Raw genomic sequence first — 57,671 nt, 5'->3', positions numbered from 1 at the left:
GTGAAGACGTACGATTCGTATTCAATGACGCCCATGGTGAGCAGGTCGTCTTCTTGACGGAATTTCATCCCCTTCACACCGGCTGTTGCACGACCCATGGGGCGTAGGGCTTCATCGGTGGCGGTGAAACGCAGTGATTGGCCCTTGCGGGAGATCAGAATAAGGTCTTCGGTGTTGTCGATCAGCTTGGCTGCGACCACTTCATCGCCCTCATTGAGGTTGATGGCAATCAGACCCGCGCTCCGTGGGCTGTCATAGTCTTCCAAACGGGTCTTTTTGACCATGCCCGATTTGGTGGCCAACACAAGGTAAGGCGCATCTTGGTAGGAGTCCAGGGTCAGGACCTGTGCAATGTGCTCATCCGGTTGGAAGGCCAGGACGTTGGCCACGTGTTGTCCGCGCGCATCACGACCGGCGTCTTGGAGTTCGTACCCCTTGATCCGGTAGACACGACCAAAGTTGGTAAAGAACAGCAGCCAGTTATGCGTTGAGGTGGTGAAGAAGTGCTCAACGACATCTTCATCCTTCAGCGCTGCACCGCGTACACCTTTGCCACCCCGGTTTTGGGCGCGGTAGAGATCAACACGGGTGCGTTTCACGTAGCCCGAACGGGTGACGGTGACGACGACTTCCTCTTCTGGGATGAGGTCTTCAACGGACATGTCGCCGTCGTAACCGTAGAGGATCTCCGTACGACGGTCGTCGCCGTGGCGATCGATAATGCCGGCGAGTTCACCGGAGATGACTTCGCGCTGACGCACAGGGGATTCGAGGATCTCGATATATTCGGCGATCTTGGCCTGGAGTTCGTCGTATTCTTCCTGAATATTCTGACGTTCCAGTGCGGCCAACTGGCGCAACTGCATGAGCAGGATGGCGCGTGCTTGATCATCGTCGATGTTCAGCAGGTTTTTGATTTCTTCACGAGCGACTTCTGCCGAGGCCGATGCACGAATGGTCGAGATAACCTCATCGAGCATGTCCAGGGCCTTCAACAGACCCTGCAGGATGTGCGCGCGCTCTTCGGCCTTGCGTTTGCGGTAGGCGGTACGGCGAACAATGACTTCGACCTGGTGTTTGACCCAGTAGTGCACGAACCCGTCGAGTGACAGGGTGCGCGGTACACCGTCCACCAGCGCCAGCATGTTGGCCGAGAAGTTCTCCTGCAGGGCGGTGTGTTTATACAGGTTGTTCAGCACAACCTTGGGCACGGCGTCGCGCTTGAGAATGATGATCAGACGCTGACCGGTACGACCAGAGGTTTCGTCGCGCACATCGGCGATGCCAGAAAGTTTGCCTTCGTTGATGAGTTCGGCGATGCGGCGGGCCAGGTTATCCGGGTTGGCCATGTATGGCAGTTCGGTGACGACCAGTGCCGTACGGTTCTGAACTTCTTCAACATTGACGACTGCGCGCATGGTGATCGAGCCACGGCCGGTGCGGTATGCCTGTTCGATGCCCGAGTGCCCCAGGATTTGGGCGCCGGATGGGAAGTCTGGGCCCTTGATGCGTTTCAGCAGGGCTTCGAGCAGTTCTTCGCGGCTGGCTTCTGGGTTGTCCAGGTACCACTGCACACCGTCGGCGACTTCGCGCAGGTTGTGCGGTGGGATCTGGGTGGCCATACCCACGGCAATACCGGTGGAACCGTTGACCAGTAGGTTGGGGTAGCGGGACGGCAGCACGGTGGGTTCTTGCTGCTTGCCGTCGTAGTTGTCCTGGAAGTCGACGGTGTCTTCGTCGATGTCGCGGACCATTTCCATGGCCAATGGCGCCATTTTGGTTTCGGTATAACGCTGAGCGGCAGCACCGTCGTTCCCGGGGGAACCGAAGTTTCCTTGACCCAAGGCGAGCGGGTAACGCATGACCCAGTCTTGGACGAGGCGCACCAGGGTGTCGTAGATGGCGGAGTCGCCGTGTGGGTGGTAGTTACCCATGACTTCACCGACGACGCGCGCTGATTTGTTAAAGGAGCGCTCTGGTCGGTAGCCACCGTCGAACATCGCGTAGATGACGCGGCGGTGGACTGGTTTCAGGCCGTCTCGCACGTCGGGCAGGGCACGTCCCACGATAACGGCCATGGCGTAGTCGAGGTAGGACCGTTTCATTTCGGTCTGTAGATCGATTTGGTCTACGCCGGACCGTTCTGGCTGGTCGGTGGTGGGTGTTTGCTCGTCACTCACGGGGTTGTCATCTCCGAGTCGTCGTCGAAAAGTATGTTAAGCGGTGTGGCTGGGGCCTAGATGTCGAGGAATCGAACGTCTTTCGCGTTTTCTTGGATGAAGTTGCGGCGTGATTCCACGTCTTCGCCCATCAGCATGGAAAAGACCTGGTCTGCTGCTGCGGCATCGTCCATGGTGACTTGCAGCAGGGTCCGCTGGTCGGGGTCCATGGTGGTTTCCCACAGTTCCTGGTAGTCCATTTCGCCCAGGCCCTTATAGCGCTGAATGGCGTTGTCTTTTGGCAGGCGCCAGCCTTTTTCTTCACCGCGGGCCAGGGCTGCGTCGCGCTGTTCGTCGGTGAAGACGTGCTCGTCGGCTTGGTTGGACCATTTGATCTTGTACAGCGGTGGCTGTGCCAGGTAGACGTAGCCGTGTTCGATGAGCGGGCGCATATAACGGAATAGCAGGGTCAGCAGCAAGGTTGTGATGTGCTGGCCGTCCACGTCGGCGTCCGACATCAATACGATGCGGTGGTAGCGGGCCTTTTCGATGTCGAATTCTTCGCCGATGCCGGTACCGAATGCCGTGATCATGGCTTGGACTTCTGCGTTGCCTAGTGCGCGATCGAGACGTGCGCGCTCGACGTTGAGGATCTTGCCACGCAACGGCAGGATGGCCTGGGTTTTTGGGTCACGGCCCTGTTTGGCTGAACCACCGGCCGAGTCACCCTCCACGATGTAAATTTCGGATGATTCGGGATCTTTCGAAGAACAATCGGAGAGCTTGCCGGGCATACCGAAGGATTCCAACGGTGATTTGCGGCGGGCCTGATCGCGTGCTTTGCGTGCGGCCATGCGAGCCTGGGCGGCAAGCTGGGCTTTGCGGATAATATCGCGTGCCGGGCCGGGATGGGACTCCAACCAATCACCGAGCTGCTCGGTCATCGCTGAGTATACGTAGCCGCGTGCCTCGGAGTTGCCGAGCTTGGTTTTGGTCTGACCTTCGAACTGTGGTTCTGACAGTTTGACCGAGATAACGGCGGTGAGACCTTCGCGAATGTCGTCACCGGTAAGGTTGTCGTCTTTTTCGCGCAGGATTTGTTTGTCGCGCGCATACCGGTTGATCAACGAGGTCAGCGAGCCACGGAAGCCTTCTTCGTGCGTACCGCCCTCATGCGTGTTGATGGTGTTGGCATAGGTGTGGACGGATTCGGAGTACGCGGTGGTCCACTGCATGGCGACCTCAATGGACATCCCCATGTCGGTGTTTTCCCGATCAAAGGCAATGACGTCTTCGTGAATGAGGTCCGCGCGTTTGGCAGTGTTCAGGTGGGTGACGTAGTCCAGCAGACCGTTTTCGTACAGATAGTCGACCCGACGAATCGCGTCTTCAGTATCTTCGCCGGTCTCGTCGAAGGCGTCATCAGACTGCAATTCGGCTTCTGCATCGACCAGGGTTTCGTTGTCGGTTTCACCGGCGATCTCGTCTGCGGTCGAAACTTCTGAGACTTCATCGCGCTCGTCTGTCAGCGTGATGCGCAGGCCTTTATTCAAAAAGGCCATCTGCTGGAAACGTGCCCGCAGCGTTTCGAAATCAAAATACGTGGTCTCAAAGATCTCTTCATCCGGGTAGAACGTGAGGGTCGTACCGGTGCGGTCGGTCGTGCCAGCTTGCTGCAGGGCATCGTCAAGCAGGCCGCCGTTTTTGAACGAGATCTTCCAAATGGAGCCTTCACGGTGAATTTCTGTCACCACGCGTGAAGAAAGAGCGTTGACTACGGAGACACCCACGCCGTGTAGACCACCGGATACCGCATACCCGCCGCCACCGAATTTACCGCCGGCGTGCAGCACCGTCATGACCACTTCAACGGTGGGTTTATTTTCGGTGGGGTGCATTGCCACGGGGATACCGCGACCATTATCTTCCACGCGCACGCCGCCGTCTTTTTGCAGCGTCACGTTGATGGTGTCTGCGTGACCGGCAAGTGCCTCATCCACGGAGTTATCCACGACCTCATAGACGAGGTGGTGGAGTCCGCGTTCCGAAGTGGAACCGATGTACATGCCCGGTCGTTTCCGAACTGCTTCGAGCCCCTCCAGTACGGTAATGTCGCCGGCTTCATAGGAATGCTCTACGCGTTGCAGTTCAGACTGCGCTTGTGTAGCCGTGGCTACATTGTTGTCAGTTAGGTTCTCAGACACGGGCCGTTTTGCTCCTTAACAGCACTGCAGATCAAAATCAGAAAGTCTATAACGAGCCTATTCTACGACATTTCGTCGCGTTTCGCTCAAAATGCTGGGAGGCTTGGGGATAAAACCTCTGCTAGAACGTCCAGAATGGCCTTTGTGGCTGCATGAAAGGTCCGATAATGAGGCGGGATCCAGCTGCCAGCCCAAAAATCGCTCTACAGGCCGTTGTACCGCCGCGGCGTTTATCGCCAATCTCGCTTGCTGCGTCGACCATAATTTCCACCGGCCGGGCCTTTAATTTCCAGCTTGGTGATGACGCCTGGGCCCAACCGTTCGTTAAATTTATGCATCAATTGTGGGGTGAGCAGTCGCAATTGGGTGGCCCATGCGGTCGAGGAGGTTCTCAACACTAGGCGAGCGTTTTCGAAGGTTTCGACCTTGGCGTTCTCGGCAATCTGGGGACCAACGATCGAAGACCAATCGGCCAAGACTGACCCGACTGCGACCGGTTCTTTCCAACCTCGTTGCGCAATGAATTTCGAAAACACATCGCCGAGGGGTTGCGGTCCTGCTGAACGCACCGGGGGGTCCTGTTTGCTGCGTTTCTTTTTCGGGCGGCGTTGGTGCTGGCCAGCCATACCTGGTTGAAACCCTGATTCTGCCGCAGCCTGGCGCACACGTTGTAGCGCAGCAGCTGCCGCATCAATATCGTCGTGTTCCTCCGGGACATCATGGTCAGTCATCGGTTGAACCATCCGATGATTCTGCCGGCTCGTCGTGCTCTAACTCGTCGAGGGAATTGGCCTCCAGCAGTTTGAGCGTCTCGAGACTCTCGTGATGTGCGCCGGAAGAAGAGATACCGTCCCGCATCTGAATGGGTATGTGTGTGCCGGTGAGTTCTTCGGGGATATCTGCGCTCACCGCGGCAGTGATGATCAGTTGTTCTGCGTCACGGGTCATCTCTGCCAGACGAGCTCGCCGAGCCACATCAAGTTCGGCAAAGACATCATCAAGAATCAGCACCGGTCTATTGTTGGGATTCGGATCATCTTCAGCCAGTACTCGGTAGGAAGCCAGCCGGAGGGCAAGGGCCAGTGACCAAGTTTCGCCATGCGAGGCAAACCCTTTCGCCGGGGCGGGCCCCAGGGTGATGACCAGGTCGTCGCGGTGTGGACCAATGAGTGTGACACCGCGGTCGCGTTCCGAGCGATACGCGTTTTCTAGCTCTTCTAATATGGCCTCGTAGAGTTCGGTCTCATCGGGGACTTCGGCATGTTGGCCTGTCGCCATGGGCACTGTGGATTGATAAGCGAAGCCGGCAACCTTATTGCCATTGGACAATTCGGCATAGGCTTTGGAAGTCGGAGCGGCCAACAACCGCAGTGCGTGTAAGCGTCCGTTGATCAGCCGTGCTGCGGCGCGCGAGAGATGCTCATTCCACACCGCCAGGGTGGTTTCGTGTTCGTCAGTCCAGGCTCCGGGTTTGCGGCCGGACTTTAGCAGTGCGTTGCGTTGCTTCAGCACCCGCTCGAAGTCTCGTCGGGCATCCCCGAGTGCCGGTCGCATCTGGACGATGAGGTCATCCATGAACCGGCGGCGGATATCGGGTTGGCCACCGATGAGTTCAATGTCTTCGGGGGCAAAGAGGACTGCTTTGAAAATTCCGTAGGCCTGCCGTGCTGCTTGAGGTGCGCCACGGTTGATCGCGACCTGGTTGGACTTGCCGGGGTTAATCTCGTATTCGACGGAGATTGCTTGTTCACCACGATGAACCCGGCCCCGTGCGAGTGCTTGGTCTTCACCGATGCGTACCAGCGGGTGATCGTTGGATACACGGTGAGAGTGCTGAACAGCTAGGTAGTTGATGGCTTCGGCAACATTGGTTTTGCCGACACCGTTTGCACCAATCAGGATGTTAGGGCCGGGCTTGAGCTCAATTTCGGCCTGTTCATACGAACGATAATTCGTCAGTGAAAGGTGTGAAAGGTACACGGTTAGTTCGGAATGCGAATCGGCATGACCAAATACCGGTAGTCCTCATTCTGCGGGCCTTCAAGTTCTTGTTTGCCTGTGAGTAGGGCCGGTTTTGGTGCGGTGGTGAATGCGAAGCGCGTGTATTGTCCGCCGATTACGTTGAGTCCTTCGGAAAGGTAGGACGGGTTGAAGGCGACGGTAATGTCTTCGCCTTCCATCTCAACGGGTACAGATTCGGTGGCCGACGCGTCGTCGCCTTGTCCTGCAGACAGTGATACTTCGTTGTCGCTGAACATCATGAGCAAAGAAGTGTTGCGCTCTGCCACCAGCGCCACACGTTTGACGGCTTCCATCAGCAGGGAAGTGTCTACGGTTGCATAAATATTGGATTCTTCTGGGAACAGTGAACGGATCTTGGGGTATTCTCCATCAACTAACAAGCTGGTGGTCCGACGACCGCCAGAGGAGAAGCCCACGAGTTCAGCATCATCTTCTGCAGTTGCCAAACGGAATTCAATTTCTCCGCCGCCACCTAGGGAGCGAGCGACTTCGGTGAGGGTACGAGACTTGACTAGTACTGAAGTAGAAATCTGTGGATCATGTGGGGTCCACGTAATTTCTTTCATCGACAGACGGTATCTGTCAGTGGCCAAGAAGGTGATCTTGTCGCCTTCGATTTCGATTTTGACGGCGGTCAAAATGGGGAGAGTGTCATCTTTCGATGCGGCTGCTGTGACCTGAGAAATTGCTTCTGCAAATGTTGAGCCGTCGATGGTGCCGGCAACTTCAGGCATGGTTGGCAGTGCAGGGTACTCTTCAACCGGCATGGTGGCCAAGGTAAAGGTTGAGTTCTGACACGTGACGATGACGCGAGAGTCTGTGAGCTCAATGGTGACCGGTGCATTGGGGAGCGACTTGACGATGTCGCTGAGCATCCGTCCTTCAACCAGGATCTGACCTTCGGTTTCGATATGTGCTTCAACGTCGAGCTGCGCAGAGGTCTCGTAGTCGAAACTGGCGATAGACACCAGATTGTCTTCAGCGGTAATGAGCAGACCACGCAAAACTGGGACGGGTGGTCGAGGCGACAAAGAACGTGCGGTCCAAGTGACAGCGTCAGTAAGAACATCCCGTCCGATTGTGAACTTCACGAAGAGTCTGCCTTCCCTCAGAAATTGCAATGCAAGATTGCTCAATGACAAAAATTGGACACCCGAAAATATTAGGGGTGCTCAGACAGCTTAGCGTGATTTTGTTGGTCGCGTCGACAAGCATTCTCAAAACAGAGGTATTCCGGCAACGGTGTTGATCGGGTTTTTGTACTTCACGAGAAGTCCCCAGCCAGCTCATCGTTATTTAGAGGTGTTTAAAGGAATAGTGGTGTTAATAGGGGATGTGGATACTGTGGAAAAGCCTGTGCATTGGCCCTATTGCACAGTTCGACCTGTGGAGCCTTAAGTGAGTTATCCCCGTACTGCCTGTGGGTAACTTGTGCAGCATCAAATTTCTTACATCGTTGTTATTCCACCGATTAAGCGAGTTGTCCGCAGTCAGAAGCGAGTTATCCCTTAATGATCCACAAGAGTTTCCACAAGCTCAACAAGCAGCCTGAAACCCGATGTGGAAAAGCCTGTGGATGACTGTGGACAATGGTGGACCTCAAGTTTGTGGATAGCGCTGGATCAGAATGCCTGAGCCAAAATAGGGGTATTAGGGGTGTGTGGAGAGCTGTTCAACCTTAACCTGAAGGTATCTACGCAAAACCAGAAGTTGAACACCAAAATGTGGAGTGATGAGAAATTTCCGAAGAAACTTTTAAACGTTCCGAGCGCGCTGCTTAATTTTGTTCGTGAGCTCGGTGACTTGGTTGTAAATCGCGTGCCGTTCACTCATCAGATCCCGGATCTTTCGATCAGCGTGCATCACCGTGGTGTGATCGCGTCCGCCGAATTCAGCTCCGATGCGAGGCAGCGACATTTCAGTCAATTCGCGCAGCAGATACATGGAAATCTGTCGGGCGGTCACCAATGTGCGGGTACGGGACTTGGACTGCAGATCGGCAATCGTAAAGCCAAAATAGTTTGCGGTCTCGTCCATAATGAGATCCGAGGTGATCTCCTGAGCATCGTCGTCAGTGATCAAGTCTTTCAAAATGTATTGCGCTTGATCGAGGTTGATCGGCTCATTATTCAACGAAGCGTAAGCGGTGACGCGCGTTAGGGCGCCTTCAAGTTCGCGAATATTGGTATCGATGCGTGACGCAATGTATTCCAGCGCATCTTTTGGCACAGTAATACGTTCAGCATCGGCCTTCTTGGCCAAGATCGCGATCCGAGTTTCCAAATCGGGTGGCTGGATATCCGTGGTGAGGCCCCACTCGAAGCGGGAGCGCAACCGTTCCTCGAACCCAGATAGCTGTTTCGGTGGGAGATCCGAAGTGATCACAACCTGTTTGTGGTTGTTGTAGAGGGCGTTGAAGGTGTGGAAGAACTCTTCAACGGTGGCTTCTTTATTGGCCATGAACTGGATGTCGTCAATGAGCAGGATGTCGACGTTGCGGTAGATCTGTTTGAAGGATGCACCCTCGTCATGGCGAATCGAGTTAATGAAATCGTTGGTGAACTCTTCGGAGTTGACGTAGCGAACACGCAGGCCAGGAAAGAGTTCTTGAGCATAGTGACCAATGGCATGGAGCAAGTGCGTTTTGCCGAGACCGGATTCACCATAAATAAACAGTGGGTTGTATGATTTCGCCGGTTGTTCCGAAACGGCATACGCTGCTGCATGGGCAAAACGGTTGGATGAACCCGTGATGAAATTGTCGAAGTGATAGTGCTCATTGAGTCGGGAACGTTCACCTGAATTTGGCGGGACTGTTAATTGCGCGCCACCATTGAGTGCAGCTGCAGGGTTGGTTTGTGAGCTAAAAAGGTCATCCATGAGCGGTTCGTCTGACAGAGATCGTTCCGAGTGGGACTGCGATGCTTCTGAGATATCCACAACATTGTCCACAGTGGATTCTTCTTGTATGGATGGCGGTGGAGAACTAGGTATTGATGGCGTGGTGGCGTGCATGGAGGTGTCGATGGAGTAAGCGCAATTGATGTCGGTGCCAAAAACTTCGGTGAGTGCATCTGCCAGATACTCGTGAAGCTGGTTTTCTAAGATGTCGCGAGTCATCTCATTGGGGACCGCTAACAGCAGAGTATTTGCGATGAGTCCTTGCGGGTGCGCGAGATCCAAAAATCCCATCTGACTTGGACCGACGTCACCTGATGCGCGCATGTTCTCAACAACTCGATCCCACGAGTTGATGATCGATTCGCTTACACTCATCCGTTAAAACCCCAATTCACGCTGCCCGTACTGACAATGAGTTCCCTCGTCATCACGGCACTGTTTGCTCGTCACACCGTCGGTGCAGTTCGTTGTCTCTTGTCTCGAGATCGCAACGTTTTTGTACTTGCGCCTCCCCAACCATAGCCTTAATCTCCACAGGTACGAGATGGTTATGCACAGCTTATACACAGTGGATCATTTCGGGTAGTCGAGTATCTTGTCGAATTTGACCAAATCGGTTGTGCTTCTTAGACTAAGGAAGTCTTACCCGGGGTGCAGCGTGCCCTTTTGATGGCCGCGACCGGGTAAATATGAATAGATAATGAACGAATATCGCGAAGTTTTTGGGCAACCGCAGTATGAGACGTACTTCCCCAAGCATGCTTCTGCGTTTGACTGAGTGTGGAGAATAACAGTGTCTAAGCGGACTTTTCAGCCGAATAACCGCCGCCGTGCGCGCAAGCATGGCTTCCGTTCCCGTATGCGTACTCGCGCCGGACGTGCAGTATTGTCAGCACGTCGTGGCAAGGGTCGCGCACGCCTGAGCGCCTAGTAGAAAGTAGTGATCGGTGGTCGTAGGAGCCTGATCTAGTGCTACCGCAACACCAACGAATACGCACTACAGCACAATTTTTTGATACGCAACGTTCCGGTTCCCGTTTCGGCAATCGGAACGTTGTCGTATCTGCAAATATTCGACCAATCACGGGCGACGACCCACGAGCAGGTTTTATTGTTTCCAAAGCTGTGGGAAATGCCGTCATCCGCAACAGGGTAAAACGTCGACTACGTGCCATCGTCGCTGAACTCTTTGACCGTGGCATCGATGTACCTGATGGAACAGTTGACCTCGTCGTCAGAGCATTACCGGCATCGGCAAACGCTGACTTCGACGAACTTGAAGAAGCAGCAACCCATGCGGTACACGGAGCACTCCGAAAGTTTAGGCGTCGTGAAAAACAGCAATGAGCACGAGGAGTCCCATTCCGGCTCGCAGCCCTCACCGTTTATCGTGAAGGACAGCGCTACCGAATGGGGATTTCTTCGAGCTCTGCCATCAACCATCGTTGGCTGGCTGCTGCGAGCATATCGAAAGGTCATCTCTCCAAGCTATGGAGATGTATGTAAATTCTTTCCCACATGTTCAGCCTACGGCCTAGAAGCGGTTTATACGCACGGGGCTGTTAAGGGTAGCCTTATGGCAGGACGACGTGTGCTGAGTTGTCATCCTTGGCAAGATGGTGGCATAGATCCGGTTCCTCCGGGGAATAGGATTTGGCCGGATGGCAAACAACCATTCATTATTGAACTGAACCATCCGGTAATTCCGCCGGATGTTGAGGCCACCGAAGAGGATAAATAAACTATGGGATTTTTTGACACAATTCTTCTCCCCTTTACATGGGCGGTCTCATGGGTGCTAAGTATGTTCCACACCGTCCTGAGTTTTCTCGGGATGGACTCCGCTTCGGGTTGGACCTGGACACTGGCGCTTGTTCTACTCGTGATCCTGATTCGGACGTTGCTGATTCCGGTATTCGTCAAGCAGATAAAATCTCAACGTGCCATGCAAGAGTTGCAGCCTGAGATCAAGAAGCTGCAAGCAAAGTATAAAAATAAAAAGGATCAGCTCTCCCGCCAAGCCATGGCTATGGAACAACAGCAGTTGTTCAAAGACCGCGGTACCAGTCCGTTTGCAGCATGTCTGCCAATGCTCGTGCAGATGCCGTTCTTCTTTGCCCTCTACCGCGTGCTCGTAACCGCATCTCAAGCAGCCGACAGCGGTGAGACCATTGGTGCACTCTCCATCGAAGAAGTGCAGTCGTTTGCCAACTCGACGTTCGCCGGTGCACAGATGTCGGACATCCTTGGCGACCACGTCGGTGAAAACTTTGACCTTAACGTCGTCATCGTTGCCGTCATCCTCATCATCCTGATGGTCACTGCCATGTTCTACATGCAGAAGACCCTGATGGGTAAGAACATGTCCGAAGCAGCTCAGACCGGACAGTTCGCGCAAACCCAGAAGATCATGCTGTACGCCTTCCCGGCCATCTTCGCGATCGGTGGTTTCAACTTCCCAATTGGTGTGTTGATCTACTGGACCGCTACAAACTTCTGGGCCGTCGGGCAGCAGCTCTTCATCATTCGACGGAACCCTACTCCCGGCTCCGTTGCCGAACGTGAACTCAATGAACGTCGTGCAGTCAAAGGCCTGCCACCTGTTGGGAAAGCCGCTCAAGAAGCAGCCGAGAAGGCTGAACAAGAGGCGACGAAACAAAAAGGTCAGCGCCAGCAACCTGTGAAAAAACCTAGGAAGAAACGATGAACGCAGAACAACCTAACGCCACGGAAGAAGTGACCGAAGAGGTCACGGAAACCAACTTCGAAGCAGAAGGCGACCACGCCGCTGACTACATCGAAGAACTTCTCGACATCGCCGATCTGGATGGCGACATCGATATCGAGGTGCGCAACGACCGGACTTACCTCTCCGTTCTTGTACCCGAGGGTGCCGAGAGCATCGACGGTCTGATTGGCAAAGATGGCAAGACCCTTGACGCGCTCCAAGAACTCACACGCCTTGCCGTGCTCTCCTCCACTGGGGAGCGCTCACGTCTGATCCTCGACATTGGACAGCACCGTGCACAGCGTGCGGACTCACTGCGGGATCAAGCACGTGAGTCCATTAACAAGGTGCAAGAATCCGGTGACGTCGAACATATGAAGCCGATGAGCCCATACGAACGCAAAATCGTGCATGACGTGGTCGCAGAGGCTGGCCTGCATTCCGAATCAGAAGGTGAAGGCCCACGCCGTCACGTAGTGATTAGTCCCGGAGAATAGTCTTGTCCGAGAAACAACCTATCCCTGATTCCGACCCAGCAGAGACGAAACTGTCTCGTCAGGATGCCTGGATCGTCGACGCAGCTGAGGTTATCTACGGTGATCGCATAGGTATTGCTGAACGCTTCGTGGAGCACCTTGTGACCACAGGGATAGAATGGGGCCTCCTTGGCCCCCGCGAGATCCCCATCATGTGGGAACGACATGTACTGAACTGTGCAGTCGTCCACGAGCTGATTCCAAAGGGCGCGCTCGTTGCCGACGTTGGATCTGGTGCAGGACTACCTGGCATCGCATTGGCTATTGCACGCCCGGACGTCCAGTTCGTGTTGATCGAACCACTGGAACGTCGCGTGGACTGGTTGGACTTGGTGATCGAGGATCTCGAACTCGAAAATGTCGACGTTGTGCGTGGACGGTCGGAACAAGTCTTCGATACGGTTGATGTGGATATCGTGACTGCCAGGGCGGTCTCTGCGATGAAATCGTTGGTTCCAATGACCGTGCCGTTATTGCACGGACAGGGGCAACTTTTGGCCATTAAAGGTCGAAGTGCAGCGACTGAAATCGAGAAGGCCGATAAGGTGCTGCGAAAGTTCAAAACCAAGAACTCAGAAGTGCTCACCGTCGGCGACGAACTCTTGGAAGTTCCAACGACAGTTGCGAGACTTACCTATGGTTCCTAACTATACGAATACAAGTACTTCAAATTTAAAGTAATGGAGGCTGGCTTGGTCGATCAGGATAAAGTTTCACGTGAAACGCCGAAGGGTGCTGACAGCACCGCATCGACGCCGCTCGCCCGTCAATTGGAATCCGAAAACCGTCGACGCGAGAAGTTGAAGACCAAGCGAATGCAACGTCCTGACCGTACCCGTATCATCACGATCTCGAACCAAAAGGGCGGAGTCGGAAAAACAACGACCACCGTGAACCTGTCGACGGCGATGGCCCGTGCGGGCATGAATGTTTTGGTCATTGACACGGACCCCCAGGGTAACGCCTCGACTGCACTGAACATTGATCATCAGCAGGGCACTCCGTCGATCTATAATGTGCTTATTGAAGACTGGGACCTCAAAGAAGTTCTCTACCCGAACCCCGACACGGACAATCTTTTCGTGGCTCCCTCGACGATTGATTTGGCTGGCGCAGAAATCGAATTGGTTTCCCTTGTTGCTCGTGAGCAACGACTAACCAGGGCCTTGCAGAAGTACTTTGAGTATCGTGAAGCCAATGATCTCCCCCGCATTGACTACGTCTTCATCGACTGTCCGCCAAGCCTCGGACTACTGACCGTCAACGCGTTTGTGGCAGCCAATGAGGTCCTGATTCCCATTCAAACCGAGTACTACGCGTTGGAAGGTCTTTCCCAACTGGTGAAGAACATCGAGATGATTCAGGAACATTTGAATCCTGACCTTCATATCTCGACTATCGTGTTGACAATGTTTGACTCTCGTACAAATCTGGCCGTACAAGTGGCCGAAGAGGTCAGGGATTATTTTCCGAATCAGGTACTCAATGCCGTGATTCCACGCAACGTACGTATTTCAGAGGCGCCCTCCTATCAGCAGAGCGTGCTCACTTATGATCCGAGCTCGACCGGAGCCCTGAGCTATCGTGAGGCGGCAATGGAAATTGCTACACGTGGAACTAAACGGTAATCACTTGATTTGTTGAGATAGTTGGCGTGCTATAGGGTTTGATCCAGTATAATAGTCGCTGTTTCACGTGAAACGGTCTTTTTGCTCGCGTATCACATCTAGCCCGGAGTTTTACGTAGTGCATTGAGCTTTTGGGGCGACACGCTTTTGATTATGTTCCACGTGAAACCCTGTCCTGTCTCTCTCGTATAGGAATTGCACACTGTACTGGAAGACGCAAACCCACGCTGTGAACTACTTTTCTGACACGCCCATTAGGCTCTGGCGCTTCTCCTTTTACTGTAAGATAACGCTTCGAGACATGTCTGAACGAATATTGTGTCGGACGAGTATAGTGGGCAGTTCAATCATCAACACTGACGAGTTTGTTGCTTCAGTTTTTGTTTCACGTGGAACATTGGAACCACATACCATATCGTGTAAAATTGGTGCCCATTTACGAGCTGCTACAAGAGGAATGATAGGAAGCACGCGAATCATGGAATTCACAAGCCCTCTTTGGACTTGATCAGTTCAACTGGTGCTTTCACACAGCAGGTTTAGTGATTTCTGATATTGGTCAGAATATGCTGTGAGGATCCGCTAATTAGGCTATGGGCCTCACGATGGCATTAAGTTGGGATTCCCGGCGTCGATTGATGGTGGTGAGGGAGCCTATGTGCCCATTCATGATATACAACTTGTTCGTAGAGAAGTAGGATAGTCGTTTCACGTGAAACGCGAGCGTCAGTCAGTTTAGTGAATTGTTCCTAATCTCGGGCTTCTAATTGGCCATATCCTGTGTGTTGTTGCCCATCATACTGAGCGGAAGCCGTAAAGGGACGCGCAATTGATCAGGATAGGAGGTTCATGCGATGCAGCACGATCTCGTGTAGTCCAAATATCGTGTCGTCAAGGAATTCGATGCATCGGCAGCCGAGAAGTGACCCGCCAACTTAGCGACTCTGTCAGCTCTGTTAGCGGTCCCGGTAAGCGTTTCACGTGGAACCTATGAAGTGTCGTGCGCAGACGAAAGCGCTTCGATTCCGTCATTGCATGTTTACTAGTATGCATTTTGTGAAGGATTGTTTGTCACAGTCAGCGGATGGTGGACAAGACTCGGACACTCTGGGTACTTTTTCGATTCATCTAAGGTGAAGATTCTGAACTGAAATTGGCGGTGTCACGCAGCTTCGCATCCTTGGGAGTTTCACGTGAAATGCCTCCATCACTCCGGGATTTGCGTTTTGGCTCGGGAGGCTTCAAGTGATTTCCTAGTTGCGGCATGCTGCTCTGATCTGGAAGCGAGTGTCCAGCAATCGTGACCGTCATAGTGTATAGCGTTTCACGTGAAACCGTATGATTGCATAAGTGCGCCATCCATCGAAGGATTCGACACCGGCATGGAGCAATTGAGGCGAGCATTCATTCATTAGAGCGGTATATTCTGCATTTGCTCTAGCCTAAGTCTTCGGTAGTTGGTACTCAGTCAGTTTTTAAGTGAAACAGTGGACATCGCTTCCATCCGGAAGAAATGGCACCTACGTTCGATCGTGTGTTTCACATGAAACGGTCCTGTCGACCCTAACAACGAAGAGAGTCAGGTAGATGCACTATGTGTCAAACAATTGCGCCGACCGGACGAATAGGCGCTCGGATTTCACGTGAAACACAGCTCTTATAGTGAAAGTGTTCCCTGGCTTATAGCTCATTGTTGGGCATTAACAGCAGGCCGCGCCAGAATGTCCATGTTGGCTGGCAAGATTACTTTCCTTCGTAGTTTATACCCAAAGATATGCCTATAAGGAGTAGTTAGTAAGGGTCGTCATACCTGGGCCCGTGCGGTTGTCGAAATGCACAAGAGATTCATTTCAAGAAGCTCGTGACACGTGAAGCAAGCACCGAGACGCAGGCTGCTATTGGATGTCCCAACAATTGACTTGCGCTGTAAAGAGTGAGCAGACAGTCTACTCTGATCATGCTCAGGATACTTGAGTACGAACGGCAGTCACTACTCCTATTTAGATCCACTCTACAGCGTGACCTTGCCGGCAGTAATCGCTACAACCACGGCTCGCCAGTTTCACGTGAAACAACACAACAACACCATTTAATGGATAGACTAGAGCTGTCTAGTAGGACTGATAGATCAGGTCGATGGAGGAGCACTATGGCGCAGCAACCGAAGAGGAATAAGAGAGGTCTAGGCAGAGGCCTGGGTGCTCTGATTCAGAACACATCAGAAGAAGAGACAACGACCGACCAAGAAGCGGAAGATGTTCCCGAGCAGGTCCCTGACGAAGCCAACTCCGATCTAAGTACTAAATCAATATCAATTGAGTATGAGCCACCGAAAGAGGATGTCGGCTCTCGTTACTTAGAGGGGGCCAAACCTACGCGCGATCGACGTCGGCCGTCAGATCTGTTCTTCGGTGATGATAGTGGAGAGGTAAAGAATAACGGCCGACCCAAACAGAGCCGCACATCGATGCCGAACCCTATACTCGATCGTTCGCGTACGCAGGCTGTTGAGGAACCCGCCGACATAGGGCAGGATGACGAGACAGAAAGCCTCCTGAATCACATTCCGGTCGAGGATATTCGACCAAATCCCAGGCAGCCACGTGACGAATTCGAAGAAGATGCGATGGTCGAACTCGTAGCTTCAATCTCGGAAGTGGGAGTACTTCAACCAATTATTGTTCGCCCTACCCCAGAGGTGGGTCAGTATGAGCTCATCATGGGTGAACGTCGTTGGCGAGCCACAAAGCGAGCGGGGCTCGAGACTATTCCCGCGATCGTTCGAGATACCGCAGATGAGGATATGCTGCGTGAGGCGCTCCTGGAGAATATTCACCGCAGTGAACTCAACGCACTAGAAGAGGCCGCGGCCTACCACCAACTTATGACCGACTTCGGTTGGTCCCAAGAGATCTTGTCGAAGCGTGTCGGGCGTTCACGTCCCCACATCTCGAACACTCTGCGTCTTATGAACCTGCCCCCGGCCGTACAACGACAGGTGGCTTCAGGCGTTCTGTCTGCCGGCCATGCTCGGACAATCCTTGGGCTCAATGACGAGCACCTTATGATCCAGCTAGCCCAGCGGGTGATCAATGAGGGTTTGTCTGTACGAGCTACAGAAGAACTTGCCAGTCTTCTGGCTCGTAACCATGAGGACGCCGCGAAAGTCCCTACACGAGCACAGCGGAACACTCGACAGTTCGATGAACTCGCATCCTCGCTCACTGATCTACTCGACACTTCGGTCAAGATTACTTTAGGTGCAAAGAAGGGCCGAATAGCAATCGATTTCGCTTCAGTCGATGATCTGAACCGAATCATGGGCCTCATTAGTCAGGACACCACCAGCTAAGCGCGGACTCCTCCGCATGAAAATGGGGGCGATGGTCTATATCTTGACCATCGCCCCCATTTTGGTTGCTGTAGGATCCTTAGTTCAGGTAGTCAGCGAACTCCGACTCTAGGACGTGCTTCGGTTTGGCACCAACAGAAGTGGCAACCTTTTCACCGTCTTTGAATACGTAGACAGTCGGGATGCTGGTGATGCCATATTTGGCTGCAATACCCGGGTTGTCGTCCACGTTGACCTTGGCCACGGTGACCTTGTCAGCGTATTCGTCGCCAATTTCGTCAAGTACTGGCGAAAGCTGACGGCATGGGCCACACCATACGGCCCAAAAATCTACAATGACTGGTTTGTCAGAGTCGATGACTTTTTCTTGGAAATCGTTATCTGTTACATCGATGGTCGCCATAATGTTCCTTCCGATTGGTTCTGTACGTTGAAAACCTTTGTATTGCTTAGACCAGGTAGTCTTCTACGTCGATAGCAGCTTTCGCACCCATACCGGCGGCGGTAATGGCCTGGCGGTATTTGCCGTCGACCACGTCACCAGCAGCGAAGACGCCTGGGACTTTGGTTGCAGTGGATGGTTCTTGCACGACGATGGTGCCGTCTGTTTCGTCGATATCGAGTTGATCTTTGACCAGCTCGGTGCGTGGATCCGAGCCCACCGCGATGAAGACACCGTTGACGTCGAGGGTGTTGACCTCTTGTGACACGAGGTTTTTTAGATCGACGGATTCAACTTTGGTTTCGCCATTGATCGCGACCACCTGGGAGTTCCAGATAAACTCGATCTTCTCGTTGGCCAGTGCACGATCGGCCATGATCTGTGAGGCGCGCAGTTCATCACGACGGTGGATGACGTAGACCTTGGACGCGAACTTGGTGAGGAACAGGGCTTCCTCCATGGCGGAATCGCCGCCGCCCACTACGGCTAGCGGTTGGTCGCGGAAGAAGAAGCCGTCACAGGTGGCACACCATGAGACGCCTTTACCGGTGAGCGCGCTCTCGCCATCGAGACCGAGTTCGCGGTACTTGGAGCCGGTGGAGAGGATGACCGCGCGTGCCTGGTGGATGTCTCCGTTGGCTAGGGTGATTCGTTTTGGTTCAGCATTGAGGTCAAGGTCGACGACGTCTTCGTACTGGACGTCGGTACCAAAGCGTCGGGCCTGTGCTTCGAAGTGGCCCATAAGTTCTGGCCCCATGATCCCGTCTGGGAAGCCAGGGAAGTTTTCGACGTCGGTTGTGTTCATCAGTTCGCCGCCTGCTTCGACGGAGCTGGTAAACAACACTGGATTCAGGGCCGCGCGTGACGCGTAGATGGCGGCGGTGTAGCCGGCCGGGCCAGATCCGATAATCACAACGTCATGTACGTTGGCGGTGAGGTTCTCTGCCAAGAGTATCTTCCTTTGCTCTGATGAGTCGGGTGGGCACAGTTAGCAGGGCCCGATCAGTATTGTGGTTCTTCCAGTGACAACGTCAGGCACCATAAGGAATATTCCCCTCCTTGTGGTGCCTGACGCTGGGTGGTCTAGTTGACTTCGATCTCGTTGATCCGAAGACCGTATGGTCGATCTGCGGACGCGGTGTTCGACAGCGTTGGGAGCTCCGTGAAGTTGATGATCACGTAGCGTGCCTCCACCGGGTCGCCCTCGGAGTCATGGGCATCGACGGTGTATTCGGGTCCGGTGAAGGAACCTTCGGTGAGCATGACGCCACCTTCTGGATCCGGTTCATTGGAAACGGCGACCGTGAAGGCACCGCCGGAGCCTTGGCTCTGGGAGATGGTGACTTCGGAGACGGGTGCTTGTTCTTCGAGCTCAACCACAAGGGCGAGGTTGGATGCGAAGCCACCGAACTGTGGGCTGGTGAAGGTCAGCGTGTGCCAAGCGGTTGCTTGGTTACCATCAACAATTGCGGGAAGATCTGCGTCGTAGCCATTGGACAGTCCCGGGGAGTCTGGCACGACGCGTTCAACCGATGCCGGGACTGGCTCTGGTCCAGCGGGTTCCTCGGTTTCTTCCTCTGTTGGCTCGTCTTCTTCGTCTTCGGCGGGAGCCTGGGTGGTGGGCTCATCGGCTACCGGTGGGTCGTCTTCATCCGGAGCGCCTAGAACCTGGAAGATAATGACGACGGCACCCACGAGCACGGCGATGAGCAGTAATCCGGCAAGGAGGCGACCCCAGGTGGAACGCTGACGCTCATCGGTGTACTGGATGGCGTAGCCTTCTTCGGCGGTGGGCTCACCGCGGGCAGGCGGTGGTGGTACGGCCGTCGGCCCCTCGTGGACTGCTTCATCACGGGGCGGAAGCGGTTCGACCGGTGGCGGTGGGGTAGCAGCCGGTGGTTGTTGCTGCGGCTGGTCCTGCGTGATGGGCTCGACGATCTGGGTGCGCTCTTCATCTGCAGGTGGTTCGGGCTCGCGTGACTTCTTCTGCTCGTCAGCAATCAGGGGCAGGATCGATTCGGTGGACTGGTCATCATCGCTGGCATCGTCAACCGAGTCCTGTGACTGGTCCTCGTGCTGTGCATCGTCGGTCGTCTGGTCGTCGTCAGAGCTTTCGTCGCGGCTGCTGTCATCGCGTGAGCTGGCGGCAACACCGGCCGCGGCGGCGGTTCCCGCAGCTGCAGCAGCACCGGCACCCTTGGAGGAAGACTCCTCGCGTCCAGGGGCGATCGGGGCGTCATCGGAGTCATCCTGGAGCCAGTCGTCAATGCGGTCGGAGAGTTTATTCAGAAACTCCGGGCGCTTGGCGGAGTCTTGGTCTTCTTCGGAGAGCTCATCTTGGAGTTCTGCGTAGTATTCGGCGTCGTCCTCGAAGGTCTGGGGAGTGTTCGACCGGGATTCGCCAAATAGCTCGGTGCCTAGCGCCTCGGTGAAAAACGGTTCAACGTAGACGTCTTCGGTGGTCAGCAGCGCCAACAGGTCTTCGACATCGGCATTGCCCGGAGCCACGAGGTAGGTGCGGTCATCGGAGAGACCCAAGTCGAGAATCTGGATGGAGCTTGCGCGTTCCCCGGTGGCCAGTTGACGGGCAGATTGTGCGGCTTGGGAGGCGTTCTCGCGGGATGCCACCAGGATCAAGACTTCGCGGTTGAGTACCTGATCGCGCCCGGTGAGTACCTGGTCGCGTTGTGCGGATGCCATGACTCGTCCGGTGATCTCATAGCGCCCGCCAAGTACAGCACCTTCATCTATGTTGGCCACCAAGACCTCCCCTGTTGCCGATGAATGTTGGTGAATTTCTTCTAGTTTATGTTAACTGTGTGGCTGTGTTGGGATCTGACGCGGTTGCCGTCACACTTAGTGCTAGCAATTCATTATCGCTGGTGCTCGGCTGGTGCCGTGACATGGGGTAGGCGGTAGTTCGGCGACTTCAAATCCCTCGAGTCACATCCGCGAGGATTTCAAGCACGTGATAATAGTCTTTGCCGGTGGCTCGGCTCATGCCAATTTCGCACGTGCGGTTACACGAGGCGTGGAAGGAACTGTTGAGTTCTTGCACTTCCGTGGCTTCGGCTGCTGTGGCAGAGGCAGTGAGTTCTGGATGAAGCATGCCTCGGTCGCCTGCGAAGCCGCAACATCCCCAGGCCACGGGAACATGCACTTTTTCAGCAGCTGACTGCGCAATCTCGAACAGCTCATCGTTGAGTCCCATTTGCATTGAGGAACAGGTGGGGTGCAGGGTCAGTGAGTCTACTTTGTCCCCGGCCGGAAGTCTGTCCAAGAGGTGTTTGGCGGTAAAGCCCAGCGCGTCTTCGACGGTGTATCCGGCCTTGGACAAGATTGCGTCGAAGCCGTCGGTACAACTAGTGGCGTCAGAAATCACTGGCAGTGATTGATCGGCCGGTTGTGCTGCGCGCACCCGGTCGATGACCCGCTGTTCCATTACTTCGTGACCCTGGGTGTAGCCCTTTGATGTCCACGGGGTACCACAACACATGGACTCGATGCCCTCCGGCACGATCACGCTCACACCCGCGTTGTGGAGCAGTTGCTCAAACGCTGCGCCGACACCGTCGCCATCACCACAGGCCCCGAACATGGAATTGACACAGGCTGGTAGGTAGATGGCAAGGGCCGTCGCATCGGCAGCGCCTAAGCGTCCCACGAGAGGTTTCCTTGCCGCACCACCGGCGGAAAGATCGACATCATAGCGCGGCATGACATCGTGGCTAACAACTTTCCTCGCCAGGTCAGTGGTGCCACGGACGACCGGCTCGGGCAATTTATCGACCACACTCAGGGCAAGCGCCCCAGCCCTAGTGGCCATCGCCCAGCCTTTGGCCGCGGCCTTAAACCCTGTCTCGAGCATCGGATTGGCGTCTTTGCGTCGCAATCGTTTCACCAATTGTCCCGTGTCGATACCCACCGGGCACGCTGTGGCGCACATGCCGTCCACAGCACAGGTTTGGACGCCGTCGTAGTCGTATTCTTGTTCCAATTCTTTGACCAGTGCCGTATTGCCTTGGGCTTCGGCCGCCGCGATGGCCCGGCGGACGACAATGCGCTGCCTTGGGGTAAGCGTCAAATCTTTGGATGGACACACCGGTTCACAGTATCCGCATTCGACACAGCGATCGGCTTCCACCTCGATGGTTGGATTGAGTTTAATGTTGCGGATATGCGCGACGGGGTCTCCATCAATAATGATGCCGGGGTTAAGTATTCGCTGCGGATCCGCTGCAGATTTCAGCTCCAGCATTACGTCATAAAGCTCATCGCCGTACTGCCGTCGCACAAAGGGTGCCATGGCGCGTCCGGTACCGTGCTCAGCCTTGAGATTACCACCTTTAGAAAGGATGAGGTCAACCATTTGGTCGTTGAACGCGTTATAACGATTCAGCGCCCGGTCACCTTCGAAACGGTCAGTGAGCATGAAATGAATATTGCCATCTTTCGCGTGACCGAAAATCACCGAGTCCTCGTACCCATAGCCGGAGAACAGTTCCTGCAGACTCTGACAAGTATCTGAAAGTTCTGCGACCGGAACGGCTACGTCTTCTAGCAGTGCCGTAGTTCCGGATGCACGAGCGCCAGCTACCGAAGCATACAGCCCCTTGCGGAATTGCCAAGCGGACTGGCGACTCGCTGACGCAGTGGACAGTGTCGCAGGAGCACGCAGTGGCGCTTGGTCGAGCAGACTCTGACCTGCGCGTTGCAGCGCGGTCATTTGGTCTGCGGTATCAGCGTGGTATTCAACAAGTAGGGCAGCTTGATCTTGCACATCGAATCCCATGATTGCCTCGGGTACCCCGGGAAGTCCTTGCCCCACGCGCAATGAGGTTGCATCCATCAACTCAAGTGTGGCTGCCCCAGAGTCGACCAGGTCAGGCAGGGCGCGAGTGGCCAGATCCAGATTATCGAATACCGCAAGAGTAGTAACAGCGAGTTTTCGGGCCGGCACCGTGCGAAACACTGCTTCGGCCACAAAAGCCAACGTTCCTTCCGAACCGATAATGAGCTGAGCAAAGAGCTGAGCCGGTGTATCAAAATCCAGAAATGCGTTGACACCATAGCCCATGGTGTTTTTCAAGGCGAAATGCCGCTGGATCAACGCAACTGAGGCCGGATTATCCAGCACCCGCCGCCGCAGTCGCTCCAACGTGGCCACAAGTTCGGGCTCTGCTGCCGCGAATTTTGCATCTGCGTCTGAGGATGCGGTATCAATCATCGTCCCCGAGGGCAGCACAAACGTCATCGATTCCAATGTGCGGTACGTATTGAATTCGGTACCGCAGGCCATTCCTGAGGAATTATTGGCGATGACGCCACCAATGGTGCATGCGGCTTCACTCGCTGGGTCCGGCCCGAGTTTATAACCATATGGGGCTAGTCGCGCATTGACGTGACGGACCGTGGCCCCGGGTTGGACTCGTACCCTTTTTCCATCATCCAAGACTGTAATATCTCGAAAGTTTTTCCGTACATCAATCAACAACCCGTCACCGCTTGCCTGGCCAGCAAGTGATGTTCCACCGGCACGGAATGTGACCGGTTGCTGCTTGCCTGTCGCTGCAGTCATCAGCTCGCCGACTTCTATGGCGGATGCGGCAACAACGACAGCCTGCGGAGTTAACAAATAGTGAGAAGCATCCGATGCATACGCAACACGGTCAATAGCACGAGTTTTAACGCGCTGATCATCGGCCACCACATTCATGACCTCAGACGAGACGTGCATTGATGCGAGCGCTGATCCGGTATCGACCATGATGTACTCCTAAAAAATCGTGGCAAAGCCAGTCCAATCGAAGAATTGTCTAACAAGTATACATACGTTATTCTCACATTTCGTGCAATACTGAAGAGATCCCATCCAACATGTGAAAGGTCGGTTCGTGGCACGCTTAGGAGTCGTCTCGGTGGTGCAAGCCATCGTCAATGATCTCCGTGATCGAATTTTTACCGCTGAATTATCGCCCGGCACCTCGCTACGCGAGGTTGAACTTGCGGCCCACTATGAGGTCGCGAGACCGACCGCAAAAGCCGCGCTCGAGAACCTGGTCGCTACTGGACTGTTAACACGCAATGCACACCAAACAGCTCGTGTCCGTCGTCTCACATCAGAAGATGTCATCGATATATACCGCACGCGAGCTATCCTCGAAACTGAAGCTGTACGTATCCTCGCCGCCACGTGTCATGCACCGTCCGCCGCCTCAGTAGCCAACGATGAGATCACAGCGCTACAAGATGCCACCCCAATCCAGATCGTGGAACCGGATATTCAATTTCATAGGGCGCTGATTGACGCACTAGATTCCCCGAGAGTTCGCACATTTTATGAACAGCTCACCGATGACATCCGGTTGTGCATGGCGCAGGTACAAGACGCGATCCTGTTGTCTACCGAACGCATCGCTACCGAACATCGGCGATTACTAGACCTGATTGCGGCTGGTGATGCAGACTCTGCGGTTGAGCACTTGGAGCGTCATCTAGATAATGCCGGTCACAGACTGGCCGAACATCTTGTGCGTGACGTTCTGGAATAGGGCGCTTCCGAGAAGTGTGATGGGTCAGCATGGAATCGAAACTCGAGCGGGAGTTTTCGAGTTTCGGTGTTGAGCTGATTCGTGTTTGAACTGCACTTGGTGGGCGCGCCCTTGACGGTGCCTAGGATGGTGCGATCTCCGTTGGTCTCTCACGCCGATCGGGGGGAACGACAACGAGATCGCACCGTTGAGCATGCGATATTTAGCCTGAAACACAGTGCAACTATACTAATCGAGTAGACGTTCCCTTCCGCGAGTTGGTCGATTACTATTTGGTGATGGACAACAATCTTAGCGAGGCTGCAGGTAGGCAGGAATTTTCCGACGGTATGAGACCCTATGGCGGGTCGCTCCATGATATAAATGAGCAGCTTACTGCGGCTCATTTTCAAGACCCGGTCGTAGGTAGCTTGATCGATATGCTCAGAACCATGTCTGCAGGCGAGCGACTGGTAAGCGAGCGTGAACTTGCTAATCAGCTAGGTGTTAGCCGTACGGCTTTGCGAGATCGTATTGGACGTCTTGAGAGCTACGGTGTGTTGGAGCGGCGCGAACGTGAGGGAACTGTTTTTACCGGTCTCCAGCCGGAGAGGATGGGAGAGGTACTCATCGTCGGGTTGCTCTTTTCGGAAATTAGCGTGGAGTCTTTGGTGACTGTTCGCCACGCTCTAGAGCGAGAGGCTGCTGTTTTGGCTGCCAAAGACCCAGCATCCCATGGGTTAGAAAAAATGCGAGATGCCTTAGAAAAAATGCATGGTGGTGATGACGGCTCAGAGATCTTCGACGCTGACATTGATTTTCACGAAGGGCTCTTCTTAGCGTCCAACTCGTCCGGTACGATATTCCTATCCCGAGCTTTGCGTATAGCAATGAAAGGGACGCTCCGTTTTGAAACTTTAGCCACGGAACGAAAGAAGGTCATCGCATTGCATATAGATATCCTGGACGCGATTGAGAATCGAGACGTAAACCAGGCACGTAATAGCATAGACATGCACTTCCGTGTGTTGGATGAGCTGTTAAAAAAGGAAAAGTAATTAAGAAGGATAGGAGTACGCTGACGACTTCGTAAACTGCCTGTGAGTCCGATGCTAGACGGTATTGCTCGGCATAGAGCCTTGTTCCACATAACCTCCGTCCACGGGCAGGCACACACCATTGATATATTTGGCGTTCTCGGATGCGAGAAAGACAGCAGCGGTTGCGATATCTGATGGTTCACCCATGACTCCGGTTGGGGAAATCGCGTTTCTTTTGGCCACCATGTCTTCCGCTGAATCGTAGTTGCCGCTGATCTGTTGGAAGATCATCGGTGACGAGATAAAACCTGGAGAGATAGTGTTAGCACGGATCCCTTGACGTGCATAGTGAAGACCGAGGTTAGTAGTGAACTGTACTAGGCCAGCTTTAGCTGCAGCGTAGGCTGGATAGTTGTAACCCACATATCGCATTCCGCCGACGGAAGCTATATTAATGATACTCCCTCGTTGCTGTTCTAGCATTATTGGTAGTACATGCTTGGTCGTGATGAATGCACTGGTCAGGTTAAGTTGTATGGCCCGCTCCCAGTCGGAGACATCCAATTCTAATGGTCCGCCCATCGTTGCGACACCCACGTTATTATGCAGTACGTCTATCCTTCTGGTGGTGCCTACGATTTCTGCCACACAGCGTGCTATTGAATCCGAATCAGTTACATCGCCCTGCAGCGAAAATACTTCGGCCCCGGGCACCTCCTGACGGATTGCAGTTTTTGTGTCGTGCGCGGCTTCGCTTTCAAGGTCTACGACTGCAACGCGGGCGCCCGCCTGTGCATAGGCCAGCGCGGAGGCAAAGCCGTTGGTGAATTGGCCACCCACGGATCCACCGCCAAATACGACCGCAGTCTTTCCCTCCAGAGTCTTATATGGGTAGGAACTTGAAATACTTTGTGTTTTATCTGACTTCTGATCGGGCATTGGTATTTTCCTTTTACTTAGTGGACGATGTCTATCTAACCTGAATAGGTTAGGTCCAGCCAGACAATCGTCGTCATAATTGACGTGGACAGTATGGCTGGACCGTGTTCCTTCGGTCAGAAGAGATCAGAATTGCTTTCTTGAAGCATCTCTCGAACTGTTCGTCGGACGATCTTGCCGTAGCCGGAGCGTGGTAGTTCTTGCCAGAAGAACACCTTGCGAGGAACCTTATAGCGAGCCATACGTTTTTTCAGCCATTCACGGAGGTCCTCCTCTGTAATGTTGGATTGTGCTTCGAGCACGCAAACCGCTACTCCAATTTCACCCCAGTCCGTGTCTGGCATCCCCAACACGACTGTTTCTCCGATGTCGGGGTGGTCGAGGATTTTCTCTTCGATTTCCCGCGGGTGGATGTTGGAACCACCGGAAATGTACATGTCCGAGACACGACCCGTGATGAACAGAAAGCCCGAATCATCGAGCATGCCGACGTCGCCGGTATGGAACCATCCATCTCGGAATGCTTCGACGTTGGCTTCGGGATTATTCAGGTAGCCCGCAAAAACGGCCGGACCTGCAACACAGATTTCACCATTCTGTAGTGGCTGAACTTCGTTGCCTTCCTGGTCCTGGATACTGACTTGAATACCTGTCCTCGGGTATCCACAAGTCGAAAATGGCACGCCGGGAGGGGAGGGGTGATCGTGGTGAGCAGGGGGCAATACGGTGATATTACCGGTAACCTCGCCAAGTCCGTAGTACTGCACGAGCACATCCCCCAACACTTTCCTGGCCTGCGCGACATCAGTAGTAGGCATTGGAGCGCCAGCGTAGACAACGTATTGCAGGCTGGATTGGTCATAGTCTTGAACGGAAGGATCCTCAACGAGACGTTTTAGGATGGTCGGTACGGTGAACATATTCGCAATTTTTTCATGTTCTACTAGCTTCCACGTTTCTGCCGGGTTTAGGCTAGCTGATGTCGGAAGTACCGTAGCAGCACCGCGCGCAATTTGGGGAAGCATGTGAATGCCAGCTCCATGAGAAAGTGGTGCGATAACTAATGAGCGATGGTGCTGAGTGGTGGTAGGCATCAGATCAGCGAGATGGTTAGTAATGATGAAGCCAAGCTGGTCATGGGTGAGTACGGAGGCCTTAGACCGTCCGCTTGTCCCAGAGGTAAACAGATACCAGGCATGGTCACCCCGCCAGACTGGGGCGTTCGGCACCGCTTCCGTAGTTTCGGAGTATTGGCGTATGGAATCGGGGCCAGATCCGTCGAGCCACAGCGTTTGCAACTCTGGTCCCGTGACGTTAGCGACTGCTTTAGCATGCTCTGAGGTTGTGCTGTGTGCAATGATCATCGCTGGTTGGCAAACTTCGGCCAGCTGGGCAATGTCACTGGCATGTAGACGAGAGTTCACGGGTGCGATCACAGCGCCTACCCGCCAGGCAGCATACATGGATTGTATGAACTCGGGACTATTGGGACCATCGAGCATTACGCATTGTCCAGGCCTGACACCTCTACGTATGAGTTCAGCAGCCAGCGCGGAAACTCGATGGTCCAGAGCCTGCCAATTCAACCTGGTGTTGCCGTAGATGACGGCGTCAGCCGCGGGGTAAAGTTTTGCAGTTTGAGTGAGCATTTGAGCAAGATTCATTGCTCGTAGGGAAGGGGTATCGACGACCTTCTTTTGGGCGGACTCAGTCATATTCCTTACCTGTGTCATTTAAACGGCCTCCAGTACAGTGGCGTAGTTAGCAACGGCTGTGCCGCCCATGTTGAATACGGCAGCGTGATTGGCGTTATTTAACTGCATCGCTCCGGCCTCACCTGTAAGCTGCATCGCAGCCAATACGTGCTGTGAGACTCCCGTGGCACCCAGTGGGTGCCCTTTAGCCTTTAGACCACCGGAACGGTTCACAGGCAGATTGCCATCGGGATTTGTCTTACCGGCGGCAAGCACTTCCAGAGCTTTCCCTGGCTTGGCAATACCGAAAGCTTCGTATTGCAATACCTCAGCGATCGTAAAACAGTCATGCGTCTCTAGTAAGTCGAGGTCGTTCAGTTTGATCGATGCGTCCTCGAGTGCGCCGAAGAAGGCGGTCTGAGCGCCGGCAAATTCTAATGGATCACGTCGGGCGTCTAACGCCAGGTGGTCGTTTGCTTGAGCCCGACCCCGAATCGCGACGGACCGGCGGGCTGAGCGTGCCACGTCTGCATTCGTGACGATTACGGCGGCTGCACCGTCAGAGACCATCGAGCAGTCAGTACGCAATAATCTACCAACAACATAAGGATTATTTTCTGACTCAACTGCACAGAAGTCGTAGCCTAAATCTTTACGCATATGGGCATAAGGGTTGTCTACGCCATTGCGGTGATTCTTGGCGGCGACGTGCGCCATAGCCTCACGTGGATCACCATAACGGTCATTGTAGAGATCGGCGAGCTGGCCGAAGACGCCTGCGAAGCTGCCGGCCGACTGTTCCGTTTTGCGATGTGAGCCAGAAAGCAGAATATTGTTGACTTCAGCCCCTGGGATGGCCGTCATCTTCTCGGCCCCCACCACCAACACTGCTTTGGCACGCCCCGCTTCGATCATATCCAACGCCCCGAAAAGTGCTGCTGATCCAGTGGCACAAGCGTTCTCTAGGTGAGTGGCTGGTATGTTTGCGAGGGCAGGATCGCCTGCACCAATAAGGGCGGCCTCGAATCCCTGTGAGGAAAAGCCATTGTTAAAGACACCGACTTTCACTGCGTCGATCTCTCCTGGCTCTAGGCCGGCGTCAGCGATGGCCTTACCCGTTACTTCTGCCATAAGAGTCTCTACGTCCTCTTGCGGCAATTTTCCAAAGGGCGTGTGCGCCCAACCGGTGATATGTGCTGTGTCGTTCATGAAGAACCTCTTCTACGTTCGTATATTTTTCACGAGGCTATTGCAGTCATATGGCTTGATGACTAACCATCGCTCACTAAGACCGAACGTTGCAGTCTGTGAGCGAACCCGTCGACCGTGGTTTGAATGGTCTCGCGGGCATGGTCAGTATTCGTTCAGAGTTCTGTGATCGTCAATTCGAAGGTGACGGCTACGGGGTTTTGTTCCGGGACGAGTGTCCCATGGTGGACTTCACCGTGCCGGTCCACCATCGAACAAGTGAGTAAGTTGGATTCTGCACCCAGTTGCGTATCTATTTCGCCAGCCAGATTGAAAACTTCAGTGGCGGGACCTTGGACTATCGTGATGATCCCGCTGCTTGGATCTTTGTAATATCCCCCGATCAGGCTTCCTGTGCCTACTGCGACTGCAGCCTTAGCGAAACCGGCCTCGCGCGCAATTTCGATCGCTGCTTCGGTAATGTCTTCACCGGGCAAGACTCGAGCGACCACCGCAGAGATCGTTCCCTCACTGGTGGCCATTTGTCTCGTCGGTCCTAATGGATAAGGACGGAAGGTAGGCATCAGAGTTTCGGGATCCTCAACACTTGCCCATTCAGCGTCGTATAACCCAACTACTTCTACGACCACTGCGGGAGAGCCGACTACCGTCTCAGGCCACAGGTGCCCGCCAAGAAGAACTTCTTGTTGGTCTCGCCAACGCAAATGTAAATGAGCAAAAGATTCGCCGTTTCGGAGACCGACAGTTGCGGTTCCATCAACCATCGAAGCCTCCTCTACGATGCGTTCAGCGGAATACCACGCGACACGCTGGCCAATCCCCTCAGCGGGGATGCAGTAGTGAAGTGGGCTTAACGACCCACTGAGGAAGCGTACTGACGAGGAAGTCGCGCCCAGCTCGGAAGTTACACGGGAGAGCTCATCAATGAGAAGTTCACCACTTCTCAATTGTCGAGTCACCGTGCGGGTACGGGTGGGGACTGGTTGTATGCGACTTTTTGAACGTGGACCAGGGTGAGGCAGCGCCCATGGCAACTTGCCGTATCTCAGATCATCCTTGCTGACGTTTACGTTTACCATGTATCATCTCACCCAATCGCCGATCCGCCGCAGACCTTCAGAGTTTCCCCCGTGACAAAACCGGCTCGGGGAGATGCGAGGTACGTGACGGCCGCAGCGATGTCGTCGGGTTCCCCCATTCGCTTGATAACTTGGTTATCCAGAGGATATTCAAAATTGTTCGTCTGTGCGGTCGCGACTGGACCGGGAGCTACCGAGTTTACAGTGATGCCGAATGCTCCAACTTCCTTGGCCACCCATTTCGTGAAGGCGATGATCCCCCCTTTGGAGGCGGCATAAGCCGGACCGGATCGCTTTCCTTGCTCTCCTGAGGAGAGGGGGCCGCCCATGATCCCTGAAATTGAGCTGACATTAATGATGCGCCCGTATCCCTGATCACGCATAAAAGGATAGATAGCTGCCTGTGTGAAGAGGTAGGTGCCTTTTAAATTCGTCGCGATATCGCGATCCCAGGTCTCGTTATCCATATCTTCGAGGTCAATTCGCGCGGCTGTTCCTGCGTTGTTTACAACCACGTCGAGCCGTCCAAAATGTTGGACAACTTCCTTAACACAGTCTCGGACTTGGTCCCGATCTCGAACATCTACCGACCAGGCTGCAACGTCTCCATCAAATTGAGCGGCGATCTCGGTCGCATCGACGATGTCGATGATGGCGACTTTCGCCCCTCGATGGACCAAATCGCGAACGACGGCGAGCCCGATTCCCTGGGCCCCGCCAGTGACGAGGCATATCTGGCTGGTGAACTCCTCGGAAATTATAGTTCTTGTAGAAAAATTGTTATGTGACACTGCGTCAAACTCCTAAGAGATTGGGGAGCCAGTTACTGAGTTGCGGGACAAAAGTGATAAGCATCAGTACTGCGATGCCTGCCCCGAGGAACGGCCAGATGCCACGGATAGCGTTGGCGTAAGGGATTTCGGCGATACTGCTGGCTACCAGTAAATTAATTCCTACTGGCGGGGTGACTAGACCGAGTGCAAGGTTTACGGTCATCATTACACCGATGGTAGTGATGTCCATGCCAAGTTCCAGCAGAATCGGCACTACTATCGGGACTAACAGATAGTAGGCTGCGACAGCGTCGAGGAACATACCGGCAATAAGTAATACCAGGTTGACCAAGAGGATTAGTAGGATCGCGTTGTTAGTCAGCGACAGTAACGAGTCCGAAACGCGGCTCGCAACTCCGTTAATAGTGATCACGTAGGCGTAGAGTGAGGCGGCTGCCACGATGATCATAATGGTCGAAGCCTGAATGCCTGCAGTCGAGAATACCTTGAAAAAGTCTTTGAATTTTAAATCGCGTGTCAAAAATAAGCCGACAAGCAAGGCGTAGACCGATGCTACAACTGCTGATTCAGTTGGGGTGAAGACGCCCCCGTATATGCCGCCAAGGATGATCACTGGTACGAGTAGACCAGGGATGGCTCGCAGGAACGCTGTGCCGATCTCACTCCATGGTGCCCGTTTCGTGCGGGTCGAAACGTCAGCATCGGGCTCAGTGGTTTCCTCCAGTGTGATGATGCCGTCGGTCGCGCTCGCGGTTTCAAATGAAGTGTCCGAGCTGGGTGCAGCACCGCCTGCTGGTGTTCTGGTCGCAGACCGGGCCAGTCCGAGTCGTTTCGCTCCCTTGCGGAGATTTTGGTCGGTGTTTTCCAGTAGTTGCCCCATCTGGCGAGGCAGGTATCGTGCTACCAGGTAGAAGGCTAATCCCATTAGTAGCCCTGGCACAACGCCAGCCATGAACAGTCGGCCAATCGAGACTCGTTCATAGTCGCTAGCAACTACGGCGAACACAATGAATGCGATGCTCGGCGGTATCACGATGCCAATACCGCCAGCGCTAGCTAGCAACGACGTCGCGTGGGGTTTGGAATAGCCGTGCTTCACCAAAGCAGGGATGAGCACAGCCCCAAGTGCTGCGACGGTGGCAGGCCCAGAGCCTGAGATCGCAGCGAAGAGGAGAGCCGCAATAATAGCGGTAAGAGCCAACCCAGATTTGCGATGCCCCACACATTTGTCGGCAAGCTCAATCAACCGAGTAGAGATGCCACTGATTTCCATGATGACACCTGCGAGGACAAAGAATGGAATGGCCAGCAGAGTTTCTGACGACATCGAAGAATACATCACACCTGCAGCCGGGTCGAGCGCGTTCATCCCACTGGTGTAAAGGATCGTGACGACAGCTGACAGGCCCATGGAGAACGCGATCGGGACCCCGAGGAAAACTAGTAGCAGGAAACTGCCAACGAGAATGAGTTCAATCATGCTGTGGCCTTCTGGTCGGTTGCGTTGTTGTTTTCTGTTTGTGCTGTTCTTCGTCGAATTTGGATGTAGCTGACCTGTGCGGCTCTGATTGCGCCCAGAGCCGCTCCGACTGGAAGCGCCATGGAGAAGATCCACTGTGGGATATCTAGAGCCGGAGTGAGGCGGCCTTGGGCTAGTTGGGCTGAAGTCATTTGCCAACCAAGCCATAAGACCAGCACAAAGAAGGCAACCGTACTTAACGCAATGAGAATGATCAGTCCGGTACGCATGGCGCCTTTAGCGATGGACGGCAGCAAATCGAAACCCGGGTGGGTTCCGAGCCGGATTCCCGCTGATGCCCCGACCATCGTAAGGAGAACAGCGAGATTAATTACTATCTCCGTTGTGAAGGATAATGAACCTTGGAACACGTAACGACTTACTACATTGACGAAGTAGACGATAGTCATCGTCAGGAACGCTGTAACGACCGAAACGTTCTCGATACGGGTGATAATTTTGTCAAACATTGTTTACTCCGGCTGAACGGCCTCATAGAGCTCTTCTGTCCAACCCTCCATATGCGAATCATGAACAGGTTCAATGGCCTCGCGGAAAGTCTCGACCTGGTCATCGCTAAGATCGGTAACTTCGAGTGCTTCATTCAGCTCGCTGAGGTGTTCATCTTCGATCTGGCGGTTCTGATGAACTTGGAATTCGTTCGCTTCATTTGCAGCCTCTTGGACGATCTGCTGATCTTCTTCGCTTAATGAATCGTAGAGATCAGCATTCATACCGAGAATTAAAGGGTCATAAACATAATTCCAGTTTGTTAGGTGATTTTGCACCTCATGAAAACCCAGAGAAACGATGGGGTCATAAGGGTTCTCCTGAGCCTCAATGGTCCCGGTCTGCAAAGAGGTATAGACCTCGGACGCGTCCATTGTCGTGGCGTCGGCACCCAGTTCTTCGAAGATATCTAAGAAAAGACTCGAGCCTGGAACACGGACCACGAGATTATCTAAATCGTCGGGACTAGTCACCTCGGTGTTACTCGTGGTCAGCTGACGGAAACCGGACTCACCAAACCCCAGCATCTCTACACCCATCTCACGGCTGAGCTCCTTATAGGCATCTTCTGCACCAGCTTCGATGGCAGCATCGGCTTGCTCGTAGCTATCGTAAAGGAACGGGGCATTAATGGCGCTAAAGCGGGAATCCAGGCCATCATAGATGATGGTCGAGTTATAGGAGAAAGCCTTGCCCCCATTCATCAGTTGCTCGACTCCAGCCGCTGGGTCTCCACCGGAAAGCTGCTCATTGGCATACACAGTCACCTGCATACGACCGTCCGAGCGTTCCTCAAGAAGCTCTCCAAACCGTTCAGCTGCGGCATACCAGGTAGACGATTCTCCCGAAGTAACCGTGAAATCCCACTGATAAGTTTCTTCTCCACTATTCGCTTCGCTGCCACCGCCACACGCAGTAAGCGCCAGTCCTGCCACGGCAACAGTGGCAAGAGTTTTGAGCTGGTTCATGAGTATCTCCTTAAAAGATGTGATGTAAAGCACGTCGAATATGAGAGTCAGATTACATGTCTTGGTATTACCAGTCAATAGCGCGACGTACCTCCCTATCTGTCAGGGTGGAGTGAGACTAGCGGTTCTTAGCAAGTTCAGTTTGATAGGGCTTTGAGCAGAAAGTATTTACCTTGACTTCAACCTCTTTTCGTTCGCAGCAGACCACACCATCGGCCAACCCGGCTGGTCCGGTTCCGGGATTGGCCCCGGTATCAGATAATGGGACTATGACCAATGACAGTTCATCGGAGAAGCCTCGGCGTCGAGTGATTAGCCCGGCCCAGAAACTTGAGTATTTAGCCGGTTATGATCAGGCGATCCAGACCCAGCACGGTGGCGCGTATTTGCGTGAGCATGGGTTGTATTCTTCCCAGATTGCTGAGTGGCGCAAACTGCGTGATGCCGGTGTGTTAGAAGGCAAACAGCCTGGCCAGACGGTTGGTAAACCGACCAAGGAACAGGCCGAGATTGCCAGGTTGAAACGCCAACTCCAAGAACGCGACAGGGATCTAGAAACCACCCAGACGGCTTTGGATATTATGGGAAAAGCGCACGCGCTCTTGGAACAGATCTCCAAGAGCGCGGACTCCCAAGATACCAAGCGCAACAACCGCTAAAAGACGCCTACACGCTGCTGGTGGATGCCGATGTGCCCACCCGGCAGGCAGCTGAGCTGACTGGCGTCAGCAGGGCCAGCATGCACCGAGCCGCCCAACCAGAACCGGTTGGCAGTGGCTTCCCGGCCTCGCCTGCCGAGCCGGCTAACAAGCTCAGCAACGCTGAACGCGATGAGGTTTTGGCGGTCTTGCATAGTGACCGATTCGTCGATTAAGCACCGCAACAGATCTATGCCACGCTGTTATCCGAAGGCATCTATCTGTGTTCGGTGGCGACAATGTATCGAATCTTGCACGACCACCGGCAGGTTCACGAGCGGCGCCGCCAAGCCCGTCATCCGGCCCGGAAGGTGCCCGAACTGGTGGCCTATGAACCTGGCGAGGTCTTTACGTGGGACATCACGAAATTAGCCGGCCCGACCAAGGGCGTCTACTACGATGCCTATGTAATGTTGGATATTTTCTCGCGCTTTATTGTCGGCTGCCAAGTCCACGCCCGCGAAACCGCTGGACTAGCTGAAGGCTTCATACAAACGGTGTTTGGTACCTATGGGATCCCCAAGGTCGTCCACGCTGATCGAGGCACCTCGATGACCTCCAAACCTGTGGCCGTGTTGTTATCGGACTTAGAGGTGGTCAAGTCGCATTCTCGACCGAAGGTTTCTAACGATAACCCCTACTCAGAATCGAATTTCAAAACCTTGAAGTACCTGTCAGAATTCCCTGAACGCTTCGCAACCACCCAACTACCCAAGACCCCGCAGCTACCCAATTCGGCCTGGATCAACAAACCAGCCCAACACCAGGAACACCATGACCAGAAATTAGCCGCGTAATGACACGCTGGTCTCACCCAGCTTGAAAATTACCGACCTTGTTCTTATTGAGCGCCTTGCTCATGTCATACCTCACGGATCGTGAGCGCGAAACGCTCGTGTGAAATTATGGATAAGCACTTCAAATGGCTCCTGGCCAAACCCTGGGTGGTGTGCGTGAAACCCAACTTTTTCACGGCCACCAAGAAGCCTCGTCAGAGTGTAAGTGTCCTCGCCGTCTACCAGGATGGCGGGGTGGTCGGCAGGTTCTCGGGCATGGCTGTGTGTCACAGTTATTGCTGATTCGGGGGTGTTGCCAGCTGAGATCCGGTCGCGGCTGATCTCGGCTTGTTAGGCACGACGCCAACAACGCCTTTCAATGGTGCTGCGAGCGGAAGCGGTGCTACGAAGTCTTGGTCTTGCGCCGTAGTCGGTTGGTGATGGGCTGCAGAAATTGGTTGAGTTCGGTGACGTCGAAGAGGCGACAGGTGACGAGATAGACGATGACCATCACGGTTCCGACGATCCCGCAGGCTAGTACTGCGTTGGGGATCGAGGTCATGGCGAAGCCACCGGTGTAGCCGCCCATGGGGTAGAGGAGTGCGACGCCGAAGATGCCGGCCACCACGCCGGCCCAGCCGGTACGAACATAGGTGCCTAGCACGGCCTTGGTGCCGTAGTCGCCGAAGAATCGTTTCGCAAGGATGTGGGTGACGAGCAGTTGCACCACGTGGACGCCGGTAAAGATCAGGGCGATGAGGTGTGCGATAGATTCGATGGGCACTAGTGGCGCCAGTGCGTAGGACAGGCTCAGGGAAGTCAGCGCTGCCCCAACTTGGACGAGCATCGGGATGGTTGCGTTTTCGGCCGCGTAGAAGACCCGCAACAGGTAGAAGTGTGCTGATCGAAACGGCATCCCCAACGCCAGCAAGAGCAGGATTTGGGCGATGGCGTGTGCCGAAATGATGGCGGTCTCGGATGAGCTGGCAAACAGGCGGCCAATGGGTGGCGCGAGCACAATGATGCCGGCGACCGAAATCATCAACGGCACCGCGAAGGTGCGCAGCCCGGATCCGGTCGTCCGGCGTGCGGCGTCCATGTTGTCGTCCTGCATTGACCGCGCCAGATGATTGAACAGCACCGTGGAAATGGACAGCACAAACACCGAGTGGGGGAGCACGGTGATCAACTGGCCAATGTTTAAGGCCTGCAAACCGGGCACGGCGGCCTGCTCGGCTGCGGTGGGCAGATCGCTTCGGGCTTCGGTCGCGCCGGTGACCAGGCGGTTGATCATGAGGTTGGAGATGTTGCCAACCATCATCGTGACGATGGTGAACCCGGCGAGCCGCCCCGTGTGGCGCAGGCCCATACCCTTCCACCCGAACTTCAGTTTCAGCCCGAGCCCGAGACGTTTCAGTGGCCAGAAGAGGACCACGGCCTGGATGATGATGCCCAGGGTGTGTCCCCCGGCCAGGATGATGGTGTGGGTCGTGCTCCATTCGGCGAGCTGCTGATCTCCCGGGATCGCAACGTAAGCGCCAAAGGTTACAATGTAGAAGAGGATGAACCCGATGGCGACGACATTATTGGCCACCGGCGCCCACATATAGGCACCGAATCGGCCGTGGGCGTTGAGCACCTGGCCGATGACGGCGTACATCCCATAGAAGAAGATCTGCGGTAGCGTCCAGAAGGCGAATGCGGTACCCAGCGCGAGCTTGGGCTCCGACCAGCCCATGGTCAACGCCTCAATGATGGGTGCCGCCAATAGTGTCAACGCGATCGTGAAGGCGCCGATAATCAGCGCGGCCAACGTGATGAGCCGCGAGGTGTAGTCGGCGCCCCGGTCAGCCTTTTTGGCCTGCTTGATGATCTGTGGCACCAACACCACGTTGAAGACCCCGCCGGCCAGCAACATGTAGATGACATTGGGGATGGTGTTGGCCGATTCGAACACGTCGCCGACCAGTGCGGTAGAACCAATCGCGATGGCCAACAGGGAGGTCCGGACGAATCCCAGCACACGCGAGACGATGGTCCCCGAGGCCATGATGGCCGATGCTCGGGTGGCCGCTGAGCGCGACCGCGAGGCATCCTGCGGGTCTGGGTTGGCTTGTTCGGCCTGTGGGGTGTCGGTCATGTGTTTCGTTTACGGTGTTTCTCAAATAGCGCGGCCGAGGGTTTGGGGATCTTCGGCCGCGTGTGGTCGGGGGAAGGTGGTTCTGCTGCTGGTTCGTCAGCGGAATCTTTCGGTAGGCTATCAGCCGACTCTTGAGAATCACTGTGGGAGGTTGCCGTGTCGGGTTGCTTGGCCCGCGCCAACTTCTGGGCCAATTCATATGGTGTCGGCGGTTTTTTGTCCGGTTCGGCATCGGCGTCACGGAACTGCTCTGGAATCAGCCCGGAGGGGAATCTGCGCAGCATCGGAATGATACGCCGGGGCCGCACGGTGGCCGGTGGCGGAGCAATATCGAAGAACTCGGCCATCAAATCGCGCGCCATCTCTACGATGCGACGCTCATTGAGAAACGTGAGCCGTCCCGTGAGCCGATCCACATCAACCCAGGCCACATCGACGGCCTCTTGATCTGGATCATTGTCGATGGTCAACTCCCCGCCCGTGGCGCGTAACAGGAAGTGGTGGACGGTTTTGTGGATGCGTCGACCCGGCACGCTAAATGTGTATTCAATGTGCCCCAGCTCGGTGAGTACATCCCCGGAGATCCCGGTTTCCTCGGCGACTTCGCGCATCGCGGCCTCGTGGTGGTTTTCTTCACCCTCGGGATGCCCTTTAGGCAGCACCCACTCGAGTCGTCCTCCGCGGTTATACCGTGCGATAATGGCTACCTGATGAGCACCGCGGTGTTCGCGCACGACCATGCCGCCGGCCGAAATCTCCTTTACAGTGGGTATCTGACCACCTGTTGCGTGCGCTTCTGTTCGAAGCCGCCCCGTTTGCGGGTCACGGCGGACCCGTCGTCTGGCAGACGCAGAAGTGCCCCAGACGTTGGGTGGGGTGCGATCGGAAGCACCGGGGGCTCGATGGGACATATAATCCACTCTAGCCCGTTGCACCACCGGCAGCATTTCCCGCACGCAATACGGGCACAGTCAGCACCAAAAATAATCCATCAGCTAACCGGAATGAATACCTCACCCTCCATGTCGAACACCACACCCACCAGCTACGCCACCGTGCCGCTACCGGCCGGCTTCCCCGCCGACGTCACCCTGCCCAAATTCGTGGTGGAACTCGGCGAACGGTTTGCCGATGCCGGATACGAACTGGCCCTGGTGGGTGGTCCGGTGCGCGACATGTTTTTGGGTTCCAGCGTGACCGACCTGGATTTCACCACCGACGCGGTGCCCGAGACTATCCAGCAGATTTTGACGGGGTGGGCCCACGCCCAGTGGGATATCGGCGCGGCGTTTGGCACCATCGGGGCCCGCTACGGGGACTGGACCGTCGAAATTACGACCTACCGGGACGAGCAGTATGACCCCGACTCGCGCAAACCCGAGGTCGTCTTCGGCACCGAGCTGCTCGAGGATCTGCGTCGTCGGGATTTTACGGTCAATGCGATGGCGTTGCGCCTGCCCGATTTTGAACTCGTCGACCCTTTTGGCGGCATCAAAGCCCTGGTCGCCGGGGTGCTGTCGACACCGGGGACCCCGCAGCAGTCGTTTTCGGATGACCCACTGCGCATGATGCGTGCCGCCCGGTTCGCCGCCCAACTCGGGGTGACCGTTTCCGATGACGTGGCTGCGGCGATGACCGATATGGCGCAGCGCATCGAGATTATCTCCGCCGAGCGGGTACGCGAAGAACTCGTGAAACTCATGATCGCCGACACGCCGCGCCGTGGTCTGGATCTGCTGGTTGCTTCGGGAATCGCCGACGTTGTGCTGCCCGAACTGCCCGCAATGCGGCAGGCCTCGGACGCCACGCATCGTCACAAGGACGTCTACGAACACTCGCTGCAGGTCATGGAAAACGCCATCGAGCGCGAGGCCCACTACGTTGAGGCGCCAAATTTTGTGCTGCGCTTTGCCGCGCTAATGCACGACATCGGCAAACCCAAGACTCGCCGGTTCGAGCCCAACGGCAAGGTGACCTTCCGCCATCACGACGTCGTCGGGGCCAAGCTCGTGGCTAAACGGATGCGCGAGCTGCGCTTCGATAAGGGTTCGACCAAGGCTGTGGCCCGGCTCGTCGAGTTGCACATGCGCTTTTATGGCTACGGTGAGGGTGAGTGGACCGATTCCGCGGTGCGCCGCTACGTCACCGATGCCGGGGATTTGGTGGCCCACCTGCACGCGCTGACCCGCTCGGATGTGACCACCCAAAATAAACGCAAAGCCCGTCGACTGGCCACCGCCTACGACGATCTGGAATCCCGCATCGAACAGCTCGCCGAAGAAGAGGAGCTCGCTGCGATCCGGCCAGATTTGGATGGCAAACAGATCATGGAGTTGCTCGACATCAAACCCGGGCCCCTGGTGGGCCGCGCCTATAACTACCTGTTGAATCTGCGCCTCGACGAGGGGCCGGCCGACGTCGAAGCCACCAAAGCCGCACTGTTGGCCTGGTGGGCGGATCAGCCCGAAGCCCAACAACCTAACGACGACGCTTAAATTCGCGCATACTTAACCGGGTGAGCACATTGAATCCATTACAAGGGAGCACACATGGGTGACGGCGTCTGGTATAATCCCATGTCCTGGAATGGACCGTGGATTTGGGTCTGGCTGGCCCTGTATCTCATCGTGTTCTTGCGGGCCGGCGGCACCCATTTGATTGGCCGCGCCGTGCGAGCCGGTGTGTCGCGTATCAACTCAGTACAACGAATCATGAACTCCACCGTCTATCAGCGCGCCGAGGCCGCCCTGGATCGCTGGGGCCCACCCGCCGTCGCCGTCTCCTTTCTGACGGTCGGCTTCCAAACCGCCATCAACCTGGCCTCCGGTGTGATCCGCATGCGCTGGTATCGCTACCTGCCCGTACTGCTGATTGGTGGGGCGCTCTGGGCGACGATTTACACCACGGTCGGGTCGGTGACGTTTACCGCGATTGGGGTCACGTATGAACGCTGGCCGGTCGCAACCGTCGTGGTCTCCGTCGCGCTCGCGATAGCGCTTGCCGCATGGATCATTTGGCGTCTGACCTCGACGAAGACAAAAGTGACCGAAAAAACTGAAAGTTAATCCGGTTGCCTCTTCCGTAATAGTTGTGAGCTAGCTAACGTGGCACCTATGAACGATGCCGAAATCTCAGCAGCAGCCAGGCTCCAACCCATTTCCGAGATTGCCTCAACCGTCAACATCACCGACGAGGCCCTGATCCCATACGGCCACCACATGGCCAAAGTCGACACCGACAAAATCAACACCTCCGGCAAACGCGGCAAACTCGTGCTGGTCACCGCGGTCTCCCCCACACCCGCCGGCGAAGGCAAATCCACCGTCTCGGTTGGTCTCGCCGACGCCCTGAATCTCGTGGGCTCACAAACTATGGTGGCCCTGCGCGAGCCGTCATTGGGCCCGGTATTTGGGATGAAAGGCGGTGCCACCGGCGGCGGATACGCTCAAGTGGTGCCCATGGAAAGCATCAACCTCCACTTCACCGGCGACTTTCACGCGCTCTCGGCCGCGCACAACCTGCTGTGCAACCTGGTGGACAACCACGTTTACCACGGCAACGAGCTCGGCATTGATGGCCGCACCATCCGCATCAAACGCGTGCTCGATATGAATGACCGCAACTTGCGCAACGTCGTCGTTGGGCTCGGCGGACGGACCTCGGGCACCCCGCGCGAGGACGGCTTCGAAATCACCGTGGCTTCCGAAACCATGGCCGTGTTCTGTCTCTCCCGTGACCTCAACGACCTCAAGGAGCGATTCTCGCGCATCGTCGTCGCCGAAACATACGACCGGAAACCCGTCACCGCAGCCCAGCTGGGTCCCAACGGCGCTCAGGGTGCGATGACGATTCTGCTGCGCGATGCCCTGCGCCCCAACCTCGTACAGTCTCTGGCCGGCACGCCCGCCCTAATTCACGGCGGCCCATTCGCAAACATCGCCCACGGTGCCAACTCCGTCATCGCGACCAACACCGCGTTGGATCTGGCCGAGACTGTCGTAACCGAAGCCGGCTTCGGCGCGGATCTGGGTGCCGAAAAATTTGTCAACATCACCGGACCGGCCGGTGGCTTCGCTGCCGATGCCGTGACCGTGGTCGCGACCGTGCGTTCCGTGAAATACAACGGGGGGCTCTCCCTCGACGAGGTCAATAACCCCGGTGACGACCGTTCGGGCCACATCGACGCGATGGAGAAAGGCTCCGAGAACCTCGCCCGCCACCTGAAGAACATCAAATCCTTCGGCGCCCCCGTCGTCGTGGCGATCAACCAGTTCCCGCAGGATACCGACGAAGAACTCCAGTGGGTCAAAGACTTCTGCAAGCAACAGGGCGTTCATGCTTCAGTGGTCAGCGTGTGGGCCAACGGCGGCGAAGGCGCCAAGGAGCTCGCCTCCCACCTCGTCGACGTGCTCAAAGATTCCGACGAATCCGTCCAGCCCATGTTCTCGCCAGAGACCGGCATTCGTGAACGCATTGAGCACATCGTCACCAACGTCTACGGCGGTGAAGGTGTCGACTTCTCTTCGACCGCCGAAAAGCAGCTCAAGCAACTCGAAGATGCCGGCGAAGACAAAGTGCCGGTGTGCATGGCGAAAACCCAGTACTCGTTTAGTGATGACCCCAAGACCCTGGGCGCGCCGAGCGACTTCCGGGTCACCATCCGTGAGCTCAACGTGCGTGCCGGCGCCGGCTTTGTCGTGGCACTGACCGGCAGCATTCTCACGATGCCGGGCCTCCCGTCCGAGCCCGCCTCTGACAACATGGACGTAGACGAGGAAGGTCAGATTCTCGGGCTGTTTTAGAACGAACGTTCCAGGGTAACTGGGTGCGAATTGAAAAGTTCGCACCCAGTTCCTTCGGCACGCCAGCGTGATCACGCAGGTTGTCAGAGTCAAATCGAAGCGAGTTCTAGAAGATATAAAGAGTTCTAAAGAAATACAAAACTTCGGGAGATGAGTTGAAGCTATTGACGTTCAGAGTTTTCCTTCGACTCCAGTGATGGCAACGCCCGATCGGGTCTTATACTTCTTGTTGACGTTAATCAACACCGCAGTGAGCGGTTCGAGCTGTCGGGCAAGGCGTAGTGCTCCAGCATCGACACCTGGTTTTCCAGTCACGACAGCGGCCAGCTCGATGACCAAGTTCTTCGCGTCTGCATCGTCACCGCACACCAGCACATCCTCGTGTTCTAACATCTCTGGGGTTTTCCAGAGCGATAGGGCTGCCACGTGGTGAAAGGATCCGACAACCTTTGCGTCTGGGGCCAGGCGCTGTGCTTCTTCGGCGGCGCTTTCTTGCAAGGTGAGTCCGTAGGGGCCGTGTTCATCAAAAGCTAGCGGGTTCACGCAGCTGATGACGGTTTTGCCGCGCAGTGCAGGCGCGAGGGATTCCACGAATCCCGCGTGGCCGTCCCAAGGTATGGCGAGGACAACGATGTCTGCTTCTTGGGCAGCACTAAGGTTATCTGCACCGTGCAGTGAAGCGTCGGACCCGATTTTCTCTGCGATTTCACGGGCTTTCTCGGTTGCGCGAGTAGCGTCTCGTGAGCCGATGGTGACCGAATGGCCTGCGAGGGCCATGCGATACGCTAATCCGCGTCCTTGAGGACCGGTTCCTCCGATAACAGCGATGTTCAACATAGAATCCTTTCCATTTCGATAGAGCGCTAAGAGTGATCTGTGTCACTATAATATAGCCTTGTCACACCGAATGCAGCCATAGGCATACGTTTAACTCACCCCACGAAGCTGTCGCAGTGTCATGACTCAGAAGCACGAGCTGTAACATGCCCATCCTCAAAACCTTGGGCGTAGGCTTCTTTGCTTCCGAGGCGAAACATGTCGTTTTCACTGGGACGAATGAGAGACTTGGCCGTGTGAGCTGGATCGGACAGTTCGTCGTCTGTAAGCACCAGGTCCTGCAGACCACGAACGAGTGCGACAGGTCGGCCCGATACTTTACGTTTGACAAGATCTCCCGCACCAGCGATTTCATCTGCCACCGCAGCAGTAGACGCGGATAAGATGTTGCCAAAACTATCTTCGGTGCCACGATAATCCTCAAAGACCTGAACTCCAGCAGCCCCAATAGCCGTATCGGTTTGGCCCTCACGCCAGGCGCGTCCGAGGGTATCCGAGATGATGATGCCGATCGGCACCTCGAATCGTGTTCGCAAGACGGTGCACAGGGCCTGCGCGGAAGCGTCTGGGTCGTCGGGGAGCAGTAGCACAGTGCCGTCAGGGGTGTTGCTATTGTCGACGCCGGCGGCAGCCAGAATCAGCCCCTGTCTATTTTCCACAATCTGAGTAACACCCCCGGGATGTGGGCGGCTCGCCACCACGCGGACGGTTTCCGTGCTGATTGCCTCGTCGAGGTCAGTGGCGGCAACTTGGCGTCCTTCGGCCTTGGATACGATCTTGCTGGTCACCACGAGAATATCGCCGGCCGCGATGCCTTCCGCAGAGGCCTGGATTACATCCCCGATGATCGTCGCGAGATCATCTTGTGCCTGGATTTCCGGGATGCCGGGATACGTGGAGATGGACAGAGAAGTCATGGAACCCTTTCCAAGTGGAGGTGGTGGTTTAGGCGATTTCGGGGCAGTGATGTGCATCTGCGTGCATGCTATTTTGCGTGGCTGTACCCACGCCGTGCCGTAGAGCGCGGGCCAAATCCCGGGGCGTGTCCACATCCTGTCGCAGTGTGGAGTCGCTCGACACCGGAAGGCTTGCGTGCCCCTTACGTTGATGTGCCAGGTGTGATGCGCCTCCAAAGTGCGGAGTGATCACCTCGCCTGCCAGGCCGGTGATCATCGTGGTGCCGATGCCCTGGTGATCGGGCACGACCCCTCGTGGATAGTGTTCGGCAAGCTTCAGAGCCGTCGCCAGATCATCAGTCACCAGCGACGGAAGATCGCCGGTCAGTACAGCAACCGGTGCCTCGGATGTGGCAGTCCTCGCCACCTTCAGGCCTGCGGAGATTGCTGCGTTGAGACCCTGCCCGGGGTCAGGGACGGTGAATATCTCAGTGCTGAGACCCGTGGTGACTGCAGTATCGGATGTCACCACAATGAGATGGTTTACGCAGGGCGTGTTGAGGACTGCAGCAACGGTGTCTTGCAGAAATGCTATCGACAGACGAACTCGAAGGTCGGTTTCTACCGATGGGTAATGCTCATCTGCCATCGCCAGCCGACTTTTGGCGTCCGGGCTTCCCTTGAATGGGATGACGACGGTCCACTGCGACGACTCATCGGACTGCATCGGCAAGCTCCAATGTTGCCTGTGCCATGGCTGCTGTCGAGTCGACGTCGGTCATCCACAGCGGAACCGCCTGGGCTTGGATGCCCGCCGAACGAAGTTCGGGTACGGCTTGGGCGTCAACGGTATCCACCAGCCACCCATCCAGGAGTCCGCCGTCAGCACGTGCGCCATAGTGCAGCGCAACCGCCGAAGCGGTCGAATCGACGCCGATGGATTCGAGGCATTGGTCGGCCATGCCACGCACCGCGGTCCCACCGATCATTGGCGAGAGACCAATAATCGGCGCCTTTGCCTGACGGAGTGCCTCACGCATACCATGCACCCCAAGGATCGTGCCGATCGAAACCACGGGGTTCGACGGCGGCAACACAATGACATCGGCAGTATTGATCGCTTCCAGCACCTGGGCCGTCGGTTGGGCCATCTCTTGTCCGACCTGCACAAATTCTTGGGCCGGTACTCCAGCCCGGTATCGAACCCACCATTCCTCAAAGTGGATGAGCTCGCCGGTGTCGTGTTCATCGGCGGGTTCAGCGAGACGGACGTGGGTTTCAATCGGTTCATCGCTCATTGGCAGCAGAGCAACGCCGGGTTGCCAGCGGCGGCAAAGCAACTCCGTCACCTCGGTGAGTGTGTACCCTTCGCGCAACATATCGGTACGAACAATGTGTGTGCCCAGATCCAAGTCGCCCAGCGTGAACCAATCCCAGCCTCGCCCATACGCGGCAATTTCGGCAGAGGTGCGTCGGCTTTCATTCGCGCGACCCCAGCCTTGTTCTGTGGAGATGCCCCCTCCGAGCGTATACATTAATGTGTCAAGATCCGGGCACACTCGCAGACCATTGAGCCACATGTCATCCCCGGTATTGGCAATTACCGAGACCCGTCGCGTTGTTTCACGCGACGTGTTGAGCGGAGCTAGGTGTGAGAGCAACCCTTGGGTGAATTTTGCGCCACCCACGCCGCCAGCCAAGACGGTAATTGATCGCATAAGATCGTTGATCCTTCCAACAGACTGTTCTGGAATGTCTCGACAATACGAACCAGTCTGGAGTACCTATTTGATGATGAGTTGAGTCCAGTGTAAGACTAAGAACGTGAATTGTGCCACAACTAAACTCGCAGGTGGGTTAGGCTATTGAGTCCGTGACCTGTTCGTAAGGATGTTCATGCTGGGAAGATACACTCGAGGAAAACTCACGAGTCGTGGCACAAAGGGCTTTGCCTTGTTCACCCTCGTGCTCTTGGCGCTGACTGCGTGCACCGGCGGTACAGAAACCGAACAAGAAAAAGCAGCAGGAACGGCCCCCGCGAGCACGAACCTCAGTAACTGCGGCGTCGATCTTGAACTGGACGGACCACCGGAGCGGGTGTTTACCGTAAAGTCCTCAACGCTTGAGATGCTGTTGGCACTTGGCCTGGAAGACAAAGTCGTCGGGTCTGCCTACTTGGACGGGCCCGTACCCGACGAGCTGGCACCGGAAGGCTGGTCGCCAAACGTCGTCAGTGACCAAATACCAAGTCGCGAAGTGTTCTTGAGTCACGATCCCGACTTTGTGTTGGCGGGCTGGGAATCGAACGTCAGCGCAGACGGTATTGGTGAGCGCGACGAACTCAAGGATTTGGGTATCGAGAGCTACGTACTGCCACCCGCCTGCGAGTTCGACGACGAAGTGGAACAGACCGTGACCTTCGATGACATCTTTGCGATGTTTGATGAGGTCGGTGCCATATTTGACGTTGAGCAGGAAGTTGAAGAGCTCAAAGCGGATCAGCAGCAGACGCTCGACGACATCGAACAGCCAACCGAAGACGTCGATGTGTTGTGGTACAGCTCCGGGAGCGATGCGCCGTTTGTTGCCGGTGCCGCAGGTACCCCGCAAATGATTATGGAAGCTGCCGGCGTGAACAATATGCTCGATGACGTCGCCCGCACGTGGTTCAGCATCTCGTGGGAAGGTTTTGTCTCCGAAGATCCTGACTTTATCGTGCTCGTCGATGCTCCCTGGAATACCGCCGAAGATAAACGCGAACGGTTGGAGTCTCACCCTGCTGCAAACAGGCTAGACGCCGTCCAAGACGAAAAGTACATTGAAGTGCCATTTGCGGCAACAGAAGCGGGCATTCGGAATGCTGATGCCGCCACCATGGTTGCAGATGCGGTGGCTGAGGCTCAGGCGAGTCACTAGTGTTCAAAAGTCGAGACACCAGCGTCTCAGTCCCAAAAACGCGGGGTCGCTTGCGTTTTCGCATCACACTGAGCATCGCACTGCTGGCGCTCGCAGTATCCTGTGTTTTGGCGACGGGGCTGGGAGCCGTGCCAATTGGCCTCGACGAAATGTGGGGCACCCTTACCGTGCCGTCAGCGGACTGGACTATGAATCAGGTGATCTTCGCTGAAGTCCGTGTGCCACGAGTGCTCACGGGCATTGCCGTCGGTGCGGGGCTCGCCCTGTCGGGTCTGGTTTTACAGATCACGCTCCGTAATGATTTGGCCGAACCCTACTTGCTCGGTATTTCTTCGGGCGCATCCGTGGGCGCGGTCGCGGTACTGATATTCGGGCTCGCGCTAGCGCTGCCGGTTGCAGCGTTCATCACTGGCCTGCTCGCCTTGTTTATCACACTGCTCATTAGTGGGTTCAGCGGTCGCGTGACGGTCTATCGGGTGATCCTTGCAGGCGTGGCCGTCTCTGCATTGTTTTCTGCGGTTACCTCGCTGATGATTTTTTCCGCCCCACAAACAGACAGTTACCGCCAGGTATTGCACTGGATCATCGGTTCCCTCTCGAGTGCCAGTTGGGAATCGTCTGCAATTTCAGGGGCCACACTGCTGGTATTTGGTGGGGTGCTCATCGGGCTCACACGATTGCTGGAAATTTTTCAACTGGACGATGCAGAAATCACTGGCTTAGGCATCAACACTCCGCTTGCACGCGGCATCTTGATGAGCCTCGCAGCGCTGCTCGCCGCGGGCATGGTGTCGGTATCGGGCGCCATTGGATTCGTGGGGCTCATGGTGCCGCACGTGGCCAGAACATTCGCGCGATCGTCAGTGAGTCACCAAGCGATCCTGTCTGTGGTGTTCGGCGCTATTCTGCTGGTGTTGGCGGACACGGTCGCGCGTCTCGTCATATTACCGGAAGAACTTCCCGTCGGTATTGCGACATCCATTCTGGGGGCGATCGCCCTGTGCATCATTATGGGCCGAAAGACACGACGAAAGGGCGTCTAATGCTGCAGGCAACCCAACTTGAGTTTGGTCGTCCCGGTGGGTTTCGACTCGCAACACAAGCGCTCGATTTCGTACCCGGTCAAATCATGGGTGTTTTGGGCCCCAATGGTTCGGGCAAGAGTACGTTCTTGCAGTTGCTCTCAGGCATCCTCAAACCAAAAACCGGTGCCATTACATGGGACGGGCGCAGTCGCCGACAACTTGGTGCGCGAGGCTGGGCTCAAAAAATTGCAGCCATCCCGCAGGAAGCCGGAGCCATTCCAGAAATGGACGTTCAGCAGTACGTGTCGTTGGGACTGATACCCAATGAAGGGGTGTTCGGAACCCCCTCGGTCGATGGGGTAGAAACTGTGGCTCAGGTGATGGATGTCTGCAATGTCGTTCACCTGGCTGATCGTCGCCTCGCTGAACTGTCGGGCGGGCAGCGTCAACGTGTCCGTATAGCAAAAGCTTTGGCCCAGACACCTCGCACACTCATCCTCGATGAACCCGCGAACCACCTCGACCTGCACGCGATCGGGCACTTGGCAGATCTGTTGCACAGATTGGCTCATGATGGTTTAGCTGTTGTGGTGAGCATGCACGATATTGATTTAGCGTCACATCTGTCAGACGAGGTGATGGTGCTTCACGAGGGTCGTACCGAAACCATTGGCCCGACCAACGAAGTCCTCACTCCCGAACTGATCAAGCGATGCTGGGGCGTCGACGTGATCACTCTGGACGACGGCGACAGTCGCAGGTATTTGTTGAAGTATTAGGTCACTTTCATAGGGTCTACCTCCTTAAAGAGGCATTGTGCAGGCAATTAGATAGGGGCTGAAATGGGGAACCTCGGAGGAGAGCCGGAATGAACTAGACCAAAATCGATGCAAAAGCTATTTGAAATCCGTCGAAGCCAAAAGTGATTTTGCAACGTCAGTAGTCTATTTACTTGCCATAATGGTATAATTTCCATACCTCAAAGGGTCAAAATTGGAATTTGAATTCGATATCATCAAGAGCCGCGCGAACCAGCTGAAGCACGGCATCGACTTTTATAAAGCACAGGCGCGCTGGGAGGATCGGAATTATATTGAACTGCCAGCACGGACCCAAGGGGAGCCGCGGTGGCTGATTATCGGCCGTATCAATCAGGTTCATCATTCAGCGGTCATTACCTACCGAGATGGTCGAATCAGACTGATCTCGGTACGTAGAGCACGGAAGGGTGAAGTAGACATATATGAAGACTGAGAATTTTGACGCTCGATTCGACGAGGGCGAAGATGTAACAGCTTATTTGGATATCGATAAAGCTCGTAGACCAGCTCGTGAACAACGACGTGTGAACGTAGATTTTCCCGCGTGGATGGTTGAAGCTTTAGATGATGAAGCACGAAGGCTTGGGGTGACGCGCCAAGCAATTATTAAAGTGTGGCTTGCTGATCGTCTCGAGCAACGTCGTGATTCTGCGGCGTAGGGCTTCATAGCACGGCTGCTAACTACCTTTTATAGCTTCTCGATCTCGTCAAAGAACGCATCGAATTGGTAATCCAACAGCAACTGAGTCAAGAACCCTGCCGTCTGCAAGCCCGGAACCCAATTGAGGATGACCCAGGCCGCATTATCTACTGATTGCCGCAGCGCGCGTTCGTAAAGCATTACGGTGGCCTGTTCCTCGGTCGCGGCGTTCTCGACCAGCTGCCGCGTCTCGAAAATCTCGGACGAAACCGTAGCGATGAGCCCCCGATCCTGAAGCTGTTCAACTCGCGCAACTAATTCTTCGAGGTACATGTCGGTATGCTCAACCGAAGCGATTTCCGGGTGCGGATCCAAACACTGCGACGCCCACGCGACACCCATGCACGCTTCCAATCGTGCCCGAACAATCGCAGAGTCATCCCAGGGCGCTGGTGCCGAACCTTCCTGGAGGGCTCGGGTGATCATGGTCAGCTCGTGGATCATCTGCTGGGTGGCGTCAGCAAGCGTCGTGACCTCACCGGGCTGGATGGATTCCGGCGCATAGGAGAGGCCGTCTGCAGCAACGGGTTCATCGGCATCCATGGGACGCAGGTCAAGCTCATGCACCACGGCCAGCTGTAATGCTTGCTGCGGTACACGAAAGACCGGATCCGCGCCGGATTCAAGAACCTCTGGGGCAAGTTCGATGTCGAGTTCAGCACCAACGGCCGGGAGGACAGTATTGACCAACCGCGCGTAGTTGCCCGACATGAAGTGTGCCAGCAGTTTGCGGTTGCCTTCGATCGGGGCGCCGTAGTTCAACACGATGTGGGTGCCTAGCCGGCATACATCGTCGACGTGCTGGCGTGATAGGTAAGTGGCGTCAGCGCTGCGTCCTGCGGTGTTGAGGTCGCGCTGATACTGGTAGACGGCACCGGTGAGTAGCACCTGTAACCACCCGTAGACGCCGTGGTTGATGATGAGCTGCTGATGTGCCTGGACCACCTGACCGAACTGCGGCTTCGCAGCCAAATTGCCGGAGCGGGTCAGCCATTTGGCGAAATCGGCGATCGCTGTTGGGCCATAGAGTTCAAAGCTGCGATCCCTCAGTTTTTGGCCGGACGCCGCCAAAGCTTTGAGGCCGCCGAGCTTGCGATGCCGAGCGAGTAAGTTTTCGGTGTCAATCTGGTAATCGGTCACGGCGCCCATCGTACAACGCCATTCGATGCAGTACCTCGCTGACACTGTGACGATCGTTACATTATACTGAAGGGGCAACAAAAACGACATGATATTCGTCCATTGGGTGTGATGCATTCGTTTGATACTCCGGCCAGGAGGAAACCATGCCACAGCATATATTCGTGCTAGGACTCGAGGATCGAAACCAGGTGGAACTCGAGGCGCTGCCAGATGCCGACCAGTATGTGTTTCACAGTTTGCTGTCCATCGTGACGATGCAGGAGGGTCATGCGTCGTTTCCTGACATTCTACGGAACGCTCAAGACCGGCTTGATGGTTTCGATGGCACCATCGATGCGATCGTCGGCTACTGGGACTTCCCGGTCAACATGTTGGTGCCGATTCTGTCTCGTCAATATGGGCTGCCCTCGAAGAGTCTCGAGGCGGTGGTGAAGTGCGAGCACAAGTACTGGTCGCGTCTCGAGCAACAAAAAGTGATCGACGAATACCCGGCATTTGGACTGATTGATATACACGATCCGGAGGCGGCGTTGCCTGCGCACATGTCCTACCCGGTGTGGGTGAAACCTATTCAGTCATTTTCATCCCAGGGAGCGCATTATGCCCCGACCCCAGATGCGTTACGCCAGGCACTGGAGACCGAACGGCAACAGCCTCATAGCTCCGGGGACGCCTTCGACGAGGTGTTGAAGTTCTTGGATCTGCCCGAGGAAGTGTCGGGTATATCGGGGCACGCCTACATGGTCGAGGAGGCAGCCAGCGGCCAGCAGTGCACGCTAGAAGGTTATAGCTGGGACGACGAGGTTGAGATCATCGGTGTCGTGGACTCCATTTGTTATGAAGACTCCTCCAGCTTCTTGCGGTACCAGTACCCCTCAAAATTGCCCGACCATGCGTTGGCGCAAATGGCCGAGACGACCCGAAAAGTTATCGGTGCAGTCGGTCTGCAAAACAGCACGTTCAATATCGAGTATTTCTGGGACGACGCTACCCAGCGACTCTCGCTGCTGGAGATCAATAGTCGCCATTCCCAGTCTCATGCGCAAATTTTTCACTGGGTGGACGGGATGCCCAACCACTTAGCCATGATTGACCTCGCGCTGGGACGCCGTCCGCAGATGCCTCGACGTGAAGGCGAATACCCAATCGCTGCGAAGTGGATGTTCCGACGTTTTACCGATGGGATGGTTCATCGCGTGCCGAGCCCTGAAGAAATTCAAGCCGTTGAGCAGCAGTTCGCCGCGGTCACCATTACGATCGTCGCTAAAGAAGGTCTGCGACTGTCGGATCTGGAACGTCAGGATAGTTACAGTTTTATGCTGGCTGAACTTTTCATGGCTGGTGCCACTGAGCGGGAGCTGCACGAAGTCTACGACTCTTGTTGCGAAGCGCTGCAATTCACCATCGAGGATGTATAAAATGCAGCCGACCGATGTCGATCCACGGGAGTTTATTGCCACGGTCGATCATGCTGTGCGCCGTGCCGACGCCGAGCGGATGCTGGCGATCATGGGCGATGTTACGGGTGACGAGCCGGTGATGTGGGGCCCAAGCATCATTGGGTTCGGCAGTTATCATTACGTCTACGCGTCTGGACTGGAAGGCGATGCGCCCGCCGCGGGGTTTAGCCCGCGAAAGGCGCATCTGGTCGTGTATTTGGTGGGCGGTATCGAGGAGCGCTACCCCGAGCAGTTGGCACAACTTGGCCCGCATAAGGTCGGTAAAGCCTGCCTCTACTTGAAGAAGCTCGATGACGTCGATGAAGACGTGTTGCGATACCTTATCAAGGACTCCTACGACTTCATCAAGACCGAGTACCCCGACTGAACCCCGCGTCTAGTGTTCGTGAGTTTCCAAATCGAGGTTCTTGGATTCGCGGGTGAGTAGGATCGCGGTCGCCGAGACGAGCGCCAACCCGATCAGGTACATGATGACCGGCGTCACCGACATGCCGCCGGTCGATGCATACAGCGAGGCCAGGATGGTCGGGGTAAAACCGGCACCGATCAGGGTCGCCAACTGGTAGCCCATCGATGCGCCGGTATAGCGGGAGCCGGTACCAAATTGCTCGGAAATGAACGCCGCCAGTGGCCCATAGATTACGGCATGCAGTGCCAGGGCGATGACGAAGGCGGCCAGGATCAACAGCCAGTTGTTGGATTCCATCATCGCGAAGAATGGTGGCAGGAAGGCTACGAACAGCACCAGGCCAACGATCATGACCGGACGACGCCCGAGTTTATCTGAGATGTGCGCGAAGAAGATCACGAAGAAGATCGAGATCACTGACGCGATCGCAAAGGCGTACAGCACCGCGGAGCGTTCCGCACCGAACTCGGTCGCATAACTGACCGAGAAGGTCGACAGCAGCACTTGGAGCGCGAAACCGGACGCCCCGGCCAACATGGTCAGAATCAAGGCCTTTGGACGACGGAGCACCTCAAGGATGGGAAGCTCTTTCTTCGGCTGGTTCTTCGTTTGCTTATCTTTTTCCAATGCAGCCAAGAAGATCGGGGACTCGGAGATCTTGGAGCGCACGATCATGCCGATGATGAGCAACACGAACGACAGCAGGAACGGTACGCGCCAGCCCCAGGTCATGAAGTCTTCATGAGGTAGGACGGCGGCAAAGGTGCCAAGCACGAACGTCCCAAGTGCCGCACCGGTTGGTGCGCCCGCGTTGGTGAAGGATGCCGCGAAGCCGCGCCGTCCCTTTTCGGAGTGTTCCAGCGCCATCAACGCGGCACCGCCCCATTCGCCGCCGACGGCGATACCCTGGCACATGCGGAGCATGACCAAGATGACGGCTCCCCATGAGCCAATGGTGGCGGCGCTGGGCACCAGGCCAATCAGGGTTGATGCGACACCCATGATGAACATGGACAACACCAGCATCTTCTTGCGGCCTAACTTGTCACCGAAGTGACCGAAGATCGCCCCGCCGAGGGGACGAGCCAGGTAACCGGCCGCAAACGTACCGTATGAGGCAATTGTGCCGGCCAGCGGGTCCAGGTTATTGAAGAAGACGGTCGGAAAGATGAGTGCTGACGCCGATGCGTAGAGCAGGAAGTCATAGAACTCGATGGATGAGCCCAGATAGCTCGACAGAATCACACGTCGTGATTCTTTGCGCTTCTGGGCAGGGGTGAGCTGCTCTACGGCGGCGTCAGGTGCTGGTGTGGAAACACTCATGCTAGAAACTCCTCTAGTGCTCTAGGTCACCTGATATCCAACACCGAATAGATGAGAATGTCAAGGATTGTGAAAGCCATGCATTGCGAATCCCATCGAACAGCCTGTGACTCGTCGCGCTACCCCTCGTGCTCTGTGGATCGGACGTGGGTGCGCTGGCCGTCTCGACCAAAGAGGCTCAGGTATTCGACCGGTCCTGAGCTTGTGGCGCCAAACCAGTGTGGAGTGCGGGTATCGAACTCGACGACTTCGCCTGCCTCGAGTAGGAGGTCCTGGTCGCCAAGGATCAGGCGCAGGGTGCCATTGAGTACATATGCCCAGTCGTATCCCTGATGTGAATGTAATTCGGGTGGTGCCCCGTCGGTGCCGGTTGGCAGCACAAATTTATACGCCTGAATGCCCCCGGGTCGTCGTGTCAACGGAATGACGACCGAACCATCGCCGGCCGCCAGCGGTCTAAGGTCGATGCGAGGGTCCGCCGTGCGCGGAGCATTGACGAGGTAGTCAATGGTGACCCCGTAGTACCTGGCTAGCGGCAGTAACTGTTCCAGCGACGGTCTGCGCAGCCCGGCTTCCAGTCGCGACAGCGTGCTCGCGGAGATGTCCGTTTCTTCGGCGAGCGTGGTGAGGGTGACGTCGCGTCGCAGTCGAAGGTGCTTCAGGCGCGGTCCAACGGCATCAAGAGTTTCATTCGCAGATTCATTCATGCCCCCATTTTGCCATTTGGCAAGAATGTTTGCCAATGCGTCGACAGTGGGTCATGCTGGTATCGAAACAACACACGACAGGAGAACAACGTGATGAATACAGAACAACGTGGTCGGAACTACGACGTCGCAATCGTAGGCGGCGGTGCCGCAGGACTGAGTGCAGCTTTGACGCTCGCCCGCGCTCGTCGCGAGGTGATCGTCATTGACGCCGGAACACCCCGAAATGCTCCGGCGGCAGCAGCGCACGGCCTCATCGGGCTGGAGGGCATCAACCCGATGCAATTGCTGGAACGTGGTCGTCGTGAGGCAGCTTCGTATGGCGCACATATCGTTGAGGCCAGTGTTACCAGTGCCACGAAAACTGACGAGGGCGAGTTTGTCGTCCGTCTCGATGACGGTTCATCGGTACAGACCGGACAACTCGTGTTGGCGACCGGGGTGCGCGACGAGCTCCCAGACATCACTGGTCTGGCACAGCGGTGGGGACGCGATGCCGTGCACTGCCCGTATTGTCACGGGTGGGAGATCCGCGACCAGCGCATCGGTGTGCTGGCAACGAGCCCGATGTCGGTGATGAAAGCACTGCTGTTTCGGCAGTGGAGCGAGTACATGTGGTTCTTACCCAATGGGATAGATTTTGCAGCCGACCAACTGGAACAGTTGACGGAAAAGGGCATCATCGTGGTGCCGGGCGACGTGTCTAGTGTCGAGGCCACCGATGATCACTTGACCGGGGTGATGTTGGACAAAACCACCACCCTTGCTCTGGATGCGCTTGCTGTACCAACAACGGCGTCGCCCCGCTTGGAAGGCCTGCACGATCTAGGGGTCGATACCTCTGAGAGCGCCGCGGGGGTTTCCGTCGTTGCCGATGCGACGGGGCATACCTCGGTTCCAGGGGTCTGGGCGACTGGTAATCTGGTCAATCCGGGAATGCAGGTCAGCGAGGCCGCTGCGCACGGTGGCCGCTTGGCGATGACGCTCAACACCGAGTTGTTTTTTGGCCCCATTGATCCGGCCAGCATGGCGAATACTTCGAAGAAGGCAGCATGACCCACCAGTTTGATAAACAGTATTGGCAAGATCATTGGAACCCGCAAGGCACACATGAGGCTTCTAGCATGCCCGTGAACCCGTATCTCATGGCCGAGACGGATCATTTGCCGATGGGATCTGCGTTGGATGCCGGCTGCGGGACCGGAACCGAAGCCCGATGGCTGGCCGAACAGGGATGGCGGGTCACCGGTGCCGATATTTCCGCCAACGCGTTAGCGACCGCCATCGACAACAGTGCAGCCGTAGGTCTGGATGGCGAGATCGAATGGGTCGAGACGGACGTGGCGCGCTGGGAACCGGGGCGGACGTGGGATCTTGTAATCACCAACTACGCGCATCCGGACACCGGTCAGCTCTCGTTTTATCAGCGTATTGCGTCCTGGGTGGCGCCCGGAGGCACCATCCTGATTCTGGGGCATCTTCACGGCGAAGGCCGCGGGCATGATCATGACGACGCGCATCCGGAAGGTGCCACGGCAACGCTCGACGGCATTACCGGCCTGTTTCTGGATCCAGAATGGCGCCTTGATGCCAGCTATGAGACCACACGCACGATCAACGCTGGCGGCCGATCAGTCCAACTTGACGACGTGGTCGTCCGCGCCCATCGTCGACGAGAAACACCAATGAGCTAGCGGGGTGTCAGTTGGGTGGATTGGTCAGCGGTGAACCAGCCACGGTGAATTGATGGCCGCCCATGTCACCAGACAGCAGGGGACTCGCCTCGGCGATCGCATCTTTCACGCTGGTCAATTGCAGTGAAGCCTGGTGGGCGTCGGCTGACTCCCACAGCTCCATGACAAATACGGTGTCTGGCGCATCGTCGTTGGTACCGACCTCGTAGAGCAAGCACCCTGCGTTCATGAGTTCTGGATTCAATCGGGTCAGAATGGCGACGATTTCGTCGCGTTTACCGGGGTGTGCGCCGATCGTGCCGACGTTCGCGAAAGTCATGGTCTCAGCTTACCGGCGTGCACGGCTCAAGAAATAGGGCAGTGCACGATGGCCAATAGCGCGACGGAAAATCCTAGCGCTCGATGTCACCTGCGATGAAGGCTTCAACGAGCTCGTGGGCCTGGTCATCGTGGTGCTAAGTCTCTAGAGACCGGCTTGGTGCAGTAACTTTGTGATCTTCGGTGGAGGACGAAGGCCCCATGCGGACGGGGAGCGGGGGCGTGCTTTAGGTCCCAGTAGTGGGGTTCGTGATCCAGTCTCGAAGGGTGGTCCCTGGGCCGGTGCAAACACAATAGTAGCCCGAACGAGGGAGCACAGATAATGATTTCTCGCTTATATGGGCGGTCTCTTGCAGTACCATTCAGGTCATGACCAGTACGAAGCTTATGGGCTAGCGGACGGTCCAGCTATGTCCGCACTTTTGACAGAGCGCTATTTTTTGCGCTTTGTATTTCATGCTTTCTGTGCCCTTTGATTTCTTCCAAAAAAGGTTGGACATACCGACTGTCGCAATAGCGGAAGCACCTCTTGCCGTGTTATTCATTTTTCCGCCAAAACCGGTGCCATGCTTTCGAGTCCGGCCCCCAGACTGCATCAATTCGATATTAACGTTCTGACTACGACATTTGACACATTTCATGAAAAATTCCCCTTAGAGATTGCGCGGATAGGGACCGGAAATTGGTGATTGGTTCGGGCGTGTCGCACAGGACAGGCATGGGGAGCTCGCGTTTCGATGGAAGTGCAAACC

Annotated in this window: 49 protein-coding genes and 2 pseudogenes (1 of these 51 running past the window's edge); 23 read left to right on the top strand and 28 right to left on the bottom strand. The window is 55.6% G+C overall.

The window, feature by feature from the left end; genetic code table 11:
* The 6 genes from gyrA to dnaA all read right to left on the bottom strand — a co-directional run.
* Positions 1-2,180, bottom strand: the 5' portion of a protein-coding gene (gyrA, locus tag ACYVJT_RS10455; protein WP_343956972.1) for a DNA gyrase subunit A. The gene continues 409 nt to the left of window position 1, outside the view; only the first 2,180 of its 2,589 coding nucleotides appear in the window; the start codon lies at positions 2,178-2,180; its stop codon lies beyond the left edge, outside the window.
* A gap of 56 nt (positions 2,181-2,236) precedes the next feature.
* A complete protein-coding gene (gene gyrB / locus ACYVJT_RS10450) occupies positions 2,237-4,306 on the bottom strand; it encodes a DNA topoisomerase (ATP-hydrolyzing) subunit B (protein WP_343957064.1) in 2,070 nt (689 codons plus the stop codon).
* 287 nt (positions 4,307-4,593) lie between these two features.
* Positions 4,594-5,094 carry a DciA family protein gene (locus ACYVJT_RS10445; RefSeq protein ID WP_343956974.1) on the bottom strand — a complete coding sequence of 167 codons (501 nt, stop codon included), beginning with the start codon at positions 5,092-5,094 and terminating at the stop codon, positions 4,594-4,596.
* Positions 5,087-6,343, bottom strand: coding sequence for a DNA replication/repair protein RecF (recF, locus tag ACYVJT_RS10440; protein WP_343956977.1), 1,257 nt, complete (start codon positions 6,341-6,343; stop codon positions 5,087-5,089). The genes ACYVJT_RS10445 and recF overlap by 8 nt, the downstream gene beginning before the upstream one ends.
* Before the next feature lie 2 nt (positions 6,344-6,345).
* Positions 6,346-7,476 carry a DNA polymerase III subunit beta gene (dnaN, locus tag ACYVJT_RS10435; RefSeq protein ID WP_343956979.1) on the bottom strand — a complete coding sequence of 377 codons (1,131 nt, stop codon included), beginning with the start codon at positions 7,474-7,476 and terminating at the stop codon, positions 6,346-6,348.
* A 664-nt stretch (positions 7,477-8,140) separates the two neighbouring features.
* Positions 8,141-9,661 carry a chromosomal replication initiator protein DnaA gene (dnaA, locus tag ACYVJT_RS10430; protein ID WP_343956981.1) on the bottom strand — a complete coding sequence of 507 codons (1,521 nt, stop codon included), beginning with the start codon at positions 9,659-9,661 and terminating at the stop codon, positions 8,141-8,143.
* A 418-nt stretch (positions 9,662-10,079) separates the two neighbouring features.
* On the opposite strand from dnaA, the gene rpmH reads away from it, so the two are divergent.
* The 8 genes from rpmH to ACYVJT_RS10390 all read left to right on the top strand — a co-directional run bounded on the left by rpmH (position 10,080) and on the right by ACYVJT_RS10390 (position 17,530).
* Positions 10,080-10,217 (top strand): 50S ribosomal protein L34, encoded by a 138-nt coding sequence (gene rpmH / locus ACYVJT_RS10425; protein WP_343956983.1) that lies wholly within the window; start codon positions 10,080-10,082, stop codon positions 10,215-10,217.
* Positions 10,218-10,255: 38 nt separating this feature from the next.
* Positions 10,256-10,633: a ribonuclease P protein component gene (gene rnpA / locus ACYVJT_RS10420; RefSeq protein ID WP_343956985.1), complete on the top strand. Its 378-nt coding sequence runs from the start codon at positions 10,256-10,258 to the stop codon at positions 10,631-10,633.
* The gene (yidD, locus tag ACYVJT_RS10415; protein ID WP_343956987.1) at positions 10,617-11,027 is read left to right on the top strand and encodes a membrane protein insertion efficiency factor YidD; all 411 of its coding nucleotides are present in this window, start codon (positions 10,617-10,619) and stop codon (positions 11,025-11,027) included. The genes rnpA and yidD overlap by 17 nt, the downstream gene beginning before the upstream one ends.
* 3 nt (positions 11,028-11,030) lie before the next feature.
* Positions 11,031-11,993 (top strand): membrane protein insertase YidC, encoded by a 963-nt coding sequence (gene yidC / locus ACYVJT_RS10410; protein WP_343956989.1) that lies wholly within the window; start codon positions 11,031-11,033, stop codon positions 11,991-11,993.
* Positions 11,990-12,511: a Jag family protein gene (locus ACYVJT_RS10405; RefSeq protein WP_343956991.1), complete on the top strand. Its 522-nt coding sequence runs from the start codon at positions 11,990-11,992 to the stop codon at positions 12,509-12,511. Before yidC ends, ACYVJT_RS10405 begins: the two co-directional genes overlap by 4 nt.
* A 50-nt stretch (positions 12,512-12,561) precedes the next feature.
* Positions 12,562-13,197, top strand: coding sequence for a 16S rRNA (guanine(527)-N(7))-methyltransferase RsmG (gene rsmG, locus ACYVJT_RS10400; protein ID WP_343957066.1), 636 nt, complete (start codon positions 12,562-12,564; stop codon positions 13,195-13,197).
* 45 nt (positions 13,198-13,242) lie between these two features.
* A complete protein-coding gene (locus ACYVJT_RS10395) occupies positions 13,243-14,178 on the top strand; it encodes a ParA family protein (RefSeq protein ID WP_343956993.1) in 936 nt (311 codons plus the stop codon).
* Positions 14,179-16,327: 2,149 nt separating this feature from the next.
* Positions 16,328-17,530, top strand: coding sequence for a ParB/RepB/Spo0J family partition protein (locus tag ACYVJT_RS10390; protein WP_425579866.1), 1,203 nt, complete (start codon positions 16,328-16,330; stop codon positions 17,528-17,530).
* Positions 17,531-17,609: 79 nt separating this feature from the next.
* Here ACYVJT_RS10390 and trxA read toward each other — a convergent pair whose 3' ends face one another.
* From trxA to ACYVJT_RS10370, 4 genes are all read right to left on the bottom strand, one after another.
* Positions 17,610-17,933, bottom strand: coding sequence for a thioredoxin (trxA, locus tag ACYVJT_RS10385; RefSeq protein ID WP_343956997.1), 324 nt, complete (start codon positions 17,931-17,933; stop codon positions 17,610-17,612).
* Positions 17,934-17,979: 46 nt separating this feature from the next.
* Positions 17,980-18,927, bottom strand: coding sequence for a thioredoxin-disulfide reductase (trxB, locus tag ACYVJT_RS10380; protein ID WP_343957069.1), 948 nt, complete (start codon positions 18,925-18,927; stop codon positions 17,980-17,982).
* 128 nt (positions 18,928-19,055) lie between these two features.
* Positions 19,056-20,732: a discoidin domain-containing protein gene (locus ACYVJT_RS10375; RefSeq protein WP_343956999.1), complete on the bottom strand. Its 1,677-nt coding sequence runs from the start codon at positions 20,730-20,732 to the stop codon at positions 19,056-19,058.
* A 169-nt stretch (positions 20,733-20,901) separates the two neighbouring features.
* Positions 20,902-23,739: an FAD-binding and (Fe-S)-binding domain-containing protein gene (locus tag ACYVJT_RS10370; protein ID WP_343957001.1), complete on the bottom strand. Its 2,838-nt coding sequence runs from the start codon at positions 23,737-23,739 to the stop codon at positions 20,902-20,904.
* A 127-nt stretch (positions 23,740-23,866) separates the two neighbouring features.
* Between ACYVJT_RS10370 and ACYVJT_RS10365 the strand changes: the two genes are divergently transcribed.
* Together ACYVJT_RS10365 and ACYVJT_RS10360 are read left to right on the top strand one after the other, a co-directional pair.
* Entirely contained in the window at positions 23,867-24,523 is a 657-nt protein-coding gene (locus ACYVJT_RS10365; RefSeq protein ID WP_343957003.1) for a GntR family transcriptional regulator, read from the top strand.
* A gap of 278 nt (positions 24,524-24,801) precedes the next feature.
* Positions 24,802-25,560, top strand: coding sequence for a FadR/GntR family transcriptional regulator (locus ACYVJT_RS10360; RefSeq protein WP_343957005.1), 759 nt, complete (start codon positions 24,802-24,804; stop codon positions 25,558-25,560).
* A 54-nt stretch (positions 25,561-25,614) separates the two neighbouring features.
* Here the strand turns inward: ACYVJT_RS10360 and ACYVJT_RS10355 are convergent, their stop codons facing one another.
* From ACYVJT_RS10355 to dctP, 8 genes are all read right to left on the bottom strand, one after another.
* Positions 25,615-26,481 carry an SDR family NAD(P)-dependent oxidoreductase gene (locus ACYVJT_RS10355; RefSeq protein WP_343957007.1) on the bottom strand — a complete coding sequence of 289 codons (867 nt, stop codon included), beginning with the start codon at positions 26,479-26,481 and terminating at the stop codon, positions 25,615-25,617.
* A gap of 116 nt (positions 26,482-26,597) precedes the next feature.
* Positions 26,598-28,196 carry an AMP-binding protein gene (locus ACYVJT_RS10350; RefSeq protein ID WP_343957009.1) on the bottom strand — a complete coding sequence of 533 codons (1,599 nt, stop codon included), beginning with the start codon at positions 28,194-28,196 and terminating at the stop codon, positions 26,598-26,600.
* 18 nt (positions 28,197-28,214) lie between these two features.
* Positions 28,215-29,384: a thiolase domain-containing protein gene (locus ACYVJT_RS10345; protein WP_343957011.1), complete on the bottom strand. Its 1,170-nt coding sequence runs from the start codon at positions 29,382-29,384 to the stop codon at positions 28,215-28,217.
* Between the two features lie 155 nt (positions 29,385-29,539).
* The gene (locus ACYVJT_RS10340) at positions 29,540-30,463 is read right to left on the bottom strand and encodes a PCC domain-containing protein (protein ID WP_343957014.1); all 924 of its coding nucleotides are present in this window, start codon (positions 30,461-30,463) and stop codon (positions 29,540-29,542) included.
* Between the two features lie 8 nt (positions 30,464-30,471).
* Positions 30,472-31,254 carry an SDR family NAD(P)-dependent oxidoreductase gene (locus ACYVJT_RS10335; protein WP_343957016.1) on the bottom strand — a complete coding sequence of 261 codons (783 nt, stop codon included), beginning with the start codon at positions 31,252-31,254 and terminating at the stop codon, positions 30,472-30,474.
* Between the two features lie 4 nt (positions 31,255-31,258).
* A complete protein-coding gene (locus tag ACYVJT_RS10330) occupies positions 31,259-32,737 on the bottom strand; it encodes a TRAP transporter large permease (protein WP_343957018.1) in 1,479 nt (492 codons plus the stop codon).
* Positions 32,734-33,246, bottom strand: a complete 513-nt coding sequence (locus ACYVJT_RS10325; RefSeq protein ID WP_343957020.1) for a TRAP transporter small permease — start codon at positions 33,244-33,246, stop codon at positions 32,734-32,736. The genes ACYVJT_RS10330 and ACYVJT_RS10325 overlap by 4 nt, the downstream gene beginning before the upstream one ends.
* 3 nt (positions 33,247-33,249) lie before the next feature.
* Positions 33,250-34,332: a TRAP transporter substrate-binding protein DctP gene (dctP, locus tag ACYVJT_RS10320; protein WP_499418364.1), complete on the bottom strand. Its 1,083-nt coding sequence runs from the start codon at positions 34,330-34,332 to the stop codon at positions 33,250-33,252.
* A gap of 191 nt (positions 34,333-34,523) precedes the next feature.
* On the opposite strand from dctP, the pseudogene ACYVJT_RS10315 reads away from it, so the two are divergent.
* Positions 34,524-35,653, top strand: a pseudogene (locus ACYVJT_RS10315) (DDE-type integrase/transposase/recombinase); the annotation flags it as partial.
* 478 nt (positions 35,654-36,131) lie between these two features.
* Here ACYVJT_RS10315 and murJ read toward each other — a convergent pair.
* Positions 36,132-37,868 (bottom strand): murein biosynthesis integral membrane protein MurJ, encoded by a 1,737-nt coding sequence (gene murJ, locus ACYVJT_RS10310; RefSeq protein WP_343957024.1) that lies wholly within the window; start codon positions 37,866-37,868, stop codon positions 36,132-36,134.
* Between the two features lie 338 nt (positions 37,869-38,206).
* Positions 38,207-38,779 (bottom strand): annotated as a pseudogene (locus ACYVJT_RS10305) (NUDIX hydrolase); the annotation flags it as partial.
* 111 nt (positions 38,780-38,890) lie between these two features.
* Between ACYVJT_RS10305 and ACYVJT_RS10300 the strand changes: the two are divergent.
* The 3 genes from ACYVJT_RS10300 to ACYVJT_RS10290 are packed head-to-tail and all read left to right on the top strand — an operon-like array spanning position 38,891 to position 42,670.
* On the top strand, positions 38,891-40,363 hold the full coding sequence (locus tag ACYVJT_RS10300; protein WP_343957026.1) for a CCA tRNA nucleotidyltransferase: 1,473 nt from the start codon (positions 38,891-38,893) through the stop codon (positions 40,361-40,363).
* 54 nt (positions 40,364-40,417) lie between these two features.
* A complete protein-coding gene (locus tag ACYVJT_RS10295; RefSeq protein ID WP_343957029.1) occupies positions 40,418-40,933 on the top strand; it encodes a DedA family protein in 516 nt (171 codons plus the stop codon).
* A 48-nt stretch (positions 40,934-40,981) separates the two neighbouring features.
* Positions 40,982-42,670, top strand: coding sequence for a formate--tetrahydrofolate ligase (locus ACYVJT_RS10290; RefSeq protein ID WP_343957031.1), 1,689 nt, complete (start codon positions 40,982-40,984; stop codon positions 42,668-42,670).
* A gap of 171 nt (positions 42,671-42,841) precedes the next feature.
* Here the strand turns inward: ACYVJT_RS10290 and npdG are convergent, their stop codons facing one another.
* From npdG to cofD, 4 genes are all read right to left on the bottom strand, one after another.
* The gene (npdG, locus tag ACYVJT_RS10285) at positions 42,842-43,507 is read right to left on the bottom strand and encodes an NADPH-dependent F420 reductase (RefSeq protein WP_343957033.1); all 666 of its coding nucleotides are present in this window, start codon (positions 43,505-43,507) and stop codon (positions 42,842-42,844) included.
* 119 nt (positions 43,508-43,626) lie between these two features.
* Positions 43,627-44,424, bottom strand: a complete 798-nt coding sequence (gene cofE, locus ACYVJT_RS10280; RefSeq protein ID WP_343957035.1) for a coenzyme F420-0:L-glutamate ligase — start codon at positions 44,422-44,424, stop codon at positions 43,627-43,629.
* Between the two features lie 28 nt (positions 44,425-44,452).
* The gene (cofC, locus tag ACYVJT_RS10275; RefSeq protein WP_343957038.1) at positions 44,453-45,130 is read right to left on the bottom strand and encodes a 2-phospho-L-lactate guanylyltransferase; all 678 of its coding nucleotides are present in this window, start codon (positions 45,128-45,130) and stop codon (positions 44,453-44,455) included.
* Entirely contained in the window at positions 45,117-46,121 is a 1,005-nt protein-coding gene (gene cofD / locus ACYVJT_RS10270) for a 2-phospho-L-lactate transferase (protein ID WP_343957040.1), read from the bottom strand. Before cofD ends, cofC begins: the two co-directional genes overlap by 14 nt.
* A 178-nt stretch (positions 46,122-46,299) precedes the next feature.
* Here cofD and ACYVJT_RS10265 point away from each other — a divergent pair, with 178 nt between their 5' ends.
* The 5 genes from ACYVJT_RS10265 to brnA all read left to right on the top strand — a co-directional run bounded on the left by ACYVJT_RS10265 (position 46,300) and on the right by brnA (position 49,824).
* Positions 46,300-47,319, top strand: a complete 1,020-nt coding sequence (locus ACYVJT_RS10265; RefSeq protein WP_343957042.1) for an ABC transporter substrate-binding protein — start codon at positions 46,300-46,302, stop codon at positions 47,317-47,319.
* Between the two features lie 50 nt (positions 47,320-47,369).
* Positions 47,370-48,362, top strand: coding sequence for a FecCD family ABC transporter permease (locus tag ACYVJT_RS10260; RefSeq protein ID WP_343957044.1), 993 nt, complete (start codon positions 47,370-47,372; stop codon positions 48,360-48,362).
* Positions 48,362-49,123, top strand: a complete 762-nt coding sequence (locus ACYVJT_RS10255; protein WP_343957046.1) for an ABC transporter ATP-binding protein — start codon at positions 48,362-48,364, stop codon at positions 49,121-49,123. Before ACYVJT_RS10260 ends, ACYVJT_RS10255 begins: the two co-directional genes overlap by 1 nt.
* 214 nt (positions 49,124-49,337) lie before the next feature.
* Positions 49,338-49,598, top strand: a complete 261-nt coding sequence (locus ACYVJT_RS10250) for a BrnT family toxin (RefSeq protein ID WP_425579867.1) — start codon at positions 49,338-49,340, stop codon at positions 49,596-49,598.
* Complete coding sequence (gene brnA, locus ACYVJT_RS10245; protein ID WP_343957048.1) at positions 49,588-49,824, top strand: type II toxin-antitoxin system BrnA family antitoxin; 237 nt, start codon at positions 49,588-49,590, stop codon at positions 49,822-49,824. The genes ACYVJT_RS10250 and brnA overlap by 11 nt, the downstream gene beginning before the upstream one ends.
* Positions 49,825-49,853: 29 nt before the next feature.
* On the opposite strand, the gene ACYVJT_RS10240 is transcribed toward brnA, so the two are convergent.
* Positions 49,854-51,005, bottom strand: a complete 1,152-nt coding sequence (locus ACYVJT_RS10240; protein ID WP_343957050.1) for a hypothetical protein — start codon at positions 51,003-51,005, stop codon at positions 49,854-49,856.
* Between the two features lie 146 nt (positions 51,006-51,151).
* Here ACYVJT_RS10240 and ACYVJT_RS10235 point away from each other — a divergent pair, with 146 nt between their 5' ends.
* Positions 51,152-52,426 carry an ATP-grasp domain-containing protein gene (locus ACYVJT_RS10235; protein ID WP_343957052.1) on the top strand — a complete coding sequence of 425 codons (1,275 nt, stop codon included), beginning with the start codon at positions 51,152-51,154 and terminating at the stop codon, positions 52,424-52,426.
* The gene (locus tag ACYVJT_RS10230; protein ID WP_343957054.1) at positions 52,419-52,835 is read left to right on the top strand and encodes a DUF1801 domain-containing protein; all 417 of its coding nucleotides are present in this window, start codon (positions 52,419-52,421) and stop codon (positions 52,833-52,835) included. Before ACYVJT_RS10235 ends, ACYVJT_RS10230 begins: the two co-directional genes overlap by 8 nt.
* Positions 52,836-52,844: 9 nt before the next feature.
* Here the strand turns inward: ACYVJT_RS10230 and ACYVJT_RS10225 are convergent, their stop codons facing one another.
* Both ACYVJT_RS10225 and ACYVJT_RS10220 read right to left on the bottom strand, forming a co-directional pair.
* Positions 52,845-54,200: an MFS transporter gene (locus tag ACYVJT_RS10225; RefSeq protein ID WP_343957056.1), complete on the bottom strand. Its 1,356-nt coding sequence runs from the start codon at positions 54,198-54,200 to the stop codon at positions 52,845-52,847.
* 119 nt (positions 54,201-54,319) lie between these two features.
* Positions 54,320-54,907: a helix-turn-helix domain-containing protein gene (locus ACYVJT_RS10220; RefSeq protein ID WP_343957058.1), complete on the bottom strand. Its 588-nt coding sequence runs from the start codon at positions 54,905-54,907 to the stop codon at positions 54,320-54,322.
* A gap of 93 nt (positions 54,908-55,000) precedes the next feature.
* On the opposite strand from ACYVJT_RS10220, the gene ACYVJT_RS10215 reads away from it, so the two are divergent.
* On the top strand, positions 55,001-55,963 hold the full coding sequence (locus ACYVJT_RS10215; protein WP_343957071.1) for an NAD(P)/FAD-dependent oxidoreductase: 963 nt from the start codon (positions 55,001-55,003) through the stop codon (positions 55,961-55,963).
* On the top strand, positions 55,960-56,601 hold the full coding sequence (locus ACYVJT_RS10210) for a class I SAM-dependent methyltransferase (protein ID WP_343957060.1): 642 nt from the start codon (positions 55,960-55,962) through the stop codon (positions 56,599-56,601). The genes ACYVJT_RS10215 and ACYVJT_RS10210 overlap by 4 nt, the downstream gene beginning before the upstream one ends.
* 7 nt (positions 56,602-56,608) lie before the next feature.
* On the opposite strand, the gene ACYVJT_RS10205 is transcribed toward ACYVJT_RS10210, so the two are convergent.
* On the bottom strand, positions 56,609-56,920 hold the full coding sequence (locus tag ACYVJT_RS10205; RefSeq protein WP_343957062.1) for a putative quinol monooxygenase: 312 nt from the start codon (positions 56,918-56,920) through the stop codon (positions 56,609-56,611).
* Positions 56,921-57,671 lie beyond the last annotated feature (751 nt).

The organism is Yaniella soli (assembly GCF_054782375.1).
Note: the sequence above shows the minus strand (reverse complement) of the source record. Positions and strands in the feature narration are given on the sequence as shown.

Excerpts from the sequence above, each read along its gene's own strand:
- cofD (WP_343957040.1), bottom strand. The coding sequence starts at position 46,121 with ATGCGATCAATTACCGTCTTGGCTGGCGGCGTGGGTGGCGCAAAATTC.
- ACYVJT_RS10370 (WP_343957001.1), bottom strand. The coding sequence starts at position 23,739 with ATGGTCGATACCGGATCAGCGCTCGCATCAATGCACGTCTCGTCTGAG.
- ACYVJT_RS10215 (WP_343957071.1), top strand. The coding sequence starts at position 55,001 with ATGAATACAGAACAACGTGGTCGGAACTACGACGTCGCAATCGTAGGC.
- npdG (WP_343957033.1), bottom strand. The coding sequence starts at position 43,507 with ATGTTGAACATCGCTGTTATCGGAGGAACCGGTCCTCAAGGACGCGGA.
- ACYVJT_RS10325 (WP_343957020.1), bottom strand. The coding sequence starts at position 33,246 with ATGTTTGACAAAATTATCACCCGTATCGAGAACGTTTCGGTCGTTACA.
- murJ (WP_343957024.1), bottom strand. The coding sequence starts at position 37,868 with ATGACCGACACCCCACAGGCCGAACAAGCCAACCCAGACCCGCAGGAT.
- cofC (WP_343957038.1), bottom strand. The coding sequence starts at position 45,130 with ATGCAGTCCGATGAGTCGTCGCAGTGGACCGTCGTCATCCCATTCAAG.
- ACYVJT_RS10290 (WP_343957031.1), top strand. The coding sequence starts at position 40,982 with ATGAACGATGCCGAAATCTCAGCAGCAGCCAGGCTCCAACCCATTTCC.
- ACYVJT_RS10390 (WP_425579866.1), top strand. The coding sequence starts at position 16,328 with ATGGCGCAGCAACCGAAGAGGAATAAGAGAGGTCTAGGCAGAGGCCTG.
- ACYVJT_RS10205 (WP_343957062.1), bottom strand. The coding sequence starts at position 56,920 with ATGACTTTCGCGAACGTCGGCACGATCGGCGCACACCCCGGTAAACGC.
- ACYVJT_RS10265 (WP_343957042.1), top strand. The coding sequence starts at position 46,300 with ATGCTGGGAAGATACACTCGAGGAAAACTCACGAGTCGTGGCACAAAG.
- ACYVJT_RS10300 (WP_343957026.1), top strand. The coding sequence starts at position 38,891 with ATGTCGAACACCACACCCACCAGCTACGCCACCGTGCCGCTACCGGCC.
- ACYVJT_RS10225 (WP_343957056.1), bottom strand. The coding sequence starts at position 54,200 with ATGAGTGTTTCCACACCAGCACCTGACGCCGCCGTAGAGCAGCTCACC.
- ACYVJT_RS10210 (WP_343957060.1), top strand. The coding sequence starts at position 55,960 with ATGACCCACCAGTTTGATAAACAGTATTGGCAAGATCATTGGAACCCG.
- ACYVJT_RS10220 (WP_343957058.1), bottom strand. The coding sequence starts at position 54,907 with ATGAATGAATCTGCGAATGAAACTCTTGATGCCGTTGGACCGCGCCTG.
- ACYVJT_RS10255 (WP_343957046.1), top strand. The coding sequence starts at position 48,362 with ATGCTGCAGGCAACCCAACTTGAGTTTGGTCGTCCCGGTGGGTTTCGA.
- ACYVJT_RS10360 (WP_343957005.1), top strand. The coding sequence starts at position 24,802 with ATGGACAACAATCTTAGCGAGGCTGCAGGTAGGCAGGAATTTTCCGAC.
- ACYVJT_RS10295 (WP_343957029.1), top strand. The coding sequence starts at position 40,418 with ATGGGTGACGGCGTCTGGTATAATCCCATGTCCTGGAATGGACCGTGG.
- ACYVJT_RS10355 (WP_343957007.1), bottom strand. The coding sequence starts at position 26,481 with ATGCCCGATCAGAAGTCAGATAAAACACAAAGTATTTCAAGTTCCTAC.
- ACYVJT_RS10230 (WP_343957054.1), top strand. The coding sequence starts at position 52,419 with ATGTATAAAATGCAGCCGACCGATGTCGATCCACGGGAGTTTATTGCC.
- ACYVJT_RS10235 (WP_343957052.1), top strand. The coding sequence starts at position 51,152 with ATGCCACAGCATATATTCGTGCTAGGACTCGAGGATCGAAACCAGGTG.
- ACYVJT_RS10405 (WP_343956991.1), top strand. The coding sequence starts at position 11,990 with ATGAACGCAGAACAACCTAACGCCACGGAAGAAGTGACCGAAGAGGTC.
- ACYVJT_RS10345 (WP_343957011.1), bottom strand. The coding sequence starts at position 29,384 with ATGAACGACACAGCACATATCACCGGTTGGGCGCACACGCCCTTTGGA.
- ACYVJT_RS10350 (WP_343957009.1), bottom strand. The coding sequence starts at position 28,196 with ATGACTGAGTCCGCCCAAAAGAAGGTCGTCGATACCCCTTCCCTACGA.
- ACYVJT_RS10340 (WP_343957014.1), bottom strand. The coding sequence starts at position 30,463 with ATGGTAAACGTAAACGTCAGCAAGGATGATCTGAGATACGGCAAGTTG.
- yidC (WP_343956989.1), top strand. The coding sequence starts at position 11,031 with ATGGGATTTTTTGACACAATTCTTCTCCCCTTTACATGGGCGGTCTCA.
- ACYVJT_RS10330 (WP_343957018.1), bottom strand. The coding sequence starts at position 32,737 with ATGATTGAACTCATTCTCGTTGGCAGTTTCCTGCTACTAGTTTTCCTC.
- brnA (WP_343957048.1), top strand. The coding sequence starts at position 49,588 with ATGAAGACTGAGAATTTTGACGCTCGATTCGACGAGGGCGAAGATGTA.
- trxA (WP_343956997.1), bottom strand. The coding sequence starts at position 17,933 with ATGGCGACCATCGATGTAACAGATAACGATTTCCAAGAAAAAGTCATC.
- cofE (WP_343957035.1), bottom strand. The coding sequence starts at position 44,424 with ATGACTTCTCTGTCCATCTCCACGTATCCCGGCATCCCGGAAATCCAG.
- dnaA (WP_343956981.1), bottom strand. The coding sequence starts at position 9,661 with ATGAGTGTAAGCGAATCGATCATCAACTCGTGGGATCGAGTTGTTGAG.
- ACYVJT_RS10445 (WP_343956974.1), bottom strand. The coding sequence starts at position 5,094 with ATGACTGACCATGATGTCCCGGAGGAACACGACGATATTGATGCGGCA.